This is a genomic window from Photobacterium lipolyticum, from assembly GCF_003026475.1.
Taxonomy (GTDB): Bacteria; Pseudomonadota; Gammaproteobacteria; order Enterobacterales; family Vibrionaceae; genus Photobacterium; species Photobacterium lipolyticum.
On record NZ_PYMC01000023.1, the window covers coordinates 1 to 57,671 of the forward strand.

A 57,671-nucleotide genomic window follows, 5' to 3' on the forward strand; every position below is an offset into this window, starting at 1 on the left:
CGCCCCCCCGGCCCCATGATCGGCTGCTTAAAGACCAGAGACACCGGATCCGCGATGATGCCGACCTCTTTCCGCCAGGCGGCAATGAAGTCATCGATCACCGTATTGCGCGATTCGGCACTCAGTAAATCTAGCCGGACCGTCGCCACGTGAGGGCCATTTTCGTCAGCATCGGCATTAAAGTTATATTGCTCGGTAATATGCTCAACGAGTGTTTGACCGCCTTCTTTTCCGGCGCTCCATTGCTGATTGAGCTTTTCTGCGGCCACCACTATCTGCTGTACGACTTTTTCTGTTTGTGCCAGCGATGAGCCCGGCGGTAAAATCACCCGCGCTTCAGCAATGTCGCCGTCCAGTTCAGGAAAGCCGACAAATTTCAAAGCCCCGCCGGCAAGAAGTGAAAATGAGATAAACAGCATCGCAATCACACTGCCGAGGAACAGGTATCGCCAGCGTACAACGGCCTCCACCGCAGTAACCAGCTGCTTCTGGCGGAATGCTTCAAATTTGTTTAAGAACCAGGCTTTGAAGGCCAAATCCGGTTTTTCCCCTTTGGCCCCGCGGCCTTGCTCGCGCTGCTTCTTCAGGGAATGACTTAAATGGTGAGGCAAAATCAAAAATGCCTCGACCAGACTTAAGGTCAGTACCAGAATTAACACCTGAGGCACCACCTTCAGTACCGCCCCCATCTCGCCTTGGAGAAACAGTAAGCTACCAAAAATACAGACTGTCGTAAGATAGGATGACAGCACCCCGGGGAAGACTTTTTTCACCCCGTTGGTCACCGCCTCGGTAACCGGCTGACCGCGTTCGAGATGGGCGGCAATGGATTCGGCGATCACAATCGCATCATCCATCATGATACCAATCGCCATTAACAGGGCGACCAATGACATGATATTGATGGATAACCCTAATCCTGTCATGAGAAACAGACTGCCGAGAAAGGCGACAGGCAATCCCGCAGCAACCCAGAATGAATAGCGGAAAGTGAAAAACAGCCACATGGTGGCAAACACCAATGTCACCCCTTGCCAGCCATTTCTTACCATCATGGTTAAGCGATCCCACAGCAGCGATGACAAGTCATTAGTCATGTTAAGGGTGACACCTGTGGGGGCGATCTGGTTTTCATCTTCGACAAATTGCGCGACCCGCTCTTTAATACGCAGGGCGTCGTCCGCTTTGTTCTTGCTCACCTTCAATATCGCGGAAGGCTGACCATCAAACAGGATCTTTTGTTCATCAAGCTCAAAACGATCGGTAAGCGTCGCGATATCGCCAAGTCGCAACATGCCCCCTTCACTGTCTGCGCCGATAACGGTTTGTGCCAGGGCCGTTGGCGTGATCTTTTGTTCATCAAAGCGGAGCAATAAAGTCTTGTCTCCGAGCTCTATATTTCCGCTCGGTAATTTAATATTCTGCCGCGCCAAACGGTCAGCAACATCGCCGACACTCAACCCCAACTGGCGTAACGAAGCTTCTTTGAGCTCAATCCGGATCTGATGATCGGAAAAACCACTCACCGCCACTAAAGAGACCCCATAATCGAGCTTTAGCTTACGTTTGAGCTGTTCGGCATACGCTTTCAGTTGCGGCCAGCTGGTATCGGCATTAATCGCGACATCGACGACCGGCTCATTCCAGTCCAGCTCCCGCACAATCGGTGATTCAATCTCGTTAGGAAAATCATTAATCGCATTGATTTGAGTCTGAACATCCACCAGCATCCGCGACACGATATCGCTGTGGGTCAGCTTTAATATCAAAGAGGCCGAGCCTTCTACGGCTTCACAGCGGGTTTCCACTATATTGGCCAAGCCATCGACAGCATCTTCCATCCGCATACAGATACTCTCTTCCACCTCTTGTGGTGAAGCGCCAGGATAGACCACCGAGGCGATAATGTAGGCTGGTGAAAATTCAGGGAAAGTTTCTCGCTTAATTTGCGGCAGGGCAACCAGCCCCAGCAGCAGCAAGGTCAGCATTAACAAGTTAGCGGCCGTCGGATGACGCGCGAAATAACGGATCATGGTGTCAGATCCTCTGCCGAGGCAGCCATCTCCGGCGACGACTCTTTCACCGCTTCGCCATTCAGGCTCACCACCCTGAGCGCCATCCCCGATACGGCAGGCAACAGATCGTTGACGATCAGTTGTTGCTGATCCGCCAGTTCACCGCTGATGGCAACGACACCATCACGGCGGAACAACACGTTAACTGGCTGAATTTTTAGCACCTTATTATTAGCCTTGCCGCTATCAACCAGATAGACATATTCACCATGCAGCGCACGCTCGGGGATGATCCAATGGGCATTCGCCTGACCTTCAATTCTGGCTTCGACGAACATGCCGTTAACTAATGGGGCGGTTTCTGGCGATAACTGGCTGTAATCCTGATCGACTTCCAGGATCACCCCGGCCGTGGCCTGGTTGGCATTAACGGTATCACTGATACGGGTCACGGTTGCCGGCCATTGCTGGATAAAACTGCCGCTGGAAAGCTGGATGCTCGCGGTCAGATCAAGCTGATCCGCTCGGGGGCGCCCATCGGCATGGGCGGTATACTGGGTCAGGCTTGAGGCCAGTACCTGCATATCATGCAGGGCAACCTGCGCATCGATTTCGATCTTATTAATGCCATAAGCTACCAGCATCGACTGTTGCAGGTTTACCACCTGATCCTGTTCGATATCAACGCTGGAAATTCGCACATCAATAGGCAAAGCAATGACCGTTTTTTCCAGCGAACGTTTGGCTTCCGCCTGACGAGATTGATTGATATGTAACTGCGCGAGTGTCACCTTGCGTTCATTGGGTAACACGATCAGCTGGTTTTCAATATCCTGCACGGCCTTCTGGCTGGCAAGATAGGCTTGTTTTTCCAAATCCAGCGCTGACTGGGAAGTCAGCCCTTTACGGCGCAGCTCTTCCTTGCGGGCCACTTCTTTTTGGCTGATCGCCAGACGATTACGTTCAATCTTTAGTGTCGCCTTGAGGTTTTGCTGCTCCTGATCTAACTTGGCCAGTTGCGCCTGACTGGAGCTGATGTCCGCCTCGGCCTGGGCCAGTGTTAATTCGTAATCCAGCGGATCAATTTTGATAATTACCGTTCCGGCATCCAGAACCCGGCCTTTTTCTAAATCAGGGTGACGATAGACAACTTTCCCTGTGACTTGTGCAATCGCCTGCCATTTAACCTTCGGTTTTACCCGGCCAAAACCACTGACCACAGGAGCCAAAGGTTGCTGCTGCAAGCTAATCACATCAACGGCCCGGGCCCGGTTTGCAGCAGGTTTCACTCCGGGGGAGGGGCGCATTTTAATGGCTATAACCAGCACCAAAACCCCAAATAAAATGGTGGGAAAAAGCAGTAACTTCCGGTTGATTTTCACGTGGCATCATCTCCTTGCTCAGCCAGGAACCCTTGCGTCAGCACCTTGACATTGTGATCAGCCAATTCCATTAAATAGGCTTCATTGATTTCCATCCCCTGAATATCCATCATCGCCAGCGGGATCAGAAACGGAAATACCAACATACTGATGAAGGTCATTCTGGCTTTTTCCGGGCAAATATCCCGGTGCAGTCTGCCCTCATTTTTAAGCTGCTTAAATATCAGTTCTGATGCGGGGTTAGTGAACTCATTGAATATTTTCTCAAAAGCCTGACGCTGTATATCACCTGGCTCCATCATCATAGTCCGTGTCATCAGCTTTGGCAGATCCGGATTGGGTGCCATAATGCGGTAATAAGTTCGCATCAAATCACCAATACTTTGGATATCACCTTTACTCAACACTATCTGGATCTGATTGTGTATTGGCTCAAGCGTTTCGCGCAGCATGTTTTCAAACAGGCCGGCCTTATTACCAAAGTAATAACGGATCATCGCCACATTAACATCGGCCCGACTTGCAATCATGCGGGTAGAAACCTTGCTGTAAGGCAGCGCGACAAACAGTTTTTTGGCTTCAGCGATCAAACGGGATCTGGCATCAGATTCTCCCACGGGGCGACCTGCTTTCCCGGTCATAATGGTTTTACTCACTCAATATTAATCATTTGATTAATAATCTACTCTACAAGCGACGATTCCGCTTACTGGATTTATTCACTCCAATCTAATCAAATGATTAATTACCAACTGTGATACTCGTCATCATCTCTGCACTTAGGCTCATTCCTGTTACAACAATGCACACACCGGAATATGCCGAGGTAATATCAGAAGCAACCGATATCCACCACGGTGATAGTCATTGCCATTATCCACTGGGTCTAGCTCTTCACTCAAACACTTAAAAATCATACAGATAGCAATTAGTGCAAAATAAATATTCAATTAGTGGTTGACGTTTAACCTGTCTATTTGGTATTCATTTGTTAATCAACTTTGTGGAAGTCATTTAAAAAATGAAAAATCGTTTCTCTTTACTCCTGAGCCTCCTCCTTATCGTGAATAGTTCGCGCGGGTAGCTTATAGGTGAGAAACACCACATAAGAATTAAAAAAACCCGCGCAGTCTGCGCGGGTTTTTTCATATTACAGAGCCAGCGCAAGCGGATGCAGACTAAGCCTTACACAGGCAGGCCAATTAAAAGGAAGTAGCTATGAAAGATCAGGTTATTATTTTCGATACCACTTTGCGCGACGGCGAACAGGCTCTATCCGCCAGCCTAACGGTTAAAGAAAAACTTCAAATCGCCTATGCACTGGAGCGTCTCGGGGTTGATGTGATCGAAGCCGGCTTCCCGATCTCTTCTCCCGGTGATTTCGAATCGGTTCAGACTATTGCTAAGCACATCAAAAGCAGCCGGGTCTGCGCCCTGTCGCGGGCTGTTGCAAAAGACATTGATGTCGCCGCTGAGTCACTAAAAGTAGCCGAAGCATTCCGCATCCATACTTTCATTTCTACTTCTACTATTCACGTTAAGGACAAATTGCGCCGCAGCTATGATGATGTCATCGAAATGGGTGTTGCTGCTGTCAAGCGCGCCCGTAATTATACCGATGATGTTGAATTTTCTTGTGAAGACGCTGGCCGTACCCCGATTGACAATCTGTGCCGGATGGTCGAAGCCGCCATCAATGCCGGTGCCAACACCATCAATATCCCGGATACCGTCGGCTATACCCTGCCCAACGAGTTTGGCGGGATCATCGCACAGCTGTTTGATCGCGTGCCGAATATCGACAAGGCCATTATTTCCGTTCACTGCCATGATGATCTGGGCATGTCGGTTGCCAACTCGATGGCGGCGGTTCAGGCAGGTGCCCGCCAGGTAGAAGGGACGATTAATGGTCTGGGCGAGCGTGCCGGTAACTGTTCGCTGGAAGAAATTGCAATGATCATCAAGACCCGCGCAGACTTCCTGGGAGTTCACACCAACATCAAGCATGACGAAATTCACCGCACCAGCAAACTGGTCAGCCAGCTTTGTAATATGCCAATCCAGGCGAATAAGGCGATTGTCGGTGCCAATGCATTCAGTCACTCCTCGGGGATCCACCAAGATGGCATGATAAAGAACAAAAATACTTACGAGATCATGACCCCTGAATCGATCGGCCTGAAAAACCAGGCACTGAACCTAACCAGCCGTTCTGGTCGCGCTGCAGTTAAAAACCATATGGATGCGCTGGGTTACACCGAGAAAGATTACAATCTTGACACGTTATACACCGACTTCCTGAAGCTGACCGATCGCAAAGGACAGGTGTTTGACTACGATCTGGAAGCGCTGATGTACTTTGCCAACCTGCGTGATGAAGATGACTTTTTCAAGCTGAATTATCTGAGTGTGCAGTCTGGCAGCATCATGGCGACGACCAGCATCAAATTACAATGTGGCGATGAAGAGAAATGTGAGGCGGCGGTTGGTAACGGGCCGGTAGACGCACTATACCAGTGTATCTACCGCTTAACCGGCTATGAGATCGTGCTGGACAAGTTCGATTTGACCGCCAAAGGCGAAGGCGAAAATGGTCTGGGCCAGGCGGACATCATTGCGAACTACAAAGGCCGTAAATATCACGGTACCGGTCTGGCGACCGATATCGTTGAAGCCTCGGGGCAGGCTCTGCTTCACGTAATCAATAGCATCTACCGCGCAGATCAGATAGCTGAAATCAAAGAACGCATTGCGACGGTTTAACCAAACAACCTTATTCAAAGTTAGGTTGATTCAACGCTATTTGGTGCAAGAACACAGAGAAAGCGCGGAGTTTATAAGTATAAATGAGCACTTTCGATACCGTGCTTGTACGAAATAGCAAAGAAGCAAGTTAACGAAAACAGAAATCAAAGATGGAGACAGAATAACCATGGCAGGTACATATAAAATAGCAGTTCTACCGGGTGACGGTATTGGCCCGGAAGTCATGCAACAGGCGCATAAAGTATTGGATGCGGTTGAAGAAAAGTTCGGTTTTACACTAGAACGTTCTGAACATGATGTCGGCGGTATTGCGATTGATAACCATGGTTGTCCATTACCAGAATCAACCATGCAAGGCTGTGAAGCATCAGATGCGATTCTGTTTGGTTCAGTCGGTGGCCCGAAATGGGAACACCTGCCACCAAATGATCAGCCTGAACGTGGTGCGTTACTGCCACTACGTAAGCATTTCCAGCTGTTCTGCAACCTGCGTCCGGCACAAATTCATAGCGGCTTAGAAAGCTTCTCACCATTGCGTGCCGATATCTCCGAGCGTGGCTTCGATATTGTGGTTGTCCGTGAACTGACCGGTGGCATTTACTTTGGCCAACCTAAAGGTCGTGAGGGCGAAGGCCCGCAAGAGAAAGCATACGACACGGAAGTTTACCACCGCTACGAAATCGAGCGTATTGCGCGTATCGCCTTTGAATCAGCACGACTGCGCGATAAAAACGTCTGCTCAATCGACAAAGCCAATGTACTGCAGAGCTCTATTCTATGGCGAGAAGTCGTCGAGGAAGTGGCAAAAGAGTACCCGGATGTCACGCTGAACCACATGTACATCGATAATGCGACCATGCAGCTGATCAAAGATCCGTCACAGTTCGACGTGATGCTGTGTTCAAACATCTTTGGTGACATCATCTCTGACGAATGCGCAATGATCACCGGTTCGATGGGCATGCTGCCTTCGGCAAGCCTGAACCAGGACAAGTTCGGTATGTATGAGCCGGCAGGGGGGTCAGCGCCGGATATCGCAGGGAAGAACATTGCTAACCCGGTCGCACAGATCCTGTCTGCGGCCCTGATGCTGCGTTATAGCCTAGGTGAAGAACAAGCCGCGCGAGCAATAGAGCAAGCGGTATCTCAAGCACTGGAAGCCGGCGAACTCACTGCCGATCTAGCCGGTAAAGGTGCCGCACTGAGCACTAGCGAAATGGGCGACAAAATCGCAGCTTATATTCGCCAAGCTTAGATTCATCGCTAACAACCCGATATCAATTATACCTGTCGTTAAACACACATATAAAAAGTGAAACGACAGGCATTAATGACAAGGAACATCGAACAATGTCAGCAAAAACCGGAACATCAAAAACACTGTATGAAAAAGTCTACGATGCCCACGTCGCGGTAGCAGCGGAAGGTGAAACCCCAATACTGTACATTGACCGTCACTTAGTGCACGAAGTTACCTCACCGCAAGCCTTCGATGGCTTGCGTGAAAAAGGGCGTAAAGTTCGCCAAATCGGCAAGACTTTCGCAACGATGGATCACAACGTTTCAACCCAGACCAAAGACATTAATGCATCGGGTGAAATGGCGCGTATCCAGATGGAAACATTAGCAAAAAACTGTCAAGAGTTTGGCGTCACCCTATATGACCTGAACCATAAATATCAAGGCATTGTGCACGTCATGGGTCCAGAGCTAGGCATTACCCTCCCGGGTATGACCATTGTTTGTGGTGACTCGCACACCGCCACTCACGGGGCATTTGGCTCCCTGGCATTTGGTATCGGTACGTCAGAAGTCGAGCACGTACTGGCAACGCAAACCCTGAAGCAGGCCCGTGCTAAAACGATGAAAATCGAAGTCAGGGGCAAGGTTGCTGAAGGCATTACGGCCAAAGATATCGTGCTGGCGATTATCGGAAAAACCACCGCTGCTGGCGGTACCGGGTATGTGGTGGAGTTCTGTGGTGAAGCCATTACCGATCTGACCATGGAAGGCCGTATGACCGTCTGTAACATGGCCATTGAACTGGGTGCAAAAGCCGGTCTTATTGCCCCGGACCAGACTACCTTTGACTACATTAAAGATCGTAAGTTTGCCCCTGTCGATGCGAACTATGAAGCGGCGGTCGAATACTGGAAGACCCTGAAAACCGATGATGACGCTGAATTTGATGCTGTTGTGACATTAGATGCAAAAGAGATCAAACCTCAAGTCACTTGGGGAACCAACCCTGGTCAAGTTATTGCTATTGATGAATTAATACCTGGCCCTGACAACTTCACCGAGCAAGTAGATAAAACCTCGGCAGAAAAAGCACTGGCCTACATGGGGCTAGAAGCAGGCAAGAAATTATCTGATTTCAATATCGATAAGGTCTTTATTGGCTCTTGCACCAACTCTCGTATCGAAGACATGCGTGCAGCGGCGGCGATTGCCAAAGGGCGTAAAGTCGCAGCCAATGTTCAGGCTCTGGTGGTTCCGGGATCTGAGCAAGTAAAAGCCCAAGCTGAGAAAGAAGGGCTGGATAAGATCTTCATTGAAGCAGGGTTTGAATGGCGCCTGCCGGGGTGTTCAATGTGTCTGGCGATGAACAATGACCGCTTAGGGCCAAAAGAGCGCTGCGCGTCAACGAGTAACCGTAACTTCGAAGGTCGCCAAGGTCGTGATGGTCGAACGCACCTGGTGAGTCCGGCAATGGCAGCGGCAGCAGCATGTGCCGGTCACTTTGTTGATATCCGCGACTTAGATAACGCAACGGCTTAATCAGGAAGGAACGAACAATGATAGGTTTTAAACAACACACAGGATTAGTGGTTCCACTTGATACCGCGAATATTGATACCGATGCGATCATTCCAAAGCAGTTTTTGCAAAAAGTAACACGCACAGGGTTTGGTAAGCACCTGTTCCATGACTGGCGCTTTTTAGATGATGCCGGCAAGCAACCGAATCCTGAGTTTGTCATGAACTTCCCGCGTTATCAGGGTGCCAGCATCCTGCTGGCTCGGGAAAACTTCGGTTGTGGTTCATCCCGTGAACACGCCCCCTGGGCACTGGCTGATTACGGCATTCAAGTGATGATTGCACCCAGCTTTGCCGATATTTTCTATGGCAACGCGATCAACAACCAGATGGTACCGGTTCGCCTGACCGAGCAGGAAGTTGATGAAATCTTCCACTATGTCGAAGCCCATGAAGGGGCTAAGGTCACCGTCGATCTGGAAGCAATGTCAGTGACCGCTAACGGAAAATCGTATTCATTTGAAATTGATGAATTCCGCCGTCACTGCTTGCTAAACGGTCTGGATAACATTGGCCTGACCCTGCAGCATGAAGACGAAATCACGAAATACGAAAATAACATTCCGTCATTTCTAGCTTAAAGTAAGCAATCACTAACGAAAGGCGCTCTGTCAGAGTGCCTTTTCTTTATACCCAAACCGTTTAATGCTAGCTTTTAGTAAAAAATAAGGGGACAACGATGCGCACCTTACTTTCGCTATGCCTGTTAATGGTTTCGAATATCCTTTGGGCTGCCCCAAAAGCCGATCTGTGGCCCTACTGGCAACAAAGCAATGAAACCAATCGCGTCACTGTTTCCCATGTCCTCTGGCAGCAACTGCTGGACAAGTACCTAATTCAGCAACCTCAGCAGACGTTGTTTCGCTACCGCGCAGTTTCCGATAAGGATAAGTGGGAGCTTGACCGCTATATCCGCTCCCTCACTGCCAGCGATCCCCGTCAGTACCGTAAAAACGAGCAATTTGCTTACTGGGTTAACCTCTACAATGCGCTCACCGTCCGACTGATCCTTGATAATTACCCGCTGAAATCGATCACTAAACTGGGTGGGTTCTTCACTTTCGGACCTTGGGATGAAGAGCTGATCACCATCAATGGCAAACAATTGTCACTCAATGACATAGAGCACCGTATTCTGCGCCCGATCTGGCAAGATGCCCGTATCCATTATGTCGTCAATTGTGCCAGCCTGGGGTGCCCGGATCTTCAGCCACAGGCCTTTACTGCCAGCAATAGTGAAGACTTACTTGACCAAGCCGCCGACCGCTTTGTGAACAGCACCAAGGGCGTCAAGCTGACTGGCGACAAAGTCCGCCTTTCCTCTATCTATGACTGGTATGGCGAGGATTTTGGCAGTACGGCCGCACTGCAAAGCCACTTAAATCAATACAGGAAAGGGGCTCCAGTCCAACTTAACCACATCAGCTATGATTACGACTGGACGCTGAATGAAACAGAATAAGGCGGTGCGCCGCGATTAAACCAGCACAGGAGTATTACGCTGGCAACGGACTGCCTAGCGATTGTTCCGATTTCAAAAGAGAACCACTCTTCTATCAATCACTATCCTTAAACTTGACTCCCTGTGGTGTTCTGAATGGTTAGATAATTAATGGAATTGGTATTAGAATAGCTACTGTTCTCATTGGGGAGCCAATGTTGTTTAGGCAACAAAGGCTGAGATTGCTGACGCAGAACCCATTGAACCTGAACCAGGTCATACTGGCGTAGGAATTGAGAAAATAGCCACTGCTCGTTTCATCAGAGCAAAAGCATAAGACAACACCTTCTCAACCTTCGCTCACTTGAAATAATTGTCCCACAGAATGTTGGGCATCAGGAGCGCATCGTGAAAAAACGACTACCAATTCTTTCTCTGTCTTTATTAGCCGCAGGCTCAGCATGGGCCAGTGGTAATACCTTAACGGTCTATACCTACAGTTCATTTGCATCAGACTGGGGGCCGGGCCCGGCCATCGAAAAAACCTTTGAAGCCCAATGCGGTTGTAACCTTGAATTCGTCGCGCTTGATGACGGGGTGTCGATCCTAAACCGTGTTCGCCTGGAAGGCAGCAGCACCAAAGCGGACATCTTGCTGGGGCTAGATAACAACCTGATGGCGGAAGCCAAGCAAACAGGCTTACTGGCCGCACATAACGTCGATACCGGTGCCGTTAATCTGCCCAATGGCTGGAGTGATACGACCTTTGTCCCTTACGACTACGGTTATTTTGCCTTTGTCTATGACTCAGAAAAACTGGCGAACCCGCCCAAGAGCCTGGCAGAGCTGATCCAACGTGATGATATCAGCGTGATCTATCAGGATCCTCGCACGTCGACGCCGGGGCAAGGCCTGATGCTGTGGATGAAGTCGGTCTATGGCGATAAGGCAACGGATGCCTGGCAGCAGCTGGCAAAGAAAACCGTCACCGTCACCAAGGGCTGGTCAGAAGCATACAACATGTTCCTTAAAGGGGAATCTGACATGGTGCTGTCTTACACCACGTCTCCGGCTTACCACATCATTGCTGACAAAGAGAGCAAATACCAGGCGGCAGACTTCAGTGAAGGTCACTACATGCAGGTTGAAGTGGCTGCTAAGCTGAAAAACAGTCCAAACGCCAAACTGGCCGATCAGTTTATGACGTTTATTTTGAGTGATGATTTCCAGTCAGCAATGCCAACCGGTAACTGGATGTATCCTGTCACCAAACAAGCATTACCGACAGGTTTTGAGCAATTAACCCTGCCGGCGAAAGCCTTACAATTTAGTGCCAAGGAAGTGGCATCACAACGTCGCGGCTGGATCCGTGAATGGCAAAATGCCCTTACGCAATAGCGCTTACACAATCCTCTTCTGACTTAAGCGCTCTGACTAAAGAGCGCTTACAACAATGAATATTCTCAATAATGGTCTCTGACTTTTGAATACCCGTTTTAATGCTTCCCTGCCGGGCGTGATCACCGCCGGGCTGATCGCTACCGTGGTGATCAGTGCCATCACCGCGTTGATCAGTCAGGCGACCGACTTCAACGCTCTGCAGATCTGGCAAGATCCCTATCTGCGCCACGTGGCGGGATTCAGCTTTTATCAGGCTTTGCTCTCGACCCTGCTCAGCGTAATACCGGCTATTCCGGTTGCCTATGCGCTGTCGCGCCGGCAGTTTTTCGGCCGTAGCTTATTGCTGCGGCTATTTGCGATGACTCTGGTGCTACCGGTACTGGTCGCGGTCTTTGGCCTGCTGGCGATTTATGGCAAAAACGGCCTGCTGGCTGCCATACTGAGCATCTGGCAGCAGCCGCTACCGTTTAACCTTTATGGCTTACATGGCATTTTACTGGCCCATGTGTTCCTCAATTTACCGTTAGCCACCCGCCTGTTACTGCAAAGTCTGGAAGGGATCCCTTTTGAACAGCATAAACTGGCGGCACATCTGGGTATTACAAGTTGGAGTAAGTTCCGCTTAATCGCCTGGCCGCGCTTAAGGCAACAGCTGCCTCATGTGATTGGTCTGGTTTTCATGCTCTGCTTTACCAGTTTTGCGGTGATTATGTCACTGGGCGGCGGGCCAAAAGCCACCACCATCGAGCTGGCGATTTATCAGGCATTGCGCTATGACTTCGATCTGGCAGCCGGAGCCGTTCTGGCGCTGTGGCAAATGCTGATTTGCTGCAGCCTAGTGTTGTTCACTCTGCGATTTGCGAAGCCACTTTCAACCCTGACGGGATCTGTGGCAGAGCACCGCCCCAATTATCTCGACAATCGACGGGCAAAAACCTGGGACTGGATCTGGATCTGCCTTGCCCTATTGCTTGTTCTGCCGCCCTTACTAGCCGTCATCGGTGCCGGGCTGAACAATAAACTCCCCCAGCAACTGGCCGAGCCCGCATTGTGGCAAGCCATCGCAAATTCACTCAAGATTGCGCTGTTTTCCTGCGTGATCTCCGTATTCAGTGGTATCGCCATCTTACTGACCAGTCGTCACTGGCGTCTGCACAATAAAAGACTTCGCGCTGACGGGATAGAACTACTTGGCACTATTATTCTGGTTACCCCCAGCTTAGTACTCAGTACCGGGATCTTTTTGCTGCTGCGCCAGTATACCGATGTCTTTGCCACCGCTCTCTGGGTGGTTATCTCCGTCAATGCGTTAATGGCACTGCCTTATGTGATAAAAACCCTGAGCCAGCCAATGCTGCATGTCGCTCAGCAGTACAATCCATTGTGCCAGAGCCTGGGAATGAGCGGCCTGTCACGCCTGCGGCTGGTTGAATGGCGTGCCCTGCGCAAACCCATTGCCCAGGCCCTGGCGATCGGCTTTGTGCTCTCGCTCGGTGATTTAGGGGCTATCGCCTTATTTGGCAGTCAGGATTTCCAGACGCTGCCACTGTATCTGTTTCAGCTGTTGGGAAGTTATCAAATGGATGCCGCAGCTGTTGCGGCTTTGCTGCTGCTATTACTCAGCCTCGGGTTATTCACCGTGGTCGAAAAAGTCCTTATTTCTGACCATAAAAAGTAGAAGTCATAATGCTCAAACTCAATCACTTATGTCACCACTATTTGCGCCCCGGACAGTCAGCCCAGGATGGAACACAGCCGATGATATTCGACCTGCAGGCTGAAAAAGGCGATATTGTGGCATTGATCGGCCCAAGCGGGGCCGGGAAAAGTACCTTGTTAGCCATGGTAGCGGGTTTTCTTAACCCTGACAGCGGTGAATTGCACATTGCCGGGCAGCCGATAACAACCCAAACGCCCGCCGAGCGTCCGCTCTCTATTTTGTTTCAGGATCACAACCTGTTCCCCCACCTGACGGTGTTTGAAAATATCGGCCTTGGAATTCATCCCGGATTAAAGCTAAGCCGGGAAGATAAAGAAAATATTGTGGCCGCGGCATCTCGGGTGGGGATCAATAAATATCTCGACCGCCTGCCGGAACAACTCTCCGGCGGGCAGAAGCAACGGGTGGCGCTGGCACGCAGCCTGATCCGGCAGCAACCCTTGCTGTTGCTCGATGAACCGTTCTCGGCGCTGGATCCGGCGCTGCGCAAAGAAATGTTAACACTGGTCAAAAGCCTGGCGAAAGAGCAGAAAATCACCGTACTGATGGTCACCCACAGCCCCGAGGATGCCCTGAAGATTGCCAATAAATGCGCGTTTATCTATGAAGGCCAAGTGAAGGTGTCAGGCGAAACACAACAGATGTTAGGGAATCCGGAAGATGAGGCGTTAAAAAAATATTTAGGTATTTAAGATGTGCGAGTTTCGAGTTTCGAGTTTCGAGTTTCGAGTTTCGAGTTTCGAGTTTCGAGTTTCGAGGCAGAATGGTACAGAGCACCAGGGCTCTGTACCAAAAAATGACAGGAGAGTTGACTCTATTCACTCGTTTCTCGTCCCTCTCCCCTCTGTTTACATATTCTCTTCCGCAAATTCAGCAAGACGACTGCGGACAACCCCATTGAGATAGATGTTGGCACTACCTTCAAAGTTTTTAAAGCGTTCGACAATATAGGTTAAGCCCGACGTGACGGGTGAGAGATAACTGGAGTCGATCTGCGACAGGTTACCGGAACAGACCAGTTTGGTACCTTCACCGCATCGGGTGATGATGGTTTTGATTTGTGAAGCTGTTAAATTCTGGCATTCATCCAGCAATACAAACGCATTCTGAATTGAACGCCCACGCATGAAGTTAATGGACTTGAACTGAATATTGGCTTTCTCAAAGATATATTTCATTGAGCCATCAGTACAAACATCGTTTTTATGTAACGCCTCCATGGTATCTGTTACCGCAGCTAGCCACGGCATCATTTTTTCTTCTTCCGTCCCCGGTAAGAAACCAATAGATTCCGCAATTTCAGGGGTGTTACGGGTGACAATAATCTTGTCATACATGCTTTTTTCAATCACCAGCTCCAGCGCGGCAGCCATTGCCAGGATAGTTTTACCGCACCCGGCCGGACCGGTCAGAATGACCAGATCGATATCAGGATCGAGCATCGCATCAAGCGCCATCCCCTGATAGACATTTTTAGGGTGGATCCCCCAGGCCTGACGGTGCATCAATCGCTCATGGCCCAGATCTTTGACCGTGACAGTTTCACCATCAATACTGTCTATCCGGCCCGCAAAATCATCTCCGTCATCAAGAAGGTACTGATTAAGATAAGGAGCCTCAAACAACTCAGCCGGCAAGGTATGTACGGTGGCACGCCCGCGGCTTTCCGTCTGACACTCCCCGACCCGATCCCAAAACAACCCGTCAAATTGCTGAAAACCTTTACTTAATAGTTTTACATCATCAATAAGCTGGTCGGAGCGATAATCCTCAACCTTATAGACGCCGGCGCCTTTGGCACGCAGCCGCATATTGATATCTTTGGTCACCAATACGACTTCGCGTGGTGCATAGTGAGATTGCAGGTACAAAACCCCGTTAAGAATACGGTTATCTCCGGCTTTATCAGCAAAAGCATGCACCATTTCTTTGATCGTGTAATCTGCAAAAATAGCAACAGTACCTTTATGATCGCCATCATGAGTAAAAGGAATACCGGCAGAGATCTGCTCGGGGGTGGCATCGTGGAAGATATCTTCCAGCGCGCGGATGGCTACCCGTGCATCGCGGGAAACATCACGTTTACTGTCTTTAATCCGATCGAGCTCTTCCAGCACCGTCATCGGAATAACGACATCGTGCTCTTGGAAAGAATAAATAGCGAGAGGTTCATGAAGCAGAATATTGGTATCGAGTACAAAGATTTTCCGTGCATAATCGTCCATAAGCACCTCCTTGGTAACATCCTGATAGCAAAGTAAATTGCCATTACACTTAAGCGTACGTCAAAACACGGTGGTTACTATTAAAGACCGGAGAGAATGAAATAAATGTGACAAAAATACTGTGACGGATTTGGACAACTTTCACCGTGACCTCAATCACATCATGCAGTAACATGACTCCCCTTTTTTACCGATGCGAATTCTGGCTTACACTTAATCTCAGTGTAGCCCAAATATGAACCAGCACCGGGTTTCACATTTTCCTTAATATCAAATAATTAGAAGGCTTTTACCACTATGCCATTTGCTTTGGGTCAACGTTGGATCAGTGATACAGAAAGTGATTTAGGTTTAGGCACTGTCGTCGCACAAGATGCCCGTACAGTCTCCCTGATGTTCTCTGCCAGTGAAGAGAGCCGCTTGTATGCACGCAATGATGCTCCTGTTACCCGTGTAATGTTTAATGTTGGTGATGTGGTTGAAAGCCATGATGGCTGGTCACTGAACGTTGAAGTCGTTGAAGAAAGTGGCGGCGTTTTTACCTATATCGGTACCCGCACAGACACCGGGGAAGAGAACGTTAAGCTGCGTGAAATTTTCCTCTGCCACCAAATCCGTTTCAACAAACCGCAGGATAAATTATTTGCCGGTCAGATCGATCGTATGGACCGCTTTGCCCTGCGTTACCGCGCGCTAAAAAATCAGTATGAACAACATAAAAGCCCGCTTAGGGGCCTGTGTGGTATGCGTGCAGGTCTTATCCCGCATCAGTTATACATCGCCCATGAAGTCGGCCGTCGTTACGCACCGCGCGTATTGTTAGCCGATGAGGTCGGCTTAGGTAAAACGATTGAAGCGGGCATGATCATCCACCAGCAAATTCTGTCAGGCCGTGCCGAGCGCATTCTGATCCTAGTACCGGAAACGCTGCAGCATCAGTGGTTGGTTGAGATGATGCGTCGTTTTAATCTCCACTTTTCGATTTTTGACGAAGAGCGCTGCGTTGAAGCCTATGCCGATGCGTCAAACCCGTTTGAGACCGCGCAATACGTGCTGTGTTCACTGGACTTCCTGCGTAAGAGCCGTCGCCGTTTTGAGCAGGCTCTGGAAGCTGACTGGGATCTGCTGGTCGTGGATGAAGCACACCACCTGGAATGGAGCGAAGATAAACCGAGCCGCCAGTACCAGGTAGTCGAGGCATTATCCGAAAAAACCCCTGGCGTACTGTTGCTCACCGCAACCCCGGAGCAGCTAGGCCGCGAAAGCCACTTCGCCCGTCTGCGCCTGCTCGACCCGGATCGTTTCTACGATTATGAAGCTTTTGTCGAAGAAGAGCGCCAGTACGCACCGGTAGCAGAAGCGGTCTCCCGCCTGTTGTCCGGCGAGCGACTGGATAGTGATGCCAAAAACAGCCTGACGGAGCTGCTGTCAGAGCAAGATATCGAGCCAATGCTGCGCATTATCGAATCTGGCGATGTCGATAATGAACAGTCGCAGACGGTACGCCATGAGCTGATCGACAATCTGATGGACCGCCACGGTACCGGCCGCGTGCTGTTCCGTAATACCCGCGCGGCGATCAAAGGCTTTCCGCTGCGTCATCTGAATATGTACCCACTGCCACTACCTAACCAGTACCAGACAGCAATGCGTGTCGCTGGCATGATGTCAGGTAAAGTTCCGAGCGAACAAAAAGCGATTAAACTGCTTTATCCGGAAGATATTTATCAGGAGTTTGAAGGCGATTCAGCAACCTGGTGGAACTTCGATCCGCGCGTAAACTGGCTGCTTGACATGCTGAAAGCGAACCGCAACGAGAAGGTACTGGTCATTTGCTCCCGCGCCCAGACCGCGCTGACACTGGAGCAGGCACTTCGCGAGCGTGAAGGGATTCGTGCCACCGTGTTCCATGAAGGCATGTCGATCATCGAACGCGATAAAGCCGCCGCTTACTTCGCTCAGGAAGATGAAGGGGCCCAGGTACTGCTCTGTTCAGAAATCGGTTCGGAAGGTCGTAACTTTCAATTTTCCAATCAGCTGGTGATGTTTGATCTGCCGATCAACCCGGATCTGCTGGAACAACGTATCGGTCGCCTCGACCGTATCGGCCAGCAGCGTGATATCGAGATTCATGTACCACACCTGCAAGGCACGTCGCAGGCGCTGCTGGCACGCTGGTATAACGAAGGCCTTAATGTCTTTGAAGAAACCTGCCCGACCGGCCGTGCGGTATATGAAGCGGTAAGAGATGACTTGATTGAGCTGCTGGCCAGCGAGAGCCATGACGCCGATGCGCTGGAAAAACTGATCGAACAGAGCGCGGCGATGCATCTGTCGCTGAAAGCCAAACTGGAACAAGGCCGCGATCGCCTGTTAGAAATCCACTCCAACGGCGGTGAAAAAGCACGTGAACTCGGTGAGCAAATTGCCGCTAAAGACGGGGATACCAACCTGGTAGCCTTTGCTCTTGGCCTGTTTGATACCATTGGCCTGAATCAAGACGATAAAGGTGAAAATGCGATCGTCGTAACGCCATCAGAGCATATGATGGTCGCCAGCTACCCGGGCCTGCCATATGACGGCTGCACCATCACCTTTGAGCGCGACACCGCGCTGTCACGTGAAGATCTGCACTTTCTTAGCTGGGAACACCCGATGATCCAGGGCGGTATCGATTTACTGCTTTCCGAAGGCGTTGGTACCACGGCGGTTTCTCTGTTGAAAAACAAAGCCCTGCCTGCAGGCACCCTGCTGCTTGAACTGGTCTATGTGGTGGACGCCCAAGCGCCGAAACAATCGGGCATTGGCCGCTTCCTGCCACAGACACCTATTCGGATCTTACTCGATGCCAAAGGGAATAACCTGTCGGCAAAAGTGGAGTTTGAAGGCTTTAACCGCCAGTTAAGTCCGGTTAACCGCCATTTAGCCAGCAAACTGGTCAACTCGGTGCAAAAAGAGATCCATGTCCTGATTGCACAAGCTGAGCAAGAAATTGTCAAAGAGCAAGTCACTGTACGTGAAGCGGCTCAGGCTGAAATGGAAACCAGCCTGCGGGCAGAGCTGGATCGCCTGCAGGCTCTAAAAGCGGTCAACCCGAATATCCGTGACGATGAGCTGGAACTGATTGAAAGCCAGATCCAGGATCTGACCGGCTATATCAGTAAAGCTCAGGTACAGTTGGATTCATTGCGTCTGATTGTGGTCAGCCACAACTAATTCACCCGCTTTTAGTTCCTTCCCAAAGCCGCATAACACTCAGTGTTATGCGGCTTTTATGTTACTATTCCCGATGACACCCATTGTGTTTATTTCCACCTACATCATTCGAGTAACTCATGAAACCATTGCCATTGCTGGACTACAATCCACCCGTCGAACCCTGGCTGGATGTACTTCACCTCGATCGCGATATCATTGCCCTGAACAAGCCTTCCGGACTGCTTTCAAATCCAGGCCGGGATCCGGCTCATCATGATAGTGTGCTTACCCGTGTTCTGCGTGACTACCCGCACGCCCAGATTGTCCACCGCCTTGACATGGCGACCTCAGGCTTGATTGTCCTGGCCTTAAATAAAAATGCCGAACGCCACCTGAAAATCCAGTTCCAAAAACGCCAGACTCAAAAGATCTACTACGCACGGGTGTGGGGCCACTTAAAACAGGATACCGGCACGATTGACCTGCCATTAGTTTGTGACTGGCCGAACCGCCCGAAACAGAAAGTCTGCTTTGAAAATGGCAAACCGTCTGTCACCCATTACGAGGTAGTCGCACGGGAAGAGAATGCCACTCTGGTTCGCCTGCGCCCGATTACAGGCCGTTCGCACCAGCTCCGCGTTCATCTGCTGGCCTTAGACCACCCTATTCTCGGTGACCGTTTCTACGCCCATGATGAAGCCAGAACAATGGCTCCGCGCCTGCAGCTGCACGCCGCAGAGCTGACATTCGCACATCCCTACACCGAACAGCCGATGCACCTGTTTGCCCCATGCAGCTTCTTTCCTGGCGCGCCAGAAAAAACCCTCGAATTACCCGCTGCAGTTCAATAAAATCAACGTCTCTGGGGTCTGTTTATGTTTCGACATAATTGCTGCAATGTTGAAACATAAACAGGCCCGGGTTGAGGCTTCATCCGGATTTGGTATAAATTATTCCTATTACGACCAAATCGGATCAGCTGACATGGAAACTATCGTCTTTCTCGATCGCGCCACGATTCCCGCTCATATACAGATACCACGCCCGGCCTTTGAACACCGGTGGCTTGAATACCCTGCCACCGAATCCAATCAGCTCACTGAGCGCCTGCAGGACGCCAGCATTGTGATTGTCAACAAAGTGGTTCTTGATGCCGATATCCTGAGTCAGTTACCACAGCTTAAAATGGTGGCAATAGCGGCGACAGGTACCAATAACGTCGATCTCGATTATTGTTGCCAGAATCAGATCACGGTGGCTAACATCCGGGGTTATGCCACCCGCTCGGTACCCGAACATGTCATTGGGTTAATGTTTGCGTTGCGGCGCAATTTAATCGGATATCATCAGGATATTCAGGCCGGTGTATGGCAGCAAAAAAAGCAATTCTGTTTTTTCACTCACCCGATTGGGGATATTGCCGGATCGACGCTAGGTATCATCGGCCATGGCGGACTGGGCCAGGCGGTCGCCACACTGGCGAAGGCTCTGGGCATGCAGGTGTTGCTTGCCGAACACAAAGGAAGAAGAGATTGTCGTGAAGGCTACACCCCATTTGACGAGGTGCTGGCGCAGGCCGACGTACTGACGCTGCATTGTCCGTTAAACGAGCAGACAACCAACCTGATTGGCTCTGCCGAACTGAGCAAGATGAAATCCACCAGCATCCTAATCAATACCGGGAGAGGGGGCTTAGTGGATGAGGCCGCCCTGGTCGCAGCATTAAAAAATGGCACCATTGCCGGCGCGGGTGTCGATGTATTTACCCAAGAACCCGCTGACAGCAGTAATCCACTCATCGCCAATGCCGAACTGCCCACGCTGTTACTGACCCCACATGTTGCCTGGGGTTCAGACTCAGCGATTCAGACCCTGGCCAACCAGCTTATCGACAATATCAATGCCTTTATCGCCGGTAAACCGCAAAATATCGTATAAAAAACGGGAGCATAAGCTCCCGTCATCAATGCTGCCTGTAATAACTTATTTGACGCCATTCTCTTTGCGGATCAGATCATAAGCCGCCTGCAACTCTTGCGCCTTCTGCTTAGCCATCTCCCTCATTTCTGGCGGCAGGCCTTTCGCCGCCAGCTTATCAGGATGATGTTCATTCATCTGCTTACGATAAGCACGTTTGACTTCCTGAGCTGAAGCCCCATCTGTAACTCCCAGCAGCTCATAGGCATCCGCCAGTTGATCTCGCGTCGGTGGCTGTCGGTAAGCCCCTTGTTGCTGATATTGCTGATTGAAGCCACCTTGCTGAAAACGGAACGCCGCTTCTTGCATGTGCAGGCGTTGTTCTAACTGCTGCGAGGAGAAACCCAAACTACGGGCAATGACATGCAGTAACTGGCGTTCACTAGGATGCAATACACCGTCGGCAAAAGCCGCCTGGATCTGTAACTCTAAGAAAAACTGTAATAAATCGGCACGGCCAGCATAGTTTCGACGGACGTTAGACAGGGTTTCATCAAGCAGGAAGCCCTCATCCTTCCCTTCTCTGAACGCATTTTGCGCCTGACGGCGTGATTCGCCATGCAGCCCCATACGATCCATAATGGCGCTGGCCACCCGGATTTCATCTTCAGTAACCCGGCCTTTCGATTTGGCCATATGGCCCATCACCGCAAAACCCGCGTAGAAAAACTCCGCCTGACGCTCAGCGCTGTTGGCTTGATGCGAGCCAAAACCGCTAAAGCCGCCACCGCGATAAACATTTGTTCGTGCTTTATCGAACTTATGGCCTAAAAACAGGCCTAATAACAATCCAAATGGGCCACCGAGAAGGAAACCAAAAAATGCGCCTAAAAGCTTACCCCACACCTGCATTCTATACTCTCTGGTAATTTGCTAAATTTATTCATGGTTTACTCGACACTGTGGCCTGAAAAGATGCCGTCGAGGTGAAATTGCATTATGATAGCTGTCATTTCTCGGGAATGCTTGTAAAAAGCGCAACCAAATAGCTATGCGCCACAAACTGAATACAGGAACGTTTAATTCGATGTCATTAACCTCCCGCAGCTTACTTGCCACCATGATCAGCCTGGCTCTTTATGGCCCGGCACTGGCAGATGAAACTCCAACCCAGAGCGACGATGTCAATGATGAGCTTTCTGTAGCCGGTGAAGAAACAGATGCACTTGAACTGGTGCGCGGTATCTGCATCGCTCCTCAGGATCGCTCTGCTGATCCCAATAATGAGCCAGTCAAAGTCACCGCCGATCATGCTGAAGCCAAAAATAACACCAAAATGACTTACTCCGGTGATGTGGTTGTCCAGCAAGGCCATCGGACGATGGCGGCAGATATGGCGACATTACGCCAGCCGGAAAATATCGTAACGGCAGAAGGCAATGTCTATTTCCATGACGGTGGTATGGAAGTCTACTCCGACCGCTTGCAAAGTAACCTTGAGAGTGAAGATGCCGAAATGGAGAATGCGGTCTATAGCATGACCTGTGAGCCCGGCCGGGGGGAAGCGAGCAGGATCAGCAAGAAAAATGTCCAGGGCACCCAATTCTACCGTATGAAAGACGGGACCTATACCACCTGTCCGACTGACGATAAGAGCTGGCGTTTTTCTGCAACCACATTGGAACGAGAGGGGGAGTCACCTTTCGCCGACTTGTACAACGCCCGCTTCGAAGTGCTTGATGTGCCTGTTTTCTATTTGCCTTATTTAAGAGTGCCGGTAGGAAAAGAGCGTTTAACCGGCTTCTTGTACCCGTCTCTCAGTTATGGCTCTCGTGATGGTTTCGAGTTTGAAGCGCCTTTTTACTGGAATATCGCCCCGAATTACGACATGACCATCACCCCTAAGTACATGAGTAACCGGGGGCTGCAACTTAATTCTCAGTTCCGTTACCTGACGGAATTCGGCTCCGGTCAGTTAAATGGCGAGTACCTTGCTGATGATAAAACCGCACCGGAAAAAGATGCCCGCTGGGCCTTTAACTGGTCTCACACCGGGACTTACCAGAGTCACTGGCTATTTAAGGCGGATTACAGCAAAACCAGTGACTTCAGCTATTTCAATGATATCGATTCCAGCATCGGTAACCGCGAAGATAACAACCTGTTGCAGACCGGTGAGGTCTCTTACCGCGAGCAAAACTGGGATTCAACGTTAAGGGTTCGTGATTTCCAACCGTTAACCTCAACCGGCGAAGGTACTCAATACCGCCTGATGCCTCAGCTGGAGTTTAACTACTACCGCCCGGATCTGCCTTATGGCTTCGATTTCTCGATGGCCAGCCATCTCAGCCGTTTTGAAAATGACTCAAACGCTAAGCCCTCGGCCGATCGTGTTCACCTCGAACCGAAGCTCACACTGCCCTATGCAACGCCCTGGTGGTCTATCACTTCCGAAGCGAAGTTGATGTACACCTATTACAATCAAGATTTTGATAACTCGGTCACTGATTTATCAACGCTTAACGAAACGGCTTCACGGACTGTTCCAAGTGTACGTATCCACAGCGGGCTCTACCTGGAACGGGATACGGCATTTTGGGGTGACCGTTATACCCAAAGCCTTGAGCCGCAGATCCAGTACCTCTTTGTACAGAATGTTGACCAGACAGATATCTATAACCCGGTAACATACTCTGGTGGTGGTTATGATAGTACCCGCCTGCAACAAGACTACTACGGTCTGTTTAGTGACAAAATATACAGTAGTGTTGATTACATTGCTCCGGCAAACCAATTTACCCTTGGTGCCTCGACTCGTTACTTTGACAATAATTTCAGGGAACGATTTACCCTATCGTTAGGTCAAATCTTTTATATCGATAAACCGACATTTGATGGTATCAGTGAAGATGATGCGGAAAGTTATTCGGCAACAGCATTAGAAACTGAATTTAACTATGCCGATTGGCTCTTCTTCAAAAGCTCAATGCAATATGATGCGAGTGATAGAAAGGTTCAGCTGGCCAGCGGGGCAATTGAATACCGTACTGGTGGGATTTATATTCAGCCAAACTACCGCTACGTCTCTAGCAGCTACCTGGACCGATTCGTCGCAAATCCAAACGCTGCCGATGATAGTGGCAAACAGGACGGTATTTCTCAGCTCGGCCTGTCAACAGGCTTTCCTCTTTATGAGGGCTTGAGTCTGCGTGCCGACTATTTCCATGATCTGAATGTCAATAAAATGCTGGAGAGCCAGGTTGGCTTGACTTACACCTCTGCTTGTTGGCTTATCGGTCTGACTTATAACCAGTACGCGTCGAGTTCTTTAGGGGCGGATAACACCCAATACGAAGATAACATAACATTATCCTTCAGCTTACTCGGCCTGCAGGGCGCAAAACCTCTGGGTTACAGCACTGATACGGGTAATGCATTGTCATACGGTAATTCATTCTCTTTAAATAATTAACCCAATTACGGCCATAAGTCGTAATTGCAACACAGATGGAACGTAAATGAAAAAGTGGAAGTCTTCTCTGTTAGGCCTGGTCATCTGGAGTCTCGCAGCCGGCAGCATTGCTGCCCCCAAGGAAATGGATAAGGTCGTGACGCTGGTTAACAACAGCGTGATCCTGCAAAGCGATGTCGATGGCATGCTTAAAACGGTACGCATCAATGCCGCCGAGCAAAATCAGCCATTGCCTTCAGATGAAGTCTTGACTGAGCAGATCATTGAAAAACTGATCCTTGAGACCTTACAGCTGCAGCAGGCAGATCAATTTGGTATCCGAATCGACGATACCCGCCTTGATCAGGCAATTGCCCGGATCGCCCAAGAACGGCAAATGACGGTTGCCCAACTGCAGCAAGAACTGGCTTCTAGCGGCATCGGTTATTCAATGTTCCGCGAGCAAATGCGTCGTGATATGACCGCAAGCGAAGCGCGTACCATTCAGGTTCGCCGCCGCATCAGTATATTGCCACAAGAGGTAGAAACGCTGGCTGAGCAACTTAACAAACAAAATCTACAAAGTGTACAGTTCAACATCAGCCACATTCAGCTTCGGGTTGAAGACGGTGCCAGCAAGGCACAGCGCGAAGAAACGGAAAAACAAGCGCAGCAACTAGTGAGTGAACTCAAGCAAGGCGCAGACTTTGCCAGCCTGGCCTACAGCTACTCAAAAGGCCCGAAAGCACTGCAAGGTGGCGAATGGGGATGGATGCGCCAGGAAGAGATGCCAACCATCTTTGCCGATCAGATCAAATCAAATGGCAAAGGCGCCATTATCGGCCCTTTCCGGAGCGGTGTTGGCTACCACATCATGAAAATCAATGATGTCAAAGGGTTAGATACGGTCTCGGTCACCGAAGTCAATGCACGCCATATTCTGTTGAAAACCTCGGTCATTTTAAGTGATGACGGCGCAAAACGTCAGCTGGAAAAAGCGCGCAAGAAGATCCTGGCGGGTGAGCAGACTTTTGCCGACGCCGCTCAGGCACTGAGTGCCGACCCGGGTTCGGCCGCCAATAAGGGTGAGCTGGGATGGCAGACACCTGATATTTATGTACCAGAATTTAAAGAAAAAGTAGAAAGCCTGCCAGCAGGCACTATCAGTGAACCCTTTAAAACAGTCCATGGCTGGCACATTGTTGAAGTATTAGATCGCCGTAATGTTGACCGTACTGATGCAGCAGTCAAAGACCGAGCTTATCGTATTTTGTTCAGCCGTAAGTTCAACGAAGAAGCCCAGGCGTGGATTCAGGAATTACGTGCCGGCGCTTATATCGAAAAATTAGGAACCGACAATGAGTAAGGTTAAACGCATCGCGATCACACCGGGAGAACCTGCAGGTATCGGCCCTGATTTAGTGATCGCTATCGCCCAACATAACTGGCCACATGAACTGGTTATTTGTGCTAACGCCCAGCTTATGGTAGAACGTGCAGCCCAATTGGGATTACCGCTGGAAGTAAGACCGTATGATGCCTCACTTCCCGCGCAGCCGCATCAGGCTGGCACAATGGTTGTCACTGACCACGCTCTGAAAGCACCAGTGACGCCTGGCGAGCTAAAGGAACAAAATGGTCACTACGTACTACAAACGTTAGAACGCGCTGCTCAGGGTTGCTTGAGCGGCGAATTTTCGGCATTGGTAACAGGCCCTGTTCACAAGGGGGTGATTAACCGTGCTGGTGTGGCATTCAGTGGCCATACTGAGTTTTTCGCCCAACAAGCGAACACTGCGCAAGTTGTAATGATGCTGGCGACAGAAGGTTTGCGGGTGGCGTTAGTGACGACGCATATCCCTTTGGCTTATGTCGCCAAAGCGATAACAGAAGAGCGGCTGCAACAAGTCATCCGCATTTTGCACGCAGATTTAGTCAGTAAATTTGGTTTAAAACAGCCAAAAATTTACGTTTGCGGCTTAAATCCGCACGCCGGTGAAGACGGCTGTCTGGGCAGAGAAGAAATCGACGTCATTTCTCCGGCCTTAGAGCAGCTTCGCCAGCAGGAAGGAATGAATCTGGTCGGCCCATTGCCTGCCGATACTATCTTCCAGGATAAATATCTGGCCGATGCAGATGCTGTATTGGCTATGTATCACGATCAAGGGCTGCCAGTGCTGAAATATAAAGGCTTTGGTAAATCGGTCAACATTACGTTAGGTCTGCCCTTCATCAGAACTTCAGTAGATCATGGTACCGCACTGGAACTCGCAGGTACTGGACAGGCGGACACTGGTAGCCTTTGGACAGCGCTATCACACGCCCTCGAATTGGTAGAAAAACAAGCATGAGCAGCGATCAAGTCCACCTGGGTCACCGCGCCCGTAAGCGCTTTGGCCAGAACTTTTTGAACGACCCATATATCATTGATGGCATTGTATCTGCCATCAATCCACTGCCAGGTCAAAACCTGGTTGAAATCGGCCCTGGTCTGGGTGCAATCACCGAGCCTGTCGGCAAACTGGTCGATAAATTTTCAGTTATCGAACTGGATCGCGATCTAGCGGAACGCTTACGCAACCACCCGGATTTGGCTCATAAGCTAACGATCCACGAAGGCGATGCCATGCGTTTCGACTTCACCCAGTTGATCAAACCAAACAACAAGCTGCGTATTTTCGGTAATCTACCGTACAACATTTCTACGCCATTGATGTTCCACCTCTTTACTTTTCATGAACATGTGCAAGATATGCACTTCATGTTACAAAAAGAAGTGGTCAATCGTTTAGCGGCGGGACCTGGTTGCAAAGCGTATGGTCGCCTGACCGTCATGGCTCAATACTACAGCAAGGTAATGCCGGTTCTGGAAGTGCCGCCAGAATCATTTACGCCAGCACCAAAAGTGGATTCTGCGGTTGTACGCCTGACGCCATATGAAACCCTGCCATACCCATGTACTAATCTTAAATGGCTAGATCGTGTTTGCCGTGAAGGTTTTAATCAGCGTCGCAAGACAATCCGCAACTGTTATAAAGCGCTGTTGAGCGTCGAAGAACTGGAGAACTTGGGAATTAACCCAGCGTTACGTCCGGAAAATATCACGGTTGAGCAGTTCGTTGACATGGCAAACTGGCTGGATGCCAACCATAAAAACGCATAAGCGCATTGGTTGGGGTTTGGCTGAATAAAGAAAGGAAGCATGATTTTGAGTACTAACGCCCCCCCAACCATCAAATGCAGAGTGGTTACTCACTACCTCGAGGACCAATCTGAGCCTGGCAATCAGCGTTATGTGTTTTCGTACACCATCACCATCAGTAACCTCGGACAGGGAACGGCTCAGTTGCTGAGTCGTCGCTGGCTGATCACAGATGCCAACGGTAAAAAATTAGTGATCGAAGGTGAAGGTGTGGTCGGCGAGCAGCCCGAAATTGCCGCCAACGAAGAATACACTTATACCAGCGGTACCATCATTGAAACCCCTCTGGGAGTGATGCAGGGCCACTACGTCATGATCGATGATCAGGGTGATGAATTTACTGTCGAGGTTTCTCCCTTCCGATTGGCTATTCCCAATATTATTCACTAAGGATCCGTATGGCTACCTACCTTGTCGGTGACATTCAAGGTTGTTTTGACGATCTCTGCCACCTGCTTGATCAGGCCCGATTCGATCCTGGACATGATGAATTATGGCTGGCCGGCGATTTAGTTGCCAGAGGCCCTAAATCGCTCGACACCTTACGGTTTGTGAAAGCGCTTGGTACACAGGCGACAACGGTGTTAGGCAATCACGATCTGCACTTACTGGCCATTGCTAATGGCATCGCCAAGCCGAAAGCCAAAGACAAAATTCAGGCCATCTTAGATGCTCCCGACAGTGCCGAGTTGCTCGACTGGCTAAGGCGACAACCGTTACTCGCCGAGCATCCGTCCTTACCTTTCGTAATGGCTCACGCAGGCATTCCCCCGCAGTGGGATCTTAAGCAAGCACATCGGCATGCAAGAGAAGTCGAAACCTGCTTGCAGTCAGCAGATTATATCTGGCTACTGCAAAACATGTACGGCAATGGTCCTGACCTCTGGAGTCCTGGACTGGAAGGCATAGAAAAATACCGCTTTACCATTAATGCCTTCACCCGTATGCGCTTTTGTCATCCGGATGGCAGGCTGGATATGGCCTGTAAATTATCCCCCGATCACCCTGACACCGGTGAATTGCTTCCTTGGTTTAGGCTTGCCCGATCACAACCTTTAGGGAAGAAGATCATTTTTGGTCACTGGGCAGCATTATCCGGCTACGAGGATAACAAGGTTATCGGTCTGGATACGGGGTGCGTCTGGGGGAACAGTATGACGTTATTACGCTGGGAAGATCATGCCAGGTTTGAAACCGCCTGCCCAGTTTATGCGTAGGGGAAAAGGGCCGAGGATCTAGGGACGAGAACTCTCTCGCCCCTCTTAACTCTCTACTTCTCTACTCTCTACTCTCTACTCTCTACTCTCTACTCGCTCTAATATCGTAAAGCGCATATTGTGAGCATTTTTATCATCGGCAGCATAATCTTCGCTATAGATTTCCAGCCAATTATTATCCCAGTCAGGGAAACAGGTATCCCCCTCAACCACCAGATCAATAAAAGTCAGATACAGGCGATCAGCGACCGGCAGACACGCGGCATAAATACTGCCTCCGCCGATAACCATCAGCTCCTCAACATCACCCGCAGCGCTCTTGGCTGCATCAATGTCAGCGACGACGGTGACCCCTTCTGCGCAAAATTCAGGATTACGGCTGATCACGATATTATGACGGCCCGGCAACGGACGTCCAATCGACTCAAAAGTCTTACGTCCCATCACGATGGGCTTACCCAATGTCACCTGCTTAAACCAGGCAAAATCTGCAGGCAGATGCCATGGCATCGCATTGCCTTTACCGATAACACGATCTTTGGCCATTGCTGCGATCATACTGATCTTCATCACTTTCCCCTGTTAACCGCCACCAGAAATAAAATCTTATACCACCGGTCGGCGACGATAAAACAATAGCCCCGGCATCGCCAGCCCTATCGCCAATGCCGCAACAATAAATACCGCTTTAATAACATTTTCCATCATCAATGCCCACAACTCCGGACTAAAGCCGCGATGATTAATTTCCACCAATAAAATCATTGCCTTAAAGGTAAAAACCCCCGGAACCATAGGGATCATCGCAGCAACGGTAAATACCTTAGGATGGGCCAGAAAACGGTGCGACCAGTGTACACCAATCATCCCGACCATTGTCGCGGCACAAAACGTTGCCCATTCAATCGGCACCCCAAAATGTATCAAAACAAAGCGACTGCCATGACCCAGCGCCCCGCCGATAGCACAGTATTTCAGTGCTTTCTGCGGAACATTAAATACCAGAGCAAAACCTACCGCCGGGATCATGGCAAAAAACATGTCATTGAGCAGTGCAAGAATAAAGGCAAAATCGATCATGACAACCACCCCCACACGCCCAGCACATTCATTGCTGCGACAATGCCGATACTGGTTGATAGAGTCAGCAAGCTGGCTATGGTCCAGCGGGCAATCCCCATATTAGAAAAGCCTTTGACCATATCTGAAACCGCATTGATTAACGGAAAACCGGGGACCAGCATTAACACTGAAGAAGCCATCGCCAGAAATGGGTTTTCACCAATCTGGTAAACCTGCCCCATACCAGAGATTAAGGTCGTCACAAAGGCTGTCACCCCAAAATTCAGTAATGGATTAAAGTGAGCGTGGGCTATCTCCTGACGCACAAACATACCGACCGAAGATGCAACAAAGGTCAGCAAGAATACAGGCCAGTCTCCTCCCGCCAGACGGCTGAAAGAGGCACAGGATAAACCGATCATCACGATAACCAGAACACGGTTGTAACGCAGGGGTTTAATCTGTTCTAAACGCTGATGGACACCATCAACATCAATGACACCGCGCTCAGCCATGATGCAGACACGTTGAATTTCTGTCACCACTTGCATGTTAATGCCGCGATCCTGACAACGGCGTGCCGTGGTAATACAGCGACCATGATTCAATGTCGTCAGCACCATTGAACTGGCCGATAACGACACTTCAACACTCTCAACCCCCAGCGCTACCCCTAACCGCGTGGTGACATCCATCACCAGTGTGCTTTCTGCACCATGCTGTAATAACTTTTGTCCTGCAGCAACCGCTAGACGGGACACTTCCCTCTGCTCAGGCTCTGACAGTTGCTTTATCCCACTTACCATCAATCTTCCCTCTGTATCATCTCTACATCAAGCCTAACGGGCATACCCTTGCCTTCAGGGATTATTCAGTAACAGCTGAAGATTATCAATCATTTCACCCGGCCATCATTGGCTACGAATTATCAGACAAATTTACTCTGGCAGTGTTGATTAGACACAAAAAAGCCGCTCATAGGAGCGGCTCATTATCTTGGGGAGAGCATGAATTATGGTTTGTAGATGATCTCTACATCATAATCATCTTCGTTCCAGTCATCCCAATCGTCGTCATCGTCATCATTATCTTCAGCTTTTTTGATTTGCTCAGCGTGATAATCGTCCCACTTGAATTCGACTTTCTCTTTTTCTACCGCTTCTTCTTCAAACGTTACTTTTGGTAACTGCTCAATGAATGCCATCAGATCATAGGTCAGCTCTTTCGTACCCATACGGTTGAGGCCGGAAATACAGTAATAGTCACCTTCCCAGGCAAGTGCGCCCAGGATCTCATCGATCTTAGCCTGAGCCTCTTCTTCTGATAACAGATCCACTTTATTGAAGATAATCCAACGAGGTTTGTTCGCCAGCTTCTCGCTGTACTTATCAAGCTCATTCAATATCGTGAATGCATTCTCAACCGGATCGGAACCATCGGCAGGCAACAGATCAACCATGTGCAGAAGAATACGGCAGCGCTCAAGGTGTTTCAGGAAGCGAATACCTAAGCCAGCGCCATCCGCAGCACCTTCGATCAGGCCTGGAATATCTGCAACAACGAAGCTGCGATCGGAGTCGACACGTACCACACCCAAGCTTGGAACTAGGGTCGTAAACGGGTAATCAGCAACTTTTGGTGTTGCCGCTGAGACCGCACGAATGAAGGTTGATTTACCTGCATTCGGTAGCCCCAGCATACCAACATCCGCAAGCAACAATAGCTCAAGGCGCAGGTGACGGATCTCACCTTTTGTTCCCATTGATTTCTGACGTGGCGCCCGGTTTACTGACGATTTATAACGGGTATTCCCTAAACCATGAAATCCGCCTTTTGCGGCCATGATCTTCATACCGTGCTGCGTCAAGTCAGCAATGATTTCACCAGTCTCTTCATCAACCGCACGCGTGCCGACAGGAACACGTAAGATACAATCTTCACCGCGTTTACCGGTACAGTTACCGCCACGGCCATTTTCGCCGCGAGGTGCTGAGTGAAAACGTTCAAATCGATAATCGATCAGGGTATTAACGTTTTCATCGGCCAATAAGTATACGTCACCGCCATCACCGCCATCGCCGCCATCAGGGCCGCCTCTTGGCACATATTTTTCAGTACGGAAACTAACGGTACCATTACCACCATCACCGGCATCAACTCGAATTACCGCTTCATCTACAAACTTCATATCTTTCTCCGCACTGTGGCGTTCAATATCCCAATCTGATCAATCACCAAATTGTTCAGATTGCTATTAATCTATTGTAATGGACCTTGGCTATTTGTGCTGACGAATAATTTTATGCCCAATGGCACAGAACATGGCACTACTCACCACAACCATAGCACCAATATAACCCAATAGATTAAGGGCTGCGGCAGCAAAAAACTGTGGCCAAATCAGACTAGCAAGATCGACAAATATTATCGTAAACAAGGGAGCTAAAGTGATCACCGCGCTCACTTGCGAGGCTTGCCAGCGTGCCATTGCTTCTGCAAATGCACCATAACCGACAAGCGTGTTAATACAGCAGAACATCAACATGCCCAGCTGTCTCGAATCCATTAAAAAAATTTGTTCAGGTTGAGCTAATGGTGTCAGCATTAATGCACAGATCACGTAGATCATTAATAAGATCTGCGCTGAACTGAACTGCCGCAGCAAGCGCTTTTGCGCTAGCCCGTACACCACCCATACCAAAGCTGCTACAACTGCCAATAATACGCCAAGCGTATAGCCAGTAAAACTCGTAAATAATTCGACTAAACGTTCATTAAAAAACAGGAGCAAACCGAATATCAGGGATGCCACACCAATCATTTGGTGCACACCTAACCTTTCTTTGAACAACCACACACTCATGAGTAATAATATCACTGGTGCGAGCTGTATGATCACCTGGACCACAGGCGGATTCAAATACTGTAATGCACTGTTAAATAAAACAAAGTTACCGGCCAAGCCCATACTTGCAAGCACTAACAGACCAATACCTGCCGCACCTGCCGAGCTTACCTGGGGCAACTTTCTTCGCCAATATAGCCAACCACCTAAACCAATGGAGGCGGTTACAAAGCGGTACCAAACAATGGTAAAAGGCTCCATCACTTCGACAGCCTGCTTCATGGCAATGGGCAGAGCCCCCCAGAACAGTGCCGTTATCAGCGCTAAAACCATTCCTGCAGCAGGGTTTTGAGTAGACATAAACCCTCAAGACATAAAAAGCCCCGCCAATTGGCAGGGCTTTAAGATTCGTTACGAGACTGAATTATTCAGCTTCGATAGTTACGAATTTACGGTTTTTAGGACCTTTAACTTCGAACTTAACTTTACCGTCAGTTAGTGCGAATAGTGTATGGTCTTTACCGCAGCCTACGTTAGTGCCAGGGTGGAATTTAGTACCACGTTGACGAACAATGATGTTACCTGCAAGAACAGATTCACCACCGAAACGCTTAACACCTAGACGTTTGCTTTCTGAATCACGGCCGTTATTAGTAGAACCGCCAGCTTTTTTATGTGCCATTTTTTAAATTCTCCTAATTATTAAGCGCTGATGCCAGTAATTTTGACTTCAGTGAACCACTGACGGTGGCCCATTTGCTTACGAGAATGCTTACGGCGACGGAACTTAACGATTTTAATCTTATCGCCACGACCGTGCGTAACAACTTCTGCAGTCACTTTACCACCCGCAACGAATGGTGCACCTACAGTTACTTCTTCACCGTTGGTTACTAGAAGAACGTTGTCAAATTCAACGCTAGCGCCTGTTTCAGCGTCTAGTTTTTCCAAGCGTAAGGTCTGGCCTTCGCTTACTCGGTGTTGCTTACCACCACTTTGGAAAACAGCGTACATGTCTTACTCCGCTTTTCCGCATAGGCCATCTGCCACGTTATATTTTGGGCAACGGGTATGCGCTTAATCTTGTCATCAATAGGGCGCGAATGTTACGTGAAAACGGCGCTTGTGGCAAGCCATTAAACAAAGAAAATTGGTGAAAAGCTGTTCAGTAGAACAACTCTCTGATCTGTAGTAATTAGAGGTTGTGAAGAAAGGGATATTTTAGTGTAAGATTCTATGACAAATTCGAATAACCTTTCCGCCTTAGCGGCCAACAATTTTGCTGGATGTATAATGGATTTTAAAGCTATCCAAGCACTCACCGCCAATGATATGGCGGAAGTTAATGCGAAGATAAAAGCACAACTGAACTCAGATGTCGCCCTGATTAATCAACTCGGTTTTTACATTGTCAGCGGGGGGGGTAAGCGCCTGCGCCCGATGTTAGCCGTTCTTGCTGCCCGAGCTCTGAATTACGAAGGGGATAAACACACGACGGCAGCCGCTTTTGTTGAGTTTCTTCATACCGCAACCTTGCTCCACGATGATGTTGTTGATGAATCTGATATGCGCAGAGGCAAAAAAACCGCCAATGCCGCATTCGGTAACGCCGCCAGTGTTTTGGTCGGTGACTATATCCATACCCGTTCATTTCAGATGATGGTCAGCCTACGATCCTTGAGGATCTTGGATGTTATGGGTGACGCCACTAATGTGATCGCTGAAGGTGAGGTGCAGCAATTAATGAACTGCAATGATCCTGACATCACAGAAGAGAGCTACATGCGGGTGATCTACTCAAAAACTGCACGCTTATTCGAAGCAGCAGCACAAATTGCCGCCATTATTACGGACTCTCCGAAACAGATTGAAACCGCCCTGCAGGATTATGGCCGTTATTTAGGTACAGCCTTCCAGCTGATCGATGATGTGCTGGATTACGTTGCTGATGGCAAAGAGATGGGTAAAAACGTCGGCGATGATCTTGCTGAAGGTAAACCGACTCTGCCGTTGCTACATGCTATGCACCATGGTAACTCAGAGCAATCTATAATGATTCGCGAAGCTATCGAGAAAGGAAATGGTTTAGATAAGCTTGAACCTATCCTGGCTTGTATGCGCGAAACCGGTTCGCTGGAATACACCCAGCAGCGCGCGGAAGAAGAAGCCGACAAAGCAATTACTGCACTGGCACCCATACCAGAGTCTGATTACAAAGAAGCCTTGATCGCTCTTGCACACCTTGCAGTGCAGCGCAATAAATAATCCCATAGACGCCTGCGCTGATCCCGTTTCCCGGTCACACCTCTAAGCAGGCTTTTCCCCTCCCCAGCCATTTTCGCCCCGCAAAGGATCCTCAAGCGGATCTATAGATCATCTTTGCCCTGAGCAATATTTGGAGGCCATGATGCAAGCTAAAGATCTGCAACAAGGGATGTGGGTGGAGTGCCCGCAAGGCGTGGTAGAGATCATTGACGTTGATCCAGCCCATAATTCTGCAATTGTCGAAAATATGCATGATCATTCGCGCAGCAGTCTGCAGTGTTAATTGCGATGACATTCAGGAACAGCCACAACTCCACACAGGTTGTAACATTTACTGCTAGAATGGCCTTTCTATCGGTGGTGGCTGCTCGATATAAAGCTTCATACTGGATGCACAAAAAAGCGGCTAAAATGCCGCTTTTTTCATTTCACTTTACCGCTATTATTTAGCAGCGAATTCTTCTCCAAGCGCGATATCGGATGACAAAGTATCAAGCATGCTATCAAGTGCTTCCTGCTCGAATGCACTCAGCTTACCGTAGCCCATGACTTCTTCAACACCTTCTTTACCTAGCAGTACCGGTTGCGCAAAGAAACGGGCATGTTGACCATCGCCTTCAACGTAAGCACATTCAACAATACCTTGTTCACCCTGTAATGCGCGAACCAATGCCAGACCAAAGCGACATGCTGCCTGGCCCATAGAAAGTGTTGCAGAACCACCGCCCGCTTTCGCTTGAACAACTTCTGTACCCGCGTTCTGAATGCGAGGAGTCAATGCTTTGATTTCTTCTTCCGTAAACTCAACACCTTCAACTTGAGACAATAGAGGAAGAATAGTGACACCAGAGTGACCACCAATCACTGGTACGCGGATCCCGCTTGGATCTTTTCCTTTCAACTCTGCGACAAATGTCTCTGAACGGATCACATCCAGCGTCGTCACACCAAACAGTCTGCGTTTATCGTAAACGCCGGCTTTTTTCAGTACGTCAGCGGCAATCGCAACTGTCGTATTCACAGGGTTAGTAATAATACCGACACAAGCTTTTGGACAAACAACAGCAATTTTCTCTGCCAGTGTCTTAACAATACCAGCATTCACATTGAAAAGATCAGCACGATCCATGCCAGGCTTACGCGCAACACCTGCAGAAATTAAGACTACGTCAGCGCCTTCCAGTGCCGGTGTCGGATCCTCACCGCCATAACCTTTAATAGAAACAGGAGTAGGGATATGACTCAGATCAGCCGCAACACCTGGCGTTACTGGAGCAATATCATACAACGCAAGATCAGAACCTGCTGGCAGGCGGTTTTTTAATAGCAGAGCCAATGCCTGGCCGATGCCACCAGCCGCGCCAATTACAGCAACTTTCATTTTCGTTCTCCTTTACGATAGAAGTATATTTTTCAGACCTATAGGTGACGTTATAGCAACCAATTGTTAAATACAATCAAACCCAATCAGCTTTGCGAAGTAACGCATAGGCCATTATAAAGCGGGCTATCAACGTGCGACAATAAGAATCGTTGCCAAATGATACTCAGCTCGAAAAACCAACTGCAACAATCAGGTAATACCAATTTAAACAATTCTCTGGAGGGTATAACAGGCGAAATAGATCCTCTTTTTATATACGATAAAAGTGATTAAAACGTCAGTTTTCATGAACTCTGTTTGCTACTCACCAAGAGGTTATGCGAAAATATGCTACCTCGTCCCTGTACATAAAATTTACTTATGCGAAATTCAGACAAACAAGAACGTTTAATCAAAGCATTCAAAGCGATTCTAAAAGAAGAAAAATTCAGCTCTCAAGGTGAAATTGTTGATGCCTTGAAAGCTCAGGGGTTCGATAATATCAACCAGTCAAAAGTCTCTCGCATGCTGACCAAGTTCGGTGCAGTCCGTACTCGCAATGCTAAGATGGAGATGGTTTACTGCCTGCCTGTAGAGTTAGGTGTACCGACCACAACCAGCCCGCTGAAAGAGCTAGTAATGGAAATTGGTCATAACAACGCCCTGGTTGTGATTCAGACAGGGCCAGGTGCCGCACAACTGATTGCCCGCCTTCTGGATTCTTTAGGTAAGGCCGAAGGTATTTTGGGGGTCGTTGCCGGTGATGATACTATTTTCATCACGCCAACTAGCGGTACCACCACCGAAGAACTCTTTGATTCTGTCTGTGATCTTTTCGACTACAGTAACTAATATATTAGTGGGGGCATCAGCCCCCATCAAATGTGACGAAGATCACAATCAGAAAAATTTCTTGTAACTTGAACAATTGCAAATCAAATCATTGATAACAATAGATAATAAACCACCCCTCTCTCTAATCAGCTGTGATTTCATCAAATATTTAGCAAATCTTTGTTAACGCAGTTTTAAATCCTTTCATCACTTTTGCTATTATCTGCCTGATTTGCTTCCGCAATAGTGCCTTTTCCACCGATGGAAAAACATTTCTCCCCAGGAGATAACAACAATAAGGAAAGGATAAACATGGCATTGAAACATCTAATTAAAACGAGTGCACTGGCCGCCGTTTTCATGACGGCTGGTATGGCCAACGCCCAGAGTTTCATCACAATCGGTACCGGTTCAGTAACGGGGGTTTACTACCCTACTGGCGGTGCTATTTGTAAGCTGGTGAACAAAGATCGTAAACAGCATAATGTTCGCTGTTCTGTCGAATCGACCGGTGGTTCTATCTATAACGTGAACACCATGCGGGCCGGTGAATTAGACTTTGGTATTGTGCAATCGGACTGGCAGTATCACGGCTATAACGGTACCAGTAAATTCAAAGATCAAGGCTCTTATAAAAAACTTCGAGCCGTTTTTTCACTTCACACCGAACCATTTAACATTATTGCCCGCACAGATGCAGGCATTAACAATGTCGAAGATCTAAAAGGTAAACGCGTAAATATTGGTAATCCAGGATCTGGTGACCGCGCCACTATGGGTGTGGTCATGGAAGCACTGGACTGGACTATGGCCGATTTCAAATTGGCCTCAGAACTAAAAGGCTCCGAGCGTTCACAAGCACTATGTGATAATAAAATCGATGCATTCATCTACATGGTTGGCCACCCAAACGGTTCAATCAAAGAAGCAACGACTTCTTGTGATGCTAAGCTAGTTCCTGCTACGGGTGCTGCTATCGATAAAATTGTTGCCGACAACCCATACTACGCCAAAAGCACGGTTCCTGGCGGCATGTATAAAGGTACCGATAAAGACGTAAATAGCTTTGGTGTCGCAGCAACGCTGGTTTCCTCTACGGATGTCTCTGACGATGTAGTTTACGCGCTGGTGAAATCGGTATTTGAAAACTTCGATACCTTTAAACGCCTGCACCCGGCATTTGCTAACTTGAAACCAGAACAAATGGTTAAAGATGGTCTGTCAATTCCTCTGCACCCAGGGGCAATTCGCTACTACAAAGAAGCCGGTTATCTACCAAAATAACCTCGCTTGACTACATTTAAGAGGCACTCGTTGCCCCTCATGCGCCGCATTTGCGGCGCATGCTATTTCCCTCCCCCATAGAATTAAATTATAACAAGCAAGGATGCTGCATGACGAAGACAACACAAACGTCGACAGATGTTCAAGATATGGTAGCTCAGGCAGACACCGGGGCTAGAAACCCTGGTGGTATTGCGGGACGTATCTTATGGTTCGTTCCACTCTGCTGGTCTTTGTTCCAGCTATGGTACGCCTCGCCACTTCCGTTCATTTTTAATTTCGCTATCTTGAATGATACCGAAGCCCGTTCAGTGCACCTTGCTTTTGCCATCTTCTTGGCTTTTACCGCATATCCGGCACGGAAGCACTCATCACGGGATCGTATTCCTGCTATCGATTGGTTGCTGGCGCTGGTCGGGAGCCTGTCGGCTGGCTATATCTATCTGTTTTATAGTCAACTCGCCGAGCGTTCTGGCGCTCCAACCCAGATAGACATCATTGTTGCTGTCTGCGGGATGATACTGCTGCTTGAAGCCACTCGACGCGCCTTAGGCCCACCGTTGATGGTGGTTGCTGCCGTATTCTTACTCTATACCTTCGGCGGCCCTCATATGCCCGATGTCATTGCGCATAAAGGGGCCAGCCTGAATAAAACAATGTCACATATGTGGCTAACGACTGAAGGGGTCTTTGGCGTTGCCCTAGGGGTATCAACATCGTTTGTATTCCTGTTCGTACTGTTTGGCGCAATGCTGGAACGGGCAGGAGCAGGCGCTTACTTCATTAAAGTCGCGTTCTCTTTATTGGGTCATATGCGTGGTGGGCCGGCGAAAGCCGCAGTTGTCGCCTCGGGCTTGTCAGGGCTGGTTTCGGGTTCATCGATTGCCAACGTCGTCACCACCGGAACTTTCACCATTCCACTTATGAAGCGTGTGGGATTTTCTGGTGAAAAAGCGGGAGCGGTCGAAGTTGCCGCTTCTACCAATGGTCAGCTAACACCGCCTATCATGGGTGCAGCCGCATTCTTGATGGTTGAGTATGTTGGGATTTCCTATGTTGAAGTTATTCGAGCCGCGATCTTACCGGCATTGATCTCATACATTGCCTTGTTATACATCGTTCACCTCGAAGCCTGTAAGGCCGGTATGACCGGCCTGCCGCGTCGTTATAAACCAACAATTGCACAAAGCTTATTATCCTTTGTCGGTACCTTACTCGGCCTGATAGTGATCAGTGGCGCGGTTTATTACGGTATTGGCTGGACCAAAGATGCCTTTGGCGCTGCAGCAACACCGATTATTGGTGTGCTTATTTTAGTGGCCTATGTCGCTTTAATCAAAGTCTCGGCTAACTATCAAGACCATGCCATGGAAAACCCGGATGAAGAGTTACTCGAAGTACCGGAGCCCGGGCCCACGATCAAATCGGGGCTGTACTTTCTGCTGCCAATCGTCGTACTGGTCTGGTGCTTAACCGTCGAACGTTTCTCACCGGGTCTCTCGGCATTCTGGGCGACTGTATTTATGATCTTCATTTTATTAACCCAGCGTCCATTATTGGCGATGTTTAATAAAGAGAAAACGTTAAGAGATGCCGCACGTGAAGGGGTTGATGATCTGTTAGAAAGTCTCGTTTCTGGCGGTCGCAACATGATCGGTATTGGTGTCGCAACGGCTGCCGCAGGTATTGTCGTCGGTGTGGTGACCCTAACCGGCATCGGTCTGGTAATGACTGACTTTGTCGAGTTTATCTCCGGCGGTAACATCATGCTGATGTTACTGTTTACCGCATTGATCAGCCTGATCCTCGGGATGGGACTACCAACGACAGCTAACTACATCGTGGTTTCCACCCTTATGGCCCCCGTTATCGTGACGCTAGGCGCACAAAGCGGACTGATTATCCCATTAATCGCCGTTCACCTGTTTGTGTTCTACTTTGGTATTCTGGCCGATGATACCCCACCGGTAGGCCTTGCCGCCTTTGCCGCCGCCGCCATCGCCAAATCCGATCCGATACGTACCGGTATCCAGGGGTTCACTTACGATATCCGAACCGCGATCCTGCCGTTCATGTTTATCTTCAACACCCAGTTGTTATTGATGGATATCGATTCCTGGTGGCATTTAACCCTCACCATCGTTTCGGCCGTGCTCGCGATGCTGACCTTTTCTGCGGCCACCCAAGGATGGTGGTTTACCAAAACCAAATGGTGGGAAGTCGCGCTCTTACTACTGATCACTTTCTCGCTGTTCCGCCCGGGTTACTGGTGGGACATGGTTTACCCGGCCAAGCATGAAATGCCTGGCGTGCTGATTGCTGACGTGGCCGATAAACTGGATGTTGGTCAGCCGCTTGAACTACAAGTCAGCGGGGAGAACCTTGAAGGTAAGACCATTAGTAAGCTTGTCTTATTACCCTTTGATGAAGAGGCCATAACGCCGGACGACCGTATCGCGTCAACCGGATTAATGCTCCGCCAAGACGGTGAAAAAATGATGGTTGATATGATCGAGTTCGGTAGTGCTGCAGAATTAGCGGGGATCGATTTTGACTGGGAGATCACAAAAGTCAGCCTACCTGCTGTACGACCGATGAAAGAATGGGTTTTTGTTCCCACTTTATTACTCTTAGGTGCTTTAGGATGGAACCAACGCCGACGTGCTAAAGCTGGAATCATACAGTAAATGCATCCTGCATAGGTCTACACTCAATAATAGGGAGAAGTTATTCTCCCTAATTGAGCCCACACAGCTTAAGGGAATAATATGTTTAAACAAATTTTGGTTCCGGTCGATCTCAATGAACAGGGCTTCTCAGATAAAGCCGTTGAGCTCGCGGTATGGCATGCGAAGCAATCCAATGCCACAATTCATCTACTGAACGTCTTGCCTGGCATTCACATGTCGATGGTGTCGAGCTATTTCCCCAAAGATGCCGCTCGAAAAATGAAGCAGGATGCCCAGCATCAGCTTAATCTTTTTGCTGAAAAATACATCCCGGATGAAATCATCCATCATATGTATATTTCAGAAGGAAAAGCCTGGACAACCATCTTAGAGCAAGCCAGCCGTATAGGTGCAGATTTGATCATCATGCCTAGCCATCAACGCTCTAAGCTGGATAAAGTCATGCTCGGTTCAGTTGCATCGAAGGTGGTTGAAAACTCACCCATCAATGTCTTGGTACTCAAACCACAAGCTCATTGAAAATAACAAAAAGCACAAAGCCCGCGGATGCGGGCTTTGATTTATTTCAGGATGGGGACTGTAATAACATGACTGAGACTTATGCGTTACGCTGATCATACCCCCAGCGCGGCACTAAGCCTTGCTCAACACCAAGGTGATCGAGAATTCGTGCCACTATAAAGTCCACCATATCTTCAATGGTCTCCGGCTGATGATAGAAACCTGGCGCTGCCGGCATGATAGTCACGCCCATTTTTGACAGCTTCAGCATATTTTCCAGGTGCAGGGTCGAAAACGGTGTCTCTCGTACCACCATCAATAGCTGTCCCCGCTCTTTCATAACCACATCGGCAGCACGCTCAAGTAAATTATCAGACATACCATGCGCAACAGAAGCGAGCGTTCCCGCGGAGCAGGGACAAACGACCATTTGTTTTGGTGCTGCCGATCCCGAAGCGACGGGCGAAAACCAATCTTCCTTGCCACACACATCCAGCTTACTGGCATCGCAGTTCAAATGTTTCACCAGCAACTCTTTCGCTGCAGCCGCTCCGCCCGGTAGCTTTAAGCCATGCTCTGTTGCCAGCACCACTCTTGCGGCGGAAGAAATCAACAAATAAACCCGATAGTCAGCCGCTATAAGGCACTCCAATAAACGCAAGCCATACGGTGCCCCTGACGCCCCCGTCCAGGCGAGAGTAATGCGCTTATCTTTCATTTTTATTTTCCTTCATTAAGGTTATTTTGCCGCGAGTGCCGCCAGTAACTTGTCATGTATACCGCCAAAGCCGCCATTACTCATCACCAGGATATTGTCGCCCTCTTTTGCTTCGGCTGTAATTTTGTCCACCAGCAGATCCAGATCACTTTCAGTCATCGCCGGCTGAGTACAGGACTGGGTTATTTCCCCCACAGACCATGGAATAGTCTCCGGCTGGAATACGAACACCTGATCGGCGGCATGTAATGCAGGGGCAATATCGTCTTTATGAACACCTAACTTCATGGTATTTGAACGAGGTTCTAACACCGCCAAGATCCGCTCATCACCCACTTTCGCTCGCAAGCCATCCAAGGTTAACTTAATGGCTGTCGGATGATGGGCAAAATCATCATAAACCTTGACCCCATTCACATCGCCTTTGAGTTCAAGCCGACGTTTGGTGTTGATAAATCTTGCTAATGACTCGCAGGCAAGATCCGGCGTAACACCAACATGACGGGCAGCAGCAATTGCCATCAGGGCATTACTCACATTATGCTCACCCACCAAATCCCAGCGGACGGTTCCCGCCACGGCACCATCAAGATAAACATCAAACACACTGCCGTCTGCAATGTGCTTTTTCGCCATCCAGTGACCACCCTCACCGGTATATTCCAACTCGCTCCAGCACCCCATATCTAAGGTTTGCTGAATATTTTCTATACCCTTTGGTGCCAGAATCCGGCCATTGCCCGGCACAGTTCTCACTAAATGATGAAATTGGCGTTGGATCGCTTTCAAATCATCAAAAATATCGGCGTGATCGAACTCTAGATTATTCATAACCAGCGTTCGTGGTCGATAATGAACAAACTTAGAACGTTTATCGAAAAAAGCACTATCGTATTCGTCCGCTTCGACAACGAAGAACATACTTTCACCTAACCGCGCAGAAACGCCGAAGTTTCCGAGCACCCCACCGACCAGAAAACCGGGTTGATAGCCACAATCTTCAAGGATCCAGGCCAACATACTGGCTGTGGTGGTTTTGCCGTGAGTACCCGCTACCGCTAAAACCCAGCGTTCATGCAATAAAAACTCCTGCAACCACTGCGGACCCGAGGTGTAACGCAGGTTGCGGTTAAGCACATACTCAACACAGGGGTTACCACGACTCATCGCATTACCGACTACCACTAAGTCTGGCGCCGGATCCAACTGTGACGGATCGTAACCTTGTATAATTTCAATACCTTGAGATTCAAGCAAGGTACTCATTGGAGGGTAAACATTGGCATCACTGCCGGTCACTTTATGGCCCAATTGTCTGGCAAGAATGGCGGCGCCGCCCATAAATGTGCCGCAAATACCTAAAATATGGATGTGCATAATTCTCGGCTCACTGGCTAAATTCAGATGATTTCACGCTTTTGCGTTACTTCGTTACCATAAAAAAGATCTTTATATACAATTCTTTATATACAAAAAAGGTAACCCCCCTTTAAAACGGCTAAGCGCCATTTATGGGTACATAATTGTCCGTTAGAGACATTGTACCTGACATATCCGCCCCAAAGACAACTTGATGCAAGGATTGTACATGCCCGATATTAGAACCCTTGGTGAGTTCATTGTCGAGAAACAGAATGACTTCCCCCATGCCAGTGGTGAACTCTCTTCACTGCTAGGCTCAATAAAGCTTGCGGCTAAAATCGTCAACCGTGAAATCAACAAAGCTGGACTTGTTGATATTACTGGCGCTGTCGGTAGCGAAAATGTGCAAGGTGAAGAACAACAGAAACTCGACCTTTATGCCAATGATAAATTTAAGGCCGCACTGGAAGCCCGCGATCAGGTTTGTGGTGTCGCCAGTGAAGAAGAAGACGAAGCGGTAGCGTTCAATAAAGAATTGAACCGTAATGCCAAGTATGTGGTTTTAATGGATCCACTGGATGGTTCTTCGAACATTGACGTAAACGTTTCCGTCGGTACCATCTTTTCCATTTATCGCCGTATATCACCAAAAGGGACGCCACCGACGCAGGAAGATTTCTTGCAGCCCGGTCACCGTCAGGTAGCTGCCGGCTATGTTATTTACGGCTCATCGACCATGCTGGTATACACCACAGGTAATGGCATCCACGGCTTTACCTACGATCCCTCGTTAGGTGTGTTCTGCCTGTCGCATGAAAATATGCGAATTCCTGAAAACGGAAGTATCTATTCTATCAACGAAGGTAACTATATTCGCTTCCCTGAGGGGGTGAAGAAGTACATTAAATACTGTCAGGAAGACGCGCCTGAGGATAACCGGCCTTATACCTCACGTTATATCGGCTCTCTGGTGTCTGACTTCCACCGTAACCTCCTCAAAGGGGGGATATACCTCTATCCAAGCACCGCTGCTCACCCTAACGGCAAGCTACGCTTACTGTATGAATGTAACCCGATGGCATTTCTGATTGAGCAAGCCGGTGGTTTAGCCTCAGATGGTGAGAATCGGATCATGGATATCAAGCCAACAGAGCTGCACCAGCGTGTTCCATTCTTTGTCGGTTCCACTAAGATGGTCCGTCAGGTTGAGGACTTCCTGAAAGAATACCCGGAACAGCAGTAAACCTTCATCCGGCAGGCTGAAAATTAACAGCCTGCTGGATATCTTTTTGCCGTAAGATCCTGCGTTAACCAAGCTATCCACTGTTTTTTTTAAGCCCGCTGGTTATAATTCATACATCTACAACAATTTATTAACTGAGCATGAGGTGTGAATCATGAGCCTTAACCAAGTCCCGGCAGGCAAGGATATCCCACAAGATATCTACGTTATTATCGAAATTCCGGCAAACGCAGATCCCATCAAATACGAAGTCGATAAAGATACGGGGGCAGTCTTTGTTGACCGTTTCATGTCGAGTCCAATGTTTTACCCATGCAACTATGGTTATGTAAATCACACCCTGTCACTCGACGGCGATCCGGTGGATGTACTGGTTCCCACTCCGCACCCTCTCGTACCAGGCTCTGTTATTCGTTGTCGCCCGGTTGGCGTATTGAAGATGACCGATGAGTCAGGTGAAGATGCCAAAGTGGTTGCAGTACCACACAGCAAACTGACTAAAGAGTATGACCATATCCAGGATGTCAATGATTTACCCGAGCTGCTAAAAGCACAGATCACTCACTTCTTCGAGCATTACAAAGCCCTTGAGGCGGGTAAATGGGTGAAGATTGATGGCTGGGCTGATGTAACTGCGGCTAAAGAAGAAATTATGACTTCTTTCAAACGCGCTCAAGAAAAATAATACCGTGAGTCGGTCAGAAAACGCTCCCGGCTCTTGAAAGAATAGACGGAGCGTTTCAGCCGACGGATACAGTCAACGCTATAGCAGAACAAGGCATTAAAATGAAACCTAACGTGTTTATTTCGTTATTACTTCTGGCTTGTTTTCACTCAGCCTCTGTTCAAGCCAAGATTATTACCCCTGAAGAGTTTTGGCAGCATTATACCCAGGGGAATCCCTTGCTGGTTGATGTTCGCAGCAACGAGGAATTTATTCGTGGCCACCTGCCGTTATCGCTCAATATCCCATACGACAAGATAGAAACAATCACGACATTTGCTGCTGATAAATCTCAGGCTATTCTGCTTTATTGCCGCACCGGGCGACGAGCTGAAATTGCCGAGCAAGCATTAAACGAGCTGGGTTATCACAATGTCTATAACGGCCAGAGCTATCAGGCACTCCTTACAGCAATGCCGGAATCATCGCTTTCGCCAAAAAATAAAGCACCATAGATCATCGCTATGGTGCTTAGTCTCTTACCCATTCATAATCTGAATGGCCCTTAATCAAACTCAAACTGGTACAGTAAGTCAACGGCACTATCTAATCCCGATACTGCCTCAATATAGAGATCTTTCATCAGCCGGTAACGAACCGTAAATTCACCGACAGAGTTAAATATCCCCACGCCATATTTTACCTGCAAGCCCGGTGCAATATAACCGCTAATAGTCACTTGCGACTCATCGCCCGCACCTGCGGTATCCAGAGCAAGATCCTGAACACCGAAGGCTTCACCGACATTACCCACCAACTGCCCACTTTTGGCGAGCCCCATGCTGATCAGTGCGGTTGTCATCGCGCTGCCACTATCTCCCGATTCACTGTCCAGGTTTTTACCACGCAAAAGATAAGATAAGGCATTTTGCTGCGCCATCGCCGGGTCCGAGAAGATATCAATTCGGGGGGCATCCGCAGGACCACGGACCCGGATCCCCGCAACCACGTCATCTTCAATGTTGTTGGGATTTCGGATCGCTTCAATCGATAAATAAGGCTGATCTGCCGGGCCATTAAACAAGATTTGGCCTTTACGAATAACCAATTCCTGGCCAAATGATCGATAGGTACCATCTTGAAGGTTCACTTCCCCGTAAACCAGCGGGCCTTTGTCCTTCTGACGAACATTCAGCTCACCGATCAACCCGGCATTAAGACCAAAGGCTGACAGTTTTACATCATTACCTATCTTCACCAAGATATTGGTTTTCAGATCAAATGGCATCTTCTGCTCAACGTCTACGGGCTGCAAATCATCCGTCAACAGTATTTCATCGTCCGACACCGAAACTGCCGACTCCGGCAACTGATCAACCTTGATCCGCCCCCAAGGAATGGCAATATTCCCGGTGATCTCTGCATTATTGGGGGAGGCTGCAATGGTTAACGCCGGCGACACTTTTAGCGCCAGCATTGGTGGGAGGTGGATCTCCAATTCACGACCATTCACATCCAACTGAACTTTCCAGTTTGCCAGATCCTGCCAGTCACCATTACCGCGAACTTGCAATTTGCCATCCGGAGTGATCACATCTCCCTCAAGGGTCGCGTTATACCCCAAGAAGGTTGCGCGAATATCGGCTTGTTCAATATCGAACGGTACTTCACGCCCGATAGCCTTAACCTTTGTCACCAGAAGCTGACCATTAACCGCAGGGTGCATAACAGGACCTGTCACGCTCAGACTGGCGTCAACCTGGCCATCAAACTGGTGGTAATCCTTAATGACAGGCTCAAGGATACCCAGCATAAACCGATCAATGTTGACCTTGGCCTTCAGCTGCTGTTCAGCCATTAACTGAGTAATTTGAGCCTCACCACTGAGATTACCATTATCCGTTATCGCAATTAGCCAATCGGCATTCAGGACATCATCTTTAATTTCAGCATTGACCGTGACCTTATCCCACCCCACGGTGAGAGGGGGTTGATCTGCCTCCAGAACCTGAGTCACCGATCCCGTAGGGAGCTTAATCAGTGCTTTCACAAACGGCGATGTGCCAGGTGCCCATGCGGCTTCCAGATTGGCATCAACCTCCCCCTTAATCACAATAGATTCGGGAAGATAAGGCTCAATTAAATCAAACTCGAAGTGATTAACCGCCAGTTTGGCATGGCCTGATGTTCCGGCTTCTAAACCTTCCGTTAGACAGAGTGACGATTTCCCCTGCTGCCAGCAATGAGCGGCAACATTGGCTAACTCGGTTTTCAAGTTGTAGCCCAGTTTCGTGGGGTGATCCAATGCCCATAAACCAACCTGGGTCTCAATCACTGCCTGATCCAACCTTCCCTGCCAACCTGCCTTACGATCAAGCCGACCTGTCAGAACGAGCTCTGCGCTGACTGGCTGGGCATTCACATCAAGGGTTAATGTATGCCGTTCTTCGCTACCACGGAAGATCAGGCGCAGATCATCAAGTTTAAAAGCATCATATTCACCATCCGCTGCATACAGGCTGACATCCGCCTTTAATTCCGGCATTGGCGTTACTTTCCCTTTCAGCTCAAAAGCCTGCAAACTCGCCAGCTCCTGCCACCCCAGAGCATCGCCATTAAGTGCCAGCTCTATCTCGGGTTCAGCCATTTTTCCGGATAAATCAACCTGACCAAGCACTCGCCCACGCAGCCCAGGTAAAGATTGTGCTAAATCAGGTGCGTCAATCTGAGCGGTCATGGCCCATTCTTTCGTTAGCTCCCCCCTTGCCGTTAGGCCATTTGGACCATGCTTTAAAGTCAGCCCTCGGGTAACCAGCTGAATGTCACCTTTACCATTCAGATCTTTGGCATCGAATTGCCCATTAAGGGTAAAGGCTTGCTTCATGACAACCCCGTCGATGGCCAACTCCGGCAAGGCGACAAACCAGCCACCTTGCTCCGTCAGTCCACCCGATGTCCGTAATTTTCCGCTAAGATCACCTTCAGCCTCCGGCCATTCCAAGCCTGGTTGAATATGGCTGAATTCAAGCTCTCCCTGCCACTTCACGGCATCTTTCCAGCTAGCATTCGCTTTACCGGCGATGGTACCGCCTAGGGTATCGACCTTAAGCGCCTCAAGGTTGACCTTGTTCAAGTCCCCTTGACCACTCAGGCTCACCGCAACGGCAGGCATTGGCTCGCCATCAATCTTGCTCTTCAGATCAAACTTATAGCCATCCAGGCTGCCTTTAGCGCTCACTAAGGTATCTGCAACCTCGAACTCAGGTTTAGTATCAATTGGCCATTGGATATGATGACTGGTAACAACCAAGTCAAACGGTAGCTTCGGATCGAGTGGCGAGAGTTGCCCCGAAACAAGCGCATCCAACGTCCCTTTCAGGCTTGCATCTAAAGTCAGCTTTGCCAATGAACCCGATGCGTTCAGAGCGACCTGATGATCTTGCAGCGGCTCCATTGCAATATCGGCGTTCGCGTCTAAAGATAATGGGTAGTCGCCGGTTAACGACACATCTGCCGTTGCTTGTAGCTTCGCCTGCGGTACATCTAAAACCAGTTTACTGATAGCAATATCACTTGATTCCGCACTCGCAACAAGTTCAAGCAAATTGACCTGTTGCGGTATGTCGCCATTAAGCTTGAACTCCCTCACCGTAAAGCGCTGAATATCAAACGACATTGGCAATATGACTTCCGGTAAAGTAATCGGCTCAGAAGATGGTTTTTCTTCTACTGGCTGAGCCTGATCATCTTTAGTCGCCGTCGCAAGTGTCAGCTCTATACCTTGCCAGTCAGTGGGTTTTAGTACCAAATGGCTGCCTTCAATCTCTGCAGCAGTAGAAAACTGTTGCCATGTGACCTTGTTACCCAGAATGTCTAGCGCAATATCATCAAGACGCAGACGATCAATTCGAATGGGCAATGGCATTACCACATCCGTTACGGGCTCGGATACAGGTGCTTCCGTATCCGCTGCTGGTGGTGGCAATTCAGGCATACTAAAACGGATCCCCGCCAATCCAAGCTCAGAGATACACACTTCGGGGATTAATAAACAACGGTCATCCAGCTTAAGGTTGACGTTATCAGCGGCTAAGTCCACCAGCTCATCTCGATATTTGACCTGATTTAACTGGAAGCCTTTAAGCAATGCGCCACTGCTACTGTCAACCGACAGGGCCGGCAGCGCTTTTTGTGCCCCCCACACCGCAAGTTTTACCCCGGCAGAGGTATAGAGCAGTGTCGCAACGGCAATGATTAAGAATACAATCAGAGCCAGCCCCCCCAGAGAAATACGTTTCACCCAGGTCATAATTCAGGCCCCAGAATAAAGTGGATCTGGAACTTATCTTCTTCCTTCTCAAGTCCCCATGCAAAATCAAGACGAATTGGACCGACAGGCGATGCCCATCGCACCCCGACACCGGTACCACTCAGCCAATGAGGGTTATCAATCCAGGCTGAGCCGTAATCGTAAAAAACGGCCCCCCACCAATCACCAGAGACACGGTACTGATATTCAAACGATGAGGTCAGCATATACTGACCACCTATCAACTGCCGCTGATCATCTCTGGGAGCAATAGATTGATAGCGATAACCACGTAAACTATTGTCACCACCGACGAAAAAACGCATCGATGGCGGCACGTCTTCAATTTTATCGGCAATCACAGCACCACCATCGACACGTAACAGGCCACGGTGATCCTCTCCGGAACTACGTATCCAGGCACTACGACCACGGAAGCGCGCCAAGCGTGTATCTGAGCCGAATGCAGGGTCTGAATACTCAATAGACATCAATTGCTTATCCCCCCAGCTTGGCATCGAACCGCCGCGGGTTCTGGCTTTACTGTAACTGATACCCGGGATGATCATTCTTAAAACACCACTTTCATTTGCCCCCTGATTATAATTTTCATATAACCCGCGAACGGAAGCGACCCGCTTCCAACCCGACTCCAGAAGCCAATGACGTTCTAGGCCGAGATTGTATTCGGTACTGACGGTATCGTGGTTATCAACATAACGGATCCCGCTAACCACCTGATAGTAATCATTTAGCACGTCATCTAGAGGGATTTTATAGGTCGCCTCAATTTTTGGCTGAGCTTTCGATATTTCAGTTTTTACATTCAGGCTATGACCGGCACGATTCAGCCATGGTTTCTTCCAGTTAAACTTCAAGCGCATCCCGACATCCGTCGAGTAACCAATACCGGTTTCAACCTGATTGCGAACCTGAGGCTCGAGGGTAACTTGAATGGGCACTGTTTCGTCATCTAAATGGGCAACATCACCTCCAACAAAAATAGAAGAGAACCAGCCTACATTTGATAAGCGCTGGTTAAACTCACCTAATTTTGAGGCTAAATACGGCTCATTTTCTTCAAAAGGAATTAACGATTGCAGACGGTCTTCTTCAATCTGACTTCCGGTAAAAGTCGTTTCACCAAAGTTATAGCGCCGTCCTGCGGAAAATTCGATCGTAATAAAGGCTTCATTTCGTGATGGCGCCACCTCCATTACACTCTTTGTCAATTCAGCATCAAAGTAACCTTTTCGCAGTGCCAGGCTAGAGAGCGACGACTTCAATGCTTCATATTTACCATGGTTGAGAGACTGACCAAGCCCTAAACCACTCTCTTTCACTAATGCAATAAAATCCGGATCATCTTCTGCCATGCCGGAAATCATGATATTGCTTCGGGCAATACGCGTAATCGGTCCAGGCTCCACAGTAACAGTGATCTCTGTGTCCTGACCATCTTCGTCAACCTGATAGGAAAAAGAAGGTTGATAATGACCTAACGCTTTAAGCGCATCTTTAATCTCACCTTCAAGTTGCTCGCGAAAACGCAAAGTCGTACTGTAATCATCCTTAGGGATCGCTGATACATAAGCAGCTACGTTGCTTTTCAGATTTCCTTGTAACCCCTCAATTTCAAGCGAAGTCTCCGCTAACAACAAATTTGAAAAAAAAATAGCTACAGCGGTAATGCCAAATCGCTTAAAAATGTTAGTCATTATTATTGTGCTTCATTTATAAGAGTTTCATTTCAAGTATGCGCATAAATGATTCTGACAAAGCCAGCCATAACTGCCAACCTTTATTGTCTGAAAAACATTGAATATTGATTGTCTTGCCATATTCCTCTACTTTCTATCTAACAGACAGTGTAAAAGGATCTAACAATGTCACCAGCAAAACAGCAAACGATCGCCCCTAATACCGCACTTATCGGACGGGCAACCCCAACCCTTCCATCCCGGCCTCATGCCGTAAATAGCACTTTACTCAATGATGATAAACCTCAGGGACACGAGACGCTCATTGTCGGAATGGGGTGCTTCTGGGGAGCCGAACGACTCTATTGGAAACAAAACGGTATTTATAGTACCGCTGTAGGCTACAGCGGTGGTTTTACCCCGAATCCAACCTATGAAGAGGTCTGCACAGGTAAAACGGGACATGCTGAAGTGGTCAGGATCATTTACGATCCTGTGCAAATAAGCCTGCCTCAGCTACTTGCTCTTTTTTGGGAGAATCATGACCCGACTCAGGGCATGCGCCAGGGAAATGACATAGGTACCCAATACCGCTCCGTTATTTATGTAACATCGCCAGAACAGCTCGCCCATGCCAACACCAGTAAAGATCGTTATCAACAGGCTCTGCAACAACATACTGGCAGCTCAATTACGACAGAAATAGAATTGGCTGGCACATTTTACTTTGCCGAGGACTACCACCAGCAGTATCTGGCCAAGAACCCTGATGGATATTGTGGTTTAGGCGGAACGGGGATTTGTCTACCCCCGCAATGATTTTTGGGCCAGAGCACAGCCTCTGGCTAAATGACGTCGGCAGCTAAAGACTGAATTTCTCTGTTTACTTCAGATAATGCATTAAGTGCCTTAAGGTTCTGATTTTTTGGTGGTAATAACCGCCCACAATCAAATTCGAAGGCACCAATACCAACAATAAACAACCGACCACGAAAATAACTTTTTACGTATCGCGCAATTTGGTTAGGGCGATATTGTTTAAATATTCTTAGCATGGTTCCCTCACATAATTGACATAATAATAGACCTTGATAATCCCAATTCGTTTCAAAAGTCTTGTCTGTATATGCTCTAAACTGACTGCCAACCTTCGGTGTTTATCTATCATTTACATCCAAAATATAAATAAGAACTTTAGAACAAATTTTAATGCCTGGCATAGCAATTCTATGCTACACCTCGATTAAATCCGTGATAGCTTCGCAATTTAGATAAAATCAGACCTATTTAGTGATGAAGATCTATTATTCTGGACGGGTATAACCAGAACATCAAAAGTTAACTAATATAGTGATGCGTCCAAAATAAATGGAATAAATACAATGAATAAGAAGCCAATAATCGTATTACTTGCTGCATTATTACCGGGTATTGCAGCCGCACATAATATTCAGGTCGGACAGAATCTCCCTAATGTCACAGTGTCTGAGCAAGGAGAAATCATGCTAAGTGGTGACAAAGTCATCTATCAGCAATGGGAAAGTACACAGTTATCGGGCAAAGTTCGGGTTATTCAGGCTATTGCCGGTCGTAGCTCAGCCAAAGAAATGAATGCCGAAATCATAAATGCAATCAAAGCTGCAAATTTACCAGCAGAAATATATCAGACCACAACCATCATAAACCAAAATGATTCAATCTGGGGGACGGGGGGCTTTGTAAAATCTTCAGCTGAAGATAGCAAGCAAGAATTTTCCTGGTCATCCATGGTACTCGATGCTGATGGCACAGTGCAGTCAGCATGGCAACTACAAGAAGAGAATTCTGCCATTATTGTTCTGAGTAAAACTGGCCAGGTACTCTTTGTTCAAGAAGGTAAACTGACACCAGAAGAAATCGATCAAGCCATGGGCCTGGTTAAAACCAACCTGTGATCATCTGGCGTTAGTATTCTATTCATGCTGACAAAGTCATGACCAAACCTAAAAAGTAATGTTATATTATTACAATATTATTGGTTATGGCTTTTCCTCTTTAAGTGACAGTCAAAAAATGGCTTAGATTGCCGCGTTTCTGCATCGCTTTTCTGATCTTCCTGATTTACTCAATCGGGCCAATTACTGCACTCCACAAACTGGAAGCCATCAATCCGCACCACCATGTTCAGGATTGCAGTATTTGCCATCTTGTTCATGAAGCAGCAACGCCCTTCTCAGTAACTCTGCCAGCTGAAATCAGCCATAGATTCAATCACCGAATACTAGCTCCCTCTCAAGGCTACACACAGCCTTCAATCCGATTCGCCCGTGCCCCGCCAATACATTCCTGATGTCAAAATAGAAATCTATCCAATCATATTTTATCGTAAGGAATTATTATGACTTTTCTACCTCGCGTTACCACTTGTGCCCTAATTGTCAGCTCCCTTTTCTCTGCAGCCGCGGCTTCTGATGAGTATCATCGCCAACATGATGCTCATCAACACGGAATTGTAGAGTTCAACATTGCTCAAGATGGCCAAGACCTGTTACTCGAAATTACCGCTCCTGGCGCTGATGTCGTTGGTTTTGAGCATCCCCCAACCAGCGAACAACAACAGCAAGCCGTAGAAAGAGCTATTGAAGAACTGAAACAAGCCACTGAGCTGTTTGCATTCACAGCATCAGCGAAATGTCAGCTGACAGAAGCATTTATCACAGAAAACCTGATAACACATGATAGTCACGCCGGACATGATCACGAAGAACATGATCATGACAGTCACCATGAACATGCTACTCACGGTGGTTTTTCCGCCCAGTATGCCTTCCACTGTGCCGACATTAAGCAGCTAAAAGATTTGCAGGTTAGTTGGTTTAAACACTTCCCTTCAACGGAAAAAATTGCGATTCAGGCGATTACAGAAACGAGCCAAAAGGCTGAACAGCTGACTCCAACGAGTACGCTATTTAAGTTTTAATCAAAAGTCGTCGTAAAAAATTTCAGTCATCATGGGGGATCCTCATCCCCCATTTTAGGAAGTACAATGAACGTTATAGAACTGAGCAACCTGACATTCAGATGGCCTAAACAAATGGAAAATCTACTCGAAATTCCATCCTTGACGATCAAGCAAGGTGAGAAAGTCTTTCTAAAAGGGCCAAGCGGCAGTGGTAAATCCAGCTTATTAAGCCTGTTGACGGGGATCTCACAGCCTACTTCAGGTGAAATCAACCTTCTACAACAACCTTTCAGTCACCTCGAATCAACACAGAGAGATAAGTTCAGAGCCGACCATATTGGTTACATTTTTCAGATGTTCAACCTACTTCCTTACCTTTCAGTCATTGATAACGTACTGTTACCCTGCCGCTTCTCAACCCGGCGAAAAGTGCAGATAAAAAATACCCTGGAAGCCGAAGCTAAACGGATTTTAAGTCACCTCCATCTCCCACAAAGTTGCCTGAACAGACCTATTACTGAGTTAAGTATCGGCCAGCAACAGCGTGTCGCGGCCGCCCGAGCAATAATTGGCCAACCAGAATTACTGATCGCAGATGAGCCGACTTCCGCATTAGACCATGATAACCGAGAGGCTTTCATCGAACTGCTGATGAAGGAATGCGAACAAGCTCAAACCACACTGTTGTTTGTCAGTCATGATGCAACTCTGGAATCCTTGTTTGATCGCAGCATCGCACTCAATGATATCAATCAGGCCTACAAGGGAAGTAAACGATGAGTGCAATACTACGATTGGCTTGGCAAAGCCTGGCAAACCGCAAAACAACGGCACTTCTTACCTTATTGACCGTCGCTATTTCTGTCACTCTACTACTTGGTGTAGAAAGAGTTCGTACCCAGGCTAAAGCGAGCTTTGCTAATACGATATCTGGGACGGATCTCATCGTTGGTTCTCGATCAGGACAAGTAAACCTATTACTTTATTCTGTATTTCGTATTGGGAATGCAACCAATAATATCGACTGGCAGAGTTATCAGGAGATCAGCCAACACCGAGCCGTAAAATGGGCAATACCTATTTCACTCGGAGATTCACATCGCGGATTTCGTGTTATTGGAACCGATCAAACCTACTTCGAACACTACCAATATGGTAATAAACAACCTTTATCATTATCTAAAGGCCGTCCATTTTCTAACTTATTCGAAACAGTGTTAGGTGCAGAAGTTGCAAAAAAACTAAACTATCAACTAGATGATGACATAGTCATTGCACATGGTATTAGCGATAAAGCGTTTAATCGCCATGATAATCTGCCTTTTAAAATCGTTGGCATCCTGGCACCGACCGGAACACCTGTAGACCGAAGCGTTCATGTGTCATTAGCTGCAATCGAAGCTATTCACGTTGGCTGGGAGTCCGGAGCAAGGCTAGGTAATACCCCTGATGCCATAAACTTCGCGAACCATCAATTTGAACCCCAGCAAATAACAGCGGCGATCTTAGGTCTGCAATCTAAAATCCAAACGTTCGCATTACAACGTTATATCAATACTTACAAGAAAGAACCATTGAGCGCTATCATGCCGGGTATTGCCCTGCATGAGCTTTGGGGAATGATGTCTGTTGCTGAGCAGGCATTACTGGTTGTCTCCGTTTTTGTTGTCGTTTCAGGTCTGCTTGGTATGTTAACCAGCTTGCTTACCAGCTTAAATGAAAGACGCCGAGAGATGGCTATCCTCAGGGCGATGGGTGCCAGGCCTGGCCATATTTTCTTTTTACTTGTCAGCGAAGCAACGGTACTAACGACAGTAGGTATTGTCATTGGTACTGTCCTTCTATTCTGTATATTGCTAGTTTTACAGCCTCTTATCCAGCAACAATTTGGCCTGTATATTGCGATTACAGCACTAACATCGCATGAACTGAGTCTATTGGGATTAATTCAAATCGCTGGCATCTTGGTCGGGAGCATCCCTGCAGTGCGAGCTTATCGACACTCATTAGCTGACGGTATGACAATAAGAATATAGGACGGACGAATAATGAAGAAGTGGTTAATTGTAATCTGCTGCTGGTTGCCCCTGATCAGTAACGCTAATGAAGTACTTATTTTAGACTGGATTGATTTAATTCCAGAGCAGGAAAGAAATCAATTTGATCAAAATCAGATGCCTTTCCTCAATCACAATGGGGAAGCATCAAAACAGTCAATAATTGGCGGTGTGCGTGAAGAGCTCAATGGAAGTGAAGTAAAAATTCCAGGCTTTGTCATTCCCTTAGAAGGTGATGATAAGATTGTCACGGAATTCTTATTAGTTCCGTATTTTGGTGCATGCATTCATGTCCCACCACCACCACCAAATCAAATACTCTATGTGAAATTTGAAAAAGGAGCACCAATCCAGCAGTTATGGGATGTGGTTTATGTGGTAGGAAAATTAAAGACTCAGCATATCAGCCATGAAATGGCCGAAGTAGGTTACTTACTTGATGGGGTTGCCCTTGAAGAATACGATGATATGTAATTGAAAGAGATAACTTTCTTCTCTTAACTAAAGCTGGCTTATCTGCACTCGTTAAACGTGAGAGGCAAGATAAGCCAACATACTCACGTAACCTAAAACCAGTAAAATGTCTGTAACCCGCTTACCTGACTTATTCATCAACACCCCTAACCTACCGCATTCCCAGCCAATAAAACAATTAACAAATTTAACCATTAACCATTAACCATTAACCATCATCAAAGTCGCACCTATTGATTAAATATACGAACAACTGGTAAAACTATACTCAGGAAACCTTTATCAGGGGTAATTATGAGCAACGAACACGACGAAGATGTCACATCATCAATATCACTAAAAACCGTCGTAACGACCAAAGACAAAAATGAGAAAAACAGCTATATAAAAAACAGTCAGGAACGAACTAAAGAGATCGCATCTCTTCACGCTATTAATGCAATGATCGGCCGTTCGCATGAACAAAACCTACAACAAAGAGCGGATCACAGAGAAAAGATAGAACAACAACGCAAACAACATAACCTTGAGGTAATCATTAAGCTTACTCATGACGCATGTGGTGATGAAACGGCAGATGAACCCGATCCTGACTGGCTTGTAC

General features: G+C 48.3%; 51 protein-coding genes and 1 riboswitch (1 of these 52 running past the window's edge). Of the genes, 33 read left to right on the plus strand and 18 right to left on the minus strand.

All coding sequences use genetic code 11. The features are described from left to right. The 3 genes from C9I89_RS20430 to C9I89_RS20440 all read right to left on the minus strand — a co-directional run. On the minus strand, positions 1 to 2,033 hold a 2,033-nt coding region (locus tag C9I89_RS20430), incomplete at its 3' end, for an efflux RND transporter permease subunit (RefSeq protein WP_146155086.1). Beyond that, positions 2,030 to 3,397 (minus strand): efflux RND transporter periplasmic adaptor subunit, encoded by a 1,368-nt coding sequence (locus tag C9I89_RS20435; RefSeq protein ID WP_107285172.1) that lies wholly within the window; start codon positions 3,395 to 3,397, stop codon positions 2,030 to 2,032. The genes C9I89_RS20430 and C9I89_RS20435, both read right to left, overlap by 4 nt. Next, positions 3,394 to 4,053: a TetR/AcrR family transcriptional regulator gene (locus C9I89_RS20440; RefSeq protein ID WP_245905533.1), complete on the minus strand. Its 660-nt coding sequence runs from the start codon at positions 4,051 to 4,053 to the stop codon at positions 3,394 to 3,396. Before C9I89_RS20440 ends, C9I89_RS20435 begins: the two co-directional genes overlap by 4 nt. A gap of 562 nt (positions 4,054 to 4,615) precedes the next feature. On the opposite strand from C9I89_RS20440, the gene leuA reads away from it, so the two are divergent. The 8 genes from leuA (at position 4,616) to thiQ (ending at position 14,237) form a co-directional block, all read left to right on the plus strand. Beyond that, positions 4,616 to 6,160 carry a 2-isopropylmalate synthase gene (leuA, locus tag C9I89_RS20445; RefSeq protein ID WP_107285173.1) on the plus strand — a complete coding sequence of 515 codons (1,545 nt, stop codon included), beginning with the start codon at positions 4,616 to 4,618 and terminating at the stop codon, positions 6,158 to 6,160. Between the two features lie 169 nt (positions 6,161 to 6,329). Next, on the plus strand, positions 6,330 to 7,418 hold the full coding sequence (leuB, locus tag C9I89_RS20450; RefSeq protein ID WP_107285174.1) for a 3-isopropylmalate dehydrogenase: 1,089 nt from the start codon (positions 6,330 to 6,332) through the stop codon (positions 7,416 to 7,418). A 95-nt stretch (positions 7,419 to 7,513) separates the two neighbouring features. Beyond that, entirely contained in the window at positions 7,514 to 8,944 is a 1,431-nt protein-coding gene (leuC, locus tag C9I89_RS20455) for a 3-isopropylmalate dehydratase large subunit (RefSeq protein WP_107285175.1), read from the plus strand. Positions 8,945 to 8,961: 17 nt separating this feature from the next. Beyond that, a complete protein-coding gene (leuD, locus tag C9I89_RS20460) occupies positions 8,962 to 9,564 on the plus strand; it encodes a 3-isopropylmalate dehydratase small subunit (protein WP_107285176.1) in 603 nt (200 codons plus the stop codon). A gap of 98 nt (positions 9,565 to 9,662) precedes the next feature. Continuing rightward, positions 9,663 to 10,445 (plus strand): DUF547 domain-containing protein, encoded by a 783-nt coding sequence (locus tag C9I89_RS20465; protein ID WP_107285177.1) that lies wholly within the window; start codon positions 9,663 to 9,665, stop codon positions 10,443 to 10,445. 174 nt (positions 10,446 to 10,619) lie between these two features. Next, a riboswitch (TPP riboswitch) is annotated at positions 10,620 to 10,734 on the plus strand. A gap of 98 nt (positions 10,735 to 10,832) precedes the next feature. Continuing rightward, positions 10,833 to 11,822 carry a thiamine ABC transporter substrate binding subunit gene (gene thiB / locus C9I89_RS20470; protein ID WP_107285178.1) on the plus strand — a complete coding sequence of 330 codons (990 nt, stop codon included), beginning with the start codon at positions 10,833 to 10,835 and terminating at the stop codon, positions 11,820 to 11,822. Positions 11,823 to 11,907: 85 nt separating this feature from the next. Beyond that, positions 11,908 to 13,503: a thiamine/thiamine pyrophosphate ABC transporter permease ThiP gene (gene thiP, locus C9I89_RS20475; RefSeq protein WP_107285179.1), complete on the plus strand. Its 1,596-nt coding sequence runs from the start codon at positions 11,908 to 11,910 to the stop codon at positions 13,501 to 13,503. Positions 13,504 to 13,511: 8 nt separating this feature from the next. Beyond that, the gene (thiQ, locus tag C9I89_RS20480) at positions 13,512 to 14,237 is read left to right on the plus strand and encodes a thiamine ABC transporter ATP-binding protein (RefSeq protein WP_107285180.1); all 726 of its coding nucleotides are present in this window, start codon (positions 13,512 to 13,514) and stop codon (positions 14,235 to 14,237) included. Between the two features lie 156 nt (positions 14,238 to 14,393). Here thiQ and C9I89_RS20485 read toward each other — a convergent pair whose 3' ends face one another. Beyond that, positions 14,394 to 15,770 (minus strand): PhoH family protein, encoded by a 1,377-nt coding sequence (locus tag C9I89_RS20485; RefSeq protein WP_107285181.1) that lies wholly within the window; start codon positions 15,768 to 15,770, stop codon positions 14,394 to 14,396. A 297-nt stretch (positions 15,771 to 16,067) separates the two neighbouring features. Here C9I89_RS20485 and rapA point away from each other — a divergent pair, with 297 nt between their 5' ends. From rapA to C9I89_RS20500, 3 genes are all read left to right on the plus strand, one after another. Beyond that, positions 16,068 to 18,986 (plus strand): RNA polymerase-associated protein RapA, encoded by a 2,919-nt coding sequence (rapA, locus tag C9I89_RS20490; RefSeq protein ID WP_107285182.1) that lies wholly within the window; start codon positions 16,068 to 16,070, stop codon positions 18,984 to 18,986. Between the two features lie 119 nt (positions 18,987 to 19,105). Beyond that, a complete protein-coding gene (rluA, locus tag C9I89_RS20495; RefSeq protein WP_211315286.1) occupies positions 19,106 to 19,819 on the plus strand; it encodes a bifunctional tRNA pseudouridine(32) synthase/23S rRNA pseudouridine(746) synthase RluA in 714 nt (237 codons plus the stop codon). A gap of 133 nt (positions 19,820 to 19,952) precedes the next feature. Then, positions 19,953 to 20,906 carry a D-2-hydroxyacid dehydrogenase gene (locus tag C9I89_RS20500; RefSeq protein ID WP_107285183.1) on the plus strand — a complete coding sequence of 318 codons (954 nt, stop codon included), beginning with the start codon at positions 19,953 to 19,955 and terminating at the stop codon, positions 20,904 to 20,906. 45 nt (positions 20,907 to 20,951) lie between these two features. Here C9I89_RS20500 and djlA read toward each other — a convergent pair whose 3' ends face one another. Continuing rightward, entirely contained in the window at positions 20,952 to 21,797 is an 846-nt protein-coding gene (djlA, locus tag C9I89_RS20505) for a co-chaperone DjlA (RefSeq protein ID WP_107285184.1), read from the minus strand. 175 nt (positions 21,798 to 21,972) lie between these two features. Here djlA and lptD point away from each other — a divergent pair, with 175 nt between their 5' ends. The 6 genes from lptD to C9I89_RS20535 are packed head-to-tail and all read left to right on the plus strand — an operon-like array spanning position 21,973 to position 28,755. After that, positions 21,973 to 24,357, plus strand: a complete 2,385-nt coding sequence (gene lptD, locus C9I89_RS20510; RefSeq protein ID WP_107285185.1) for an LPS assembly protein LptD — start codon at positions 21,973 to 21,975, stop codon at positions 24,355 to 24,357. A 46-nt stretch (positions 24,358 to 24,403) separates the two neighbouring features. Continuing rightward, on the plus strand, positions 24,404 to 25,702 hold the full coding sequence (gene surA / locus C9I89_RS20515; RefSeq protein ID WP_107285186.1) for a peptidylprolyl isomerase SurA: 1,299 nt from the start codon (positions 24,404 to 24,406) through the stop codon (positions 25,700 to 25,702). Beyond that, on the plus strand, positions 25,695 to 26,687 hold the full coding sequence (pdxA, locus tag C9I89_RS20520; protein ID WP_107285187.1) for a 4-hydroxythreonine-4-phosphate dehydrogenase PdxA: 993 nt from the start codon (positions 25,695 to 25,697) through the stop codon (positions 26,685 to 26,687). The genes surA and pdxA overlap by 8 nt, the downstream gene beginning before the upstream one ends. Then, positions 26,684 to 27,499, plus strand: a complete 816-nt coding sequence (gene rsmA / locus C9I89_RS20525; protein ID WP_107285188.1) for a 16S rRNA (adenine(1518)-N(6)/adenine(1519)-N(6))-dimethyltransferase RsmA — start codon at positions 26,684 to 26,686, stop codon at positions 27,497 to 27,499. Before pdxA ends, rsmA begins: the two co-directional genes overlap by 4 nt. A 39-nt stretch (positions 27,500 to 27,538) precedes the next feature. Beyond that, entirely contained in the window at positions 27,539 to 27,928 is a 390-nt protein-coding gene (apaG, locus tag C9I89_RS20530) for a Co2+/Mg2+ efflux protein ApaG (RefSeq protein WP_170107749.1), read from the plus strand. An 8-nt stretch (positions 27,929 to 27,936) separates the two neighbouring features. Next, positions 27,937 to 28,755, plus strand: a complete 819-nt coding sequence (locus tag C9I89_RS20535; RefSeq protein ID WP_107285189.1) for a symmetrical bis(5'-nucleosyl)-tetraphosphatase — start codon at positions 27,937 to 27,939, stop codon at positions 28,753 to 28,755. Positions 28,756 to 28,830: 75 nt separating this feature from the next. Here the strand turns inward: C9I89_RS20535 and folA are convergent, their stop codons facing one another. The 7 genes from folA to rplU form a co-directional block, all read right to left on the minus strand. Continuing rightward, on the minus strand, positions 28,831 to 29,325 hold the full coding sequence (gene folA, locus C9I89_RS20540) for a type 3 dihydrofolate reductase (protein WP_107285190.1): 495 nt from the start codon (positions 29,323 to 29,325) through the stop codon (positions 28,831 to 28,833). 36 nt (positions 29,326 to 29,361) lie between these two features. Continuing rightward, on the minus strand, positions 29,362 to 29,835 hold the full coding sequence (locus tag C9I89_RS20545; RefSeq protein WP_107285191.1) for a threonine/serine exporter family protein: 474 nt from the start codon (positions 29,833 to 29,835) through the stop codon (positions 29,362 to 29,364). Next, complete coding sequence (locus C9I89_RS20550) at positions 29,832 to 30,623, minus strand: threonine/serine exporter family protein (protein ID WP_107285192.1); 792 nt, start codon at positions 30,621 to 30,623, stop codon at positions 29,832 to 29,834. Before C9I89_RS20550 ends, C9I89_RS20545 begins: the two co-directional genes overlap by 4 nt. 206 nt (positions 30,624 to 30,829) lie before the next feature. After that, complete coding sequence (gene cgtA, locus C9I89_RS20555; RefSeq protein ID WP_107285193.1) at positions 30,830 to 32,005, minus strand: Obg family GTPase CgtA; 1,176 nt, start codon at positions 32,003 to 32,005, stop codon at positions 30,830 to 30,832. A gap of 90 nt (positions 32,006 to 32,095) precedes the next feature. Beyond that, complete coding sequence (locus C9I89_RS20560) at positions 32,096 to 33,022, minus strand: DMT family transporter (protein WP_107285194.1); 927 nt, start codon at positions 33,020 to 33,022, stop codon at positions 32,096 to 32,098. A gap of 64 nt (positions 33,023 to 33,086) precedes the next feature. After that, positions 33,087 to 33,344, minus strand: coding sequence for a 50S ribosomal protein L27 (gene rpmA, locus C9I89_RS20565; protein WP_107285195.1), 258 nt, complete (start codon positions 33,342 to 33,344; stop codon positions 33,087 to 33,089). Positions 33,345 to 33,364: 20 nt separating this feature from the next. Further along, positions 33,365 to 33,676, minus strand: a complete 312-nt coding sequence (gene rplU / locus C9I89_RS20570; protein ID WP_107285196.1) for a 50S ribosomal protein L21 — start codon at positions 33,674 to 33,676, stop codon at positions 33,365 to 33,367. 279 nt (positions 33,677 to 33,955) lie between these two features. Here rplU and ispB point away from each other — a divergent pair, with 279 nt between their 5' ends. Both ispB and C9I89_RS22600 read left to right on the plus strand, forming a co-directional pair. Next, complete coding sequence (gene ispB, locus C9I89_RS20575) at positions 33,956 to 34,927, plus strand: octaprenyl diphosphate synthase (protein ID WP_107285197.1); 972 nt, start codon at positions 33,956 to 33,958, stop codon at positions 34,925 to 34,927. 142 nt (positions 34,928 to 35,069) lie between these two features. Continuing rightward, entirely contained in the window at positions 35,070 to 35,210 is a 141-nt protein-coding gene (locus tag C9I89_RS22600) for a hypothetical protein (RefSeq protein WP_170107750.1), read from the plus strand. Between the two features lie 159 nt (positions 35,211 to 35,369). Here the strand turns inward: C9I89_RS22600 and mdh are convergent, their stop codons facing one another. Then, entirely contained in the window at positions 35,370 to 36,308 is a 939-nt protein-coding gene (mdh, locus tag C9I89_RS20580; protein ID WP_107285198.1) for a malate dehydrogenase, read from the minus strand. Between the two features lie 363 nt (positions 36,309 to 36,671). On the opposite strand from mdh, the gene argR reads away from it, so the two are divergent. The 4 genes from argR to C9I89_RS20600 all read left to right on the plus strand — a co-directional run bounded on the left by argR (position 36,672) and on the right by C9I89_RS20600 (position 41,617). Then, the gene (argR, locus tag C9I89_RS20585; protein WP_107285199.1) at positions 36,672 to 37,142 is read left to right on the plus strand and encodes a transcriptional regulator ArgR; all 471 of its coding nucleotides are present in this window, start codon (positions 36,672 to 36,674) and stop codon (positions 37,140 to 37,142) included. Between the two features lie 294 nt (positions 37,143 to 37,436). Continuing rightward, positions 37,437 to 38,408 (plus strand): TAXI family TRAP transporter solute-binding subunit, encoded by a 972-nt coding sequence (locus C9I89_RS20590; RefSeq protein WP_107285200.1) that lies wholly within the window; start codon positions 37,437 to 37,439, stop codon positions 38,406 to 38,408. Positions 38,409 to 38,518: 110 nt separating this feature from the next. Further along, entirely contained in the window at positions 38,519 to 41,095 is a 2,577-nt protein-coding gene (locus tag C9I89_RS20595; protein WP_107285201.1) for a TRAP transporter permease, read from the plus strand. 81 nt (positions 41,096 to 41,176) lie between these two features. Then, positions 41,177 to 41,617 (plus strand): universal stress protein, encoded by a 441-nt coding sequence (locus C9I89_RS20600; protein ID WP_107285202.1) that lies wholly within the window; start codon positions 41,177 to 41,179, stop codon positions 41,615 to 41,617. 79 nt (positions 41,618 to 41,696) lie between these two features. Here C9I89_RS20600 and C9I89_RS20605 read toward each other — a convergent pair whose 3' ends face one another. Together C9I89_RS20605 and mpl are read right to left on the minus strand one after the other, a co-directional pair. Next, positions 41,697 to 42,317, minus strand: a complete 621-nt coding sequence (locus C9I89_RS20605; protein WP_107285203.1) for a flavin prenyltransferase UbiX — start codon at positions 42,315 to 42,317, stop codon at positions 41,697 to 41,699. Between the two features lie 21 nt (positions 42,318 to 42,338). Continuing rightward, positions 42,339 to 43,694, minus strand: a complete 1,356-nt coding sequence (mpl, locus tag C9I89_RS20610; protein ID WP_107285204.1) for a UDP-N-acetylmuramate:L-alanyl-gamma-D-glutamyl-meso-diaminopimelate ligase — start codon at positions 43,692 to 43,694, stop codon at positions 42,339 to 42,341. 211 nt (positions 43,695 to 43,905) lie between these two features. On the opposite strand from mpl, the gene fbp reads away from it, so the two are divergent. From fbp to C9I89_RS20625, 3 genes are all read left to right on the plus strand, one after another. Beyond that, complete coding sequence (fbp, locus tag C9I89_RS20615; RefSeq protein WP_107285205.1) at positions 43,906 to 44,922, plus strand: class 1 fructose-bisphosphatase; 1,017 nt, start codon at positions 43,906 to 43,908, stop codon at positions 44,920 to 44,922. A 154-nt stretch (positions 44,923 to 45,076) separates the two neighbouring features. Beyond that, on the plus strand, positions 45,077 to 45,607 hold the full coding sequence (ppa, locus tag C9I89_RS20620; protein WP_107285206.1) for an inorganic diphosphatase: 531 nt from the start codon (positions 45,077 to 45,079) through the stop codon (positions 45,605 to 45,607). Between the two features lie 101 nt (positions 45,608 to 45,708). Continuing rightward, entirely contained in the window at positions 45,709 to 46,101 is a 393-nt protein-coding gene (locus C9I89_RS20625) for a rhodanese-like domain-containing protein (RefSeq protein WP_107285207.1), read from the plus strand. 50 nt (positions 46,102 to 46,151) lie between these two features. Here the strand turns inward: C9I89_RS20625 and tamB are convergent, their stop codons facing one another. Continuing rightward, positions 46,152 to 49,895, minus strand: a complete 3,744-nt coding sequence (gene tamB, locus C9I89_RS20630) for an autotransporter assembly complex protein TamB (RefSeq protein WP_107285208.1) — start codon at positions 49,893 to 49,895, stop codon at positions 46,152 to 46,154. Next, on the minus strand, positions 49,892 to 51,613 hold the full coding sequence (gene tamA, locus C9I89_RS20635; protein ID WP_107285209.1) for an autotransporter assembly complex protein TamA: 1,722 nt from the start codon (positions 51,611 to 51,613) through the stop codon (positions 49,892 to 49,894). Before tamA ends, tamB begins: the two co-directional genes overlap by 4 nt. 168 nt (positions 51,614 to 51,781) lie before the next feature. On the opposite strand from tamA, the gene msrA reads away from it, so the two are divergent. Next, positions 51,782 to 52,414 carry a peptide-methionine (S)-S-oxide reductase MsrA gene (gene msrA, locus C9I89_RS20640; protein ID WP_107285210.1) on the plus strand — a complete coding sequence of 211 codons (633 nt, stop codon included), beginning with the start codon at positions 51,782 to 51,784 and terminating at the stop codon, positions 52,412 to 52,414. A 26-nt stretch (positions 52,415 to 52,440) separates the two neighbouring features. Here msrA and C9I89_RS20645 read toward each other — a convergent pair whose 3' ends face one another. Next, positions 52,441 to 52,650 (minus strand): DUF1107 domain-containing protein, encoded by a 210-nt coding sequence (locus tag C9I89_RS20645; RefSeq protein ID WP_107285211.1) that lies wholly within the window; start codon positions 52,648 to 52,650, stop codon positions 52,441 to 52,443. A gap of 327 nt (positions 52,651 to 52,977) precedes the next feature. Here C9I89_RS20645 and C9I89_RS20650 point away from each other — a divergent pair, with 327 nt between their 5' ends. The 6 genes from C9I89_RS20650 to C9I89_RS20675 all read left to right on the plus strand — a co-directional run. Then, the gene (locus C9I89_RS20650) at positions 52,978 to 53,529 is read left to right on the plus strand and encodes a YtfJ family protein (protein WP_107285212.1); all 552 of its coding nucleotides are present in this window, start codon (positions 52,978 to 52,980) and stop codon (positions 53,527 to 53,529) included. A gap of 443 nt (positions 53,530 to 53,972) precedes the next feature. Next, a complete protein-coding gene (gene zrgA / locus C9I89_RS20655) occupies positions 53,973 to 54,554 on the plus strand; it encodes a zinc uptake protein ZrgA (protein WP_107285213.1) in 582 nt (193 codons plus the stop codon). A 66-nt stretch (positions 54,555 to 54,620) separates the two neighbouring features. Further along, positions 54,621 to 55,316 carry an ATP-binding cassette domain-containing protein gene (locus C9I89_RS20660; RefSeq protein WP_107285214.1) on the plus strand — a complete coding sequence of 232 codons (696 nt, stop codon included), beginning with the start codon at positions 54,621 to 54,623 and terminating at the stop codon, positions 55,314 to 55,316. Continuing rightward, positions 55,313 to 56,572, plus strand: a complete 1,260-nt coding sequence (locus tag C9I89_RS20665; RefSeq protein ID WP_107285215.1) for an ABC transporter permease — start codon at positions 55,313 to 55,315, stop codon at positions 56,570 to 56,572. Before C9I89_RS20660 ends, C9I89_RS20665 begins: the two co-directional genes overlap by 4 nt. 12 nt (positions 56,573 to 56,584) lie before the next feature. Next, positions 56,585 to 57,067, plus strand: coding sequence for a DUF3299 domain-containing protein (locus C9I89_RS20670; protein WP_107285216.1), 483 nt, complete (start codon positions 56,585 to 56,587; stop codon positions 57,065 to 57,067). A gap of 294 nt (positions 57,068 to 57,361) precedes the next feature. Then, on the plus strand, positions 57,362 to 57,671 hold the start of the coding sequence (locus C9I89_RS20675; RefSeq protein WP_107285217.1) for a TIGR03899 family protein. The gene runs 569 nt beyond the window's last position; only the first 310 of its 879 coding nucleotides appear in the window; it begins with the start codon at positions 57,362 to 57,364; its stop codon lies beyond the right edge, outside the window.

Bases quoted from the DNA above. Each gene is read 5' to 3' on its own strand.
- argR (WP_107285199.1), top strand. From the start codon at position 36,672: ATGCGAAATTCAGACAAACAAGAACGTTTAATCAAAGCATTCAAAGCG.
- leuB (WP_107285174.1), top strand. From the start codon at position 6,330: ATGGCAGGTACATATAAAATAGCAGTTCTACCGGGTGACGGTATTGGC.
- leuC (WP_107285175.1), top strand. From the start codon at position 7,514: ATGTCAGCAAAAACCGGAACATCAAAAACACTGTATGAAAAAGTCTAC.
- leuA (WP_107285173.1), top strand. From the start codon at position 4,616: ATGAAAGATCAGGTTATTATTTTCGATACCACTTTGCGCGACGGCGAA.
- ppa (WP_107285206.1), top strand. From the start codon at position 45,077: ATGAGCCTTAACCAAGTCCCGGCAGGCAAGGATATCCCACAAGATATC.
- C9I89_RS20535 (WP_107285189.1), top strand. From the start codon at position 27,937: ATGGCTACCTACCTTGTCGGTGACATTCAAGGTTGTTTTGACGATCTC.
- C9I89_RS20665 (WP_107285215.1), top strand. From the start codon at position 55,313: ATGAGTGCAATACTACGATTGGCTTGGCAAAGCCTGGCAAACCGCAAA.
- leuD (WP_107285176.1), top strand. From the start codon at position 8,962: ATGATAGGTTTTAAACAACACACAGGATTAGTGGTTCCACTTGATACC.
- folA (WP_107285190.1), bottom strand. From the start codon at position 29,325: ATGAAGATCAGTATGATCGCAGCAATGGCCAAAGATCGTGTTATCGGT.
- pdxA (WP_107285187.1), top strand. From the start codon at position 25,695: ATGAGTAAGGTTAAACGCATCGCGATCACACCGGGAGAACCTGCAGGT.
- lptD (WP_107285185.1), top strand. From the start codon at position 21,973: ATGTCATTAACCTCCCGCAGCTTACTTGCCACCATGATCAGCCTGGCT.
- C9I89_RS20500 (WP_107285183.1), top strand. From the start codon at position 19,953: ATGGAAACTATCGTCTTTCTCGATCGCGCCACGATTCCCGCTCATATA.
- C9I89_RS20545 (WP_107285191.1), bottom strand. From the start codon at position 29,835: ATGATCGATTTTGCCTTTATTCTTGCACTGCTCAATGACATGTTTTTT.
- apaG (WP_170107749.1), top strand. From the start codon at position 27,539: ATGATTTTGAGTACTAACGCCCCCCCAACCATCAAATGCAGAGTGGTT.
- C9I89_RS20595 (WP_107285201.1), top strand. From the start codon at position 38,519: ATGACGAAGACAACACAAACGTCGACAGATGTTCAAGATATGGTAGCT.
- C9I89_RS20605 (WP_107285203.1), bottom strand. From the start codon at position 42,317: ATGAAAGATAAGCGCATTACTCTCGCCTGGACGGGGGCGTCAGGGGCA.
- C9I89_RS20465 (WP_107285177.1), top strand. From the start codon at position 9,663: ATGCGCACCTTACTTTCGCTATGCCTGTTAATGGTTTCGAATATCCTT.
- ispB (WP_107285197.1), top strand. From the start codon at position 33,956: ATGGATTTTAAAGCTATCCAAGCACTCACCGCCAATGATATGGCGGAA.
- C9I89_RS20645 (WP_107285211.1), bottom strand. From the start codon at position 52,650: ATGCTAAGAATATTTAAACAATATCGCCCTAACCAAATTGCGCGATAC.
- rluA (WP_211315286.1), top strand. From the start codon at position 19,106: ATGAAACCATTGCCATTGCTGGACTACAATCCACCCGTCGAACCCTGG.
- C9I89_RS20670 (WP_107285216.1), top strand. From the start codon at position 56,585: ATGAAGAAGTGGTTAATTGTAATCTGCTGCTGGTTGCCCCTGATCAGT.
- msrA (WP_107285210.1), top strand. From the start codon at position 51,782: ATGTCACCAGCAAAACAGCAAACGATCGCCCCTAATACCGCACTTATC.
- mpl (WP_107285204.1), bottom strand. From the start codon at position 43,694: ATGCACATCCATATTTTAGGTATTTGCGGCACATTTATGGGCGGCGCC.
- C9I89_RS20660 (WP_107285214.1), top strand. From the start codon at position 54,621: ATGAACGTTATAGAACTGAGCAACCTGACATTCAGATGGCCTAAACAA.
- C9I89_RS20625 (WP_107285207.1), top strand. From the start codon at position 45,709: ATGAAACCTAACGTGTTTATTTCGTTATTACTTCTGGCTTGTTTTCAC.
- C9I89_RS20650 (WP_107285212.1), top strand. From the start codon at position 52,978: ATGAATAAGAAGCCAATAATCGTATTACTTGCTGCATTATTACCGGGT.
- C9I89_RS20550 (WP_107285192.1), bottom strand. From the start codon at position 30,623: ATGGTAAGTGGGATAAAGCAACTGTCAGAGCCTGAGCAGAGGGAAGTG.
- C9I89_RS20590 (WP_107285200.1), top strand. From the start codon at position 37,437: ATGGCATTGAAACATCTAATTAAAACGAGTGCACTGGCCGCCGTTTTC.
- tamB (WP_107285208.1), bottom strand. From the start codon at position 49,895: ATGACCTGGGTGAAACGTATTTCTCTGGGGGGGCTGGCTCTGATTGTA.
- C9I89_RS20560 (WP_107285194.1), bottom strand. From the start codon at position 33,022: ATGTCTACTCAAAACCCTGCTGCAGGAATGGTTTTAGCGCTGATAACG.
- zrgA (WP_107285213.1), top strand. From the start codon at position 53,973: ATGACTTTTCTACCTCGCGTTACCACTTGTGCCCTAATTGTCAGCTCC.
- rpmA (WP_107285195.1), bottom strand. From the start codon at position 33,344: ATGGCACATAAAAAAGCTGGCGGTTCTACTAATAACGGCCGTGATTCA.
- thiQ (WP_107285180.1), top strand. From the start codon at position 13,512: ATGCTCAAACTCAATCACTTATGTCACCACTATTTGCGCCCCGGACAG.
- rplU (WP_107285196.1), bottom strand. From the start codon at position 33,676: ATGTACGCTGTTTTCCAAAGTGGTGGTAAGCAACACCGAGTAAGCGAA.
- tamA (WP_107285209.1), bottom strand. From the start codon at position 51,613: ATGACTAACATTTTTAAGCGATTTGGCATTACCGCTGTAGCTATTTTT.
- mdh (WP_107285198.1), bottom strand. From the start codon at position 36,308: ATGAAAGTTGCTGTAATTGGCGCGGCTGGTGGCATCGGCCAGGCATTG.
- djlA (WP_107285184.1), bottom strand. From the start codon at position 21,797: ATGCAGGTGTGGGGTAAGCTTTTAGGCGCATTTTTTGGTTTCCTTCTC.
- C9I89_RS20600 (WP_107285202.1), top strand. From the start codon at position 41,177: ATGTTTAAACAAATTTTGGTTCCGGTCGATCTCAATGAACAGGGCTTC.
- surA (WP_107285186.1), top strand. From the start codon at position 24,404: ATGAAAAAGTGGAAGTCTTCTCTGTTAGGCCTGGTCATCTGGAGTCTC.
- C9I89_RS22600 (WP_170107750.1), top strand. From the start codon at position 35,070: ATGCAAGCTAAAGATCTGCAACAAGGGATGTGGGTGGAGTGCCCGCAA.
- rsmA (WP_107285188.1), top strand. From the start codon at position 26,684: ATGAGCAGCGATCAAGTCCACCTGGGTCACCGCGCCCGTAAGCGCTTT.
- rapA (WP_107285182.1), top strand. From the start codon at position 16,068: ATGCCATTTGCTTTGGGTCAACGTTGGATCAGTGATACAGAAAGTGAT.
- C9I89_RS20485 (WP_107285181.1), bottom strand. From the start codon at position 15,770: ATGGACGATTATGCACGGAAAATCTTTGTACTCGATACCAATATTCTG.
- fbp (WP_107285205.1), top strand. From the start codon at position 43,906: ATGCCCGATATTAGAACCCTTGGTGAGTTCATTGTCGAGAAACAGAAT.
- cgtA (WP_107285193.1), bottom strand. From the start codon at position 32,005: ATGAAGTTTGTAGATGAAGCGGTAATTCGAGTTGATGCCGGTGATGGT.